General features: G+C 44.1%; 45 protein-coding genes (1 of these 45 running past the window's edge). 22 read left to right on the top strand and 23 right to left on the bottom strand.

Annotated elements, in window-relative coordinates:
• Positions 1 to 5, bottom strand: the beginning of a protein-coding gene (locus AAEY80_RS07390; RefSeq protein WP_350588133.1) for an ATP-binding protein. Its footprint begins 1513 nt before the window's first position; 5 of the gene's 1518 nt are visible here — the first part of the coding sequence; its start codon is at positions 3 to 5; its stop codon lies off the left edge, out of view.
• A gap of 486 nt (positions 6 to 491) precedes the next feature.
• On the opposite strand from AAEY80_RS07390, the gene rpsP reads away from it, so the two are divergent.
• From rpsP to rplS, 4 genes are all read left to right on the top strand, one after another.
• Positions 492 to 761: a 30S ribosomal protein S16 gene (gene rpsP, locus AAEY80_RS07395; protein WP_025651495.1), complete on the top strand. Its 270-nt coding sequence runs from the start codon at positions 492 to 494 to the stop codon at positions 759 to 761.
• A 173-nt stretch (positions 762 to 934) separates the two neighbouring features.
• The gene (gene rimM / locus AAEY80_RS07400; RefSeq protein WP_025651496.1) at positions 935 to 1468 is read left to right on the top strand and encodes a ribosome maturation factor RimM; all 534 of its coding nucleotides are present in this window, start codon (positions 935 to 937) and stop codon (positions 1466 to 1468) included.
• A gap of 147 nt (positions 1469 to 1615) precedes the next feature.
• Positions 1616 to 2386, top strand: a complete 771-nt coding sequence (trmD, locus tag AAEY80_RS07405; RefSeq protein WP_201578066.1) for a tRNA (guanosine(37)-N1)-methyltransferase TrmD — start codon at positions 1616 to 1618, stop codon at positions 2384 to 2386.
• Positions 2387 to 2585: 199 nt separating this feature from the next.
• On the top strand, positions 2586 to 3014 hold the full coding sequence (gene rplS, locus AAEY80_RS07410; RefSeq protein ID WP_350588134.1) for a 50S ribosomal protein L19: 429 nt from the start codon (positions 2586 to 2588) through the stop codon (positions 3012 to 3014).
• 278 nt (positions 3015 to 3292) lie between these two features.
• Here rplS and AAEY80_RS07415 read toward each other — a convergent pair whose 3' ends face one another.
• The gene (locus tag AAEY80_RS07415; protein WP_201608741.1) at positions 3293 to 3850 is read right to left on the bottom strand and encodes a DUF4442 domain-containing protein; all 558 of its coding nucleotides are present in this window, start codon (positions 3848 to 3850) and stop codon (positions 3293 to 3295) included.
• A gap of 553 nt (positions 3851 to 4403) precedes the next feature.
• Here AAEY80_RS07415 and AAEY80_RS07420 point away from each other — a divergent pair.
• Both AAEY80_RS07420 and uvrC read left to right on the top strand, forming a co-directional pair.
• Positions 4404 to 5930, top strand: coding sequence for a DUF3360 family protein (locus tag AAEY80_RS07420; protein ID WP_025651500.1), 1527 nt, complete (start codon positions 4404 to 4406; stop codon positions 5928 to 5930).
• A 160-nt stretch (positions 5931 to 6090) separates the two neighbouring features.
• Positions 6091 to 7935, top strand: coding sequence for an excinuclease ABC subunit UvrC (gene uvrC, locus AAEY80_RS07425; RefSeq protein ID WP_025651501.1), 1845 nt, complete (start codon positions 6091 to 6093; stop codon positions 7933 to 7935).
• Positions 7936 to 8019: 84 nt separating this feature from the next.
• On the opposite strand, the gene AAEY80_RS07430 is transcribed toward uvrC, so the two are convergent.
• The 3 genes from AAEY80_RS07430 to lgt form a co-directional block, all read right to left on the bottom strand.
• Positions 8020 to 8592: a dihydrofolate reductase gene (locus AAEY80_RS07430; protein ID WP_025651502.1), complete on the bottom strand. Its 573-nt coding sequence runs from the start codon at positions 8590 to 8592 to the stop codon at positions 8020 to 8022.
• 63 nt (positions 8593 to 8655) lie between these two features.
• Positions 8656 to 9543 (bottom strand): thymidylate synthase, encoded by an 888-nt coding sequence (locus tag AAEY80_RS07435; RefSeq protein WP_025651503.1) that lies wholly within the window; start codon positions 9541 to 9543, stop codon positions 8656 to 8658.
• 91 nt (positions 9544 to 9634) lie between these two features.
• Positions 9635 to 10519 carry a prolipoprotein diacylglyceryl transferase gene (gene lgt, locus AAEY80_RS07440; protein WP_201576911.1) on the bottom strand — a complete coding sequence of 295 codons (885 nt, stop codon included), beginning with the start codon at positions 10517 to 10519 and terminating at the stop codon, positions 9635 to 9637.
• Positions 10520 to 10822: 303 nt separating this feature from the next.
• On the opposite strand from lgt, the gene AAEY80_RS07445 reads away from it, so the two are divergent.
• The 4 genes from AAEY80_RS07445 (at position 10823) to AAEY80_RS07460 (ending at position 15281) form a co-directional block, all read left to right on the top strand.
• Positions 10823 to 12454 carry a DUF4139 domain-containing protein gene (locus AAEY80_RS07445; RefSeq protein ID WP_025651505.1) on the top strand — a complete coding sequence of 544 codons (1632 nt, stop codon included), beginning with the start codon at positions 10823 to 10825 and terminating at the stop codon, positions 12452 to 12454.
• Between the two features lie 476 nt (positions 12455 to 12930).
• Positions 12931 to 13749 (top strand): NRDE family protein, encoded by an 819-nt coding sequence (locus AAEY80_RS07450; protein ID WP_201578317.1) that lies wholly within the window; start codon positions 12931 to 12933, stop codon positions 13747 to 13749.
• Positions 13750 to 14155: 406 nt separating this feature from the next.
• Positions 14156 to 14857 carry an alcohol dehydrogenase catalytic domain-containing protein gene (locus tag AAEY80_RS07455; protein WP_350588135.1) on the top strand — a complete coding sequence of 234 codons (702 nt, stop codon included), beginning with the start codon at positions 14156 to 14158 and terminating at the stop codon, positions 14855 to 14857.
• A gap of 58 nt (positions 14858 to 14915) precedes the next feature.
• The gene (locus AAEY80_RS07460) at positions 14916 to 15281 is read left to right on the top strand and encodes a zinc-binding dehydrogenase (RefSeq protein WP_350588136.1); all 366 of its coding nucleotides are present in this window, start codon (positions 14916 to 14918) and stop codon (positions 15279 to 15281) included.
• A gap of 151 nt (positions 15282 to 15432) precedes the next feature.
• Here the strand turns inward: AAEY80_RS07460 and AAEY80_RS07465 are convergent, their stop codons facing one another.
• Positions 15433 to 15954: an RNA pyrophosphohydrolase gene (locus AAEY80_RS07465; protein WP_350588137.1), complete on the bottom strand. Its 522-nt coding sequence runs from the start codon at positions 15952 to 15954 to the stop codon at positions 15433 to 15435.
• A 512-nt stretch (positions 15955 to 16466) separates the two neighbouring features.
• On the opposite strand from AAEY80_RS07465, the gene AAEY80_RS07470 reads away from it, so the two are divergent.
• Together AAEY80_RS07470 and AAEY80_RS07475 are read left to right on the top strand one after the other, a co-directional pair.
• On the top strand, positions 16467 to 16880 hold the full coding sequence (locus tag AAEY80_RS07470; RefSeq protein WP_025651510.1) for an OsmC family protein: 414 nt from the start codon (positions 16467 to 16469) through the stop codon (positions 16878 to 16880).
• Positions 16881 to 16894: 14 nt separating this feature from the next.
• Positions 16895 to 17320, top strand: a complete 426-nt coding sequence (locus AAEY80_RS07475) for an MAPEG family protein (RefSeq protein WP_025651511.1) — start codon at positions 16895 to 16897, stop codon at positions 17318 to 17320.
• Between the two features lie 47 nt (positions 17321 to 17367).
• On the opposite strand, the gene AAEY80_RS07480 is transcribed toward AAEY80_RS07475, so the two are convergent.
• The 7 genes from AAEY80_RS07480 to AAEY80_RS07510 all read right to left on the bottom strand — a co-directional run bounded on the left by AAEY80_RS07480 (position 17368) and on the right by AAEY80_RS07510 (position 23679).
• Entirely contained in the window at positions 17368 to 18387 is a 1020-nt protein-coding gene (locus AAEY80_RS07480) for a tRNA dihydrouridine synthase (RefSeq protein WP_350588138.1), read from the bottom strand.
• Positions 18388 to 18451: 64 nt separating this feature from the next.
• Positions 18452 to 19951, bottom strand: coding sequence for a UvrD-helicase domain-containing protein (locus tag AAEY80_RS07485; protein ID WP_350588139.1), 1500 nt, complete (start codon positions 19949 to 19951; stop codon positions 18452 to 18454).
• A 171-nt stretch (positions 19952 to 20122) separates the two neighbouring features.
• Positions 20123 to 20980 (bottom strand): twin-arginine translocase subunit TatC, encoded by an 858-nt coding sequence (gene tatC / locus AAEY80_RS07490; protein ID WP_350588140.1) that lies wholly within the window; start codon positions 20978 to 20980, stop codon positions 20123 to 20125.
• Positions 20980 to 21678, bottom strand: a complete 699-nt coding sequence (gene tatB / locus AAEY80_RS07495; RefSeq protein ID WP_025651515.1) for a Sec-independent protein translocase protein TatB — start codon at positions 21676 to 21678, stop codon at positions 20980 to 20982. Before tatB ends, tatC begins: the two co-directional genes overlap by 1 nt.
• 62 nt (positions 21679 to 21740) lie before the next feature.
• A complete protein-coding gene (gene tatA / locus AAEY80_RS07500) occupies positions 21741 to 22010 on the bottom strand; it encodes a Sec-independent protein translocase subunit TatA (protein WP_025651516.1) in 270 nt (89 codons plus the stop codon).
• A gap of 217 nt (positions 22011 to 22227) precedes the next feature.
• Positions 22228 to 23082 carry a bifunctional phosphoribosyl-AMP cyclohydrolase/phosphoribosyl-ATP diphosphatase HisIE gene (hisIE, locus tag AAEY80_RS07505; protein WP_025651517.1) on the bottom strand — a complete coding sequence of 285 codons (855 nt, stop codon included), beginning with the start codon at positions 23080 to 23082 and terminating at the stop codon, positions 22228 to 22230.
• A 153-nt stretch (positions 23083 to 23235) separates the two neighbouring features.
• Positions 23236 to 23679, bottom strand: coding sequence for a thioesterase family protein (locus AAEY80_RS07510; RefSeq protein ID WP_025651518.1), 444 nt, complete (start codon positions 23677 to 23679; stop codon positions 23236 to 23238).
• Between the two features lie 638 nt (positions 23680 to 24317).
• Between AAEY80_RS07510 and rpmI the strand changes: the two genes are divergently transcribed.
• The 5 genes from rpmI (at position 24318) to AAEY80_RS07535 (ending at position 29741) form a co-directional block, all read left to right on the top strand.
• Positions 24318 to 24515 carry a 50S ribosomal protein L35 gene (rpmI, locus tag AAEY80_RS07515; protein ID WP_025651519.1) on the top strand — a complete coding sequence of 66 codons (198 nt, stop codon included), beginning with the start codon at positions 24318 to 24320 and terminating at the stop codon, positions 24513 to 24515.
• 124 nt (positions 24516 to 24639) lie between these two features.
• Positions 24640 to 24996 (top strand): 50S ribosomal protein L20, encoded by a 357-nt coding sequence (rplT, locus tag AAEY80_RS07520; protein WP_025651520.1) that lies wholly within the window; start codon positions 24640 to 24642, stop codon positions 24994 to 24996.
• A 357-nt stretch (positions 24997 to 25353) separates the two neighbouring features.
• Positions 25354 to 26409 carry a phenylalanine--tRNA ligase subunit alpha gene (gene pheS / locus AAEY80_RS07525; RefSeq protein WP_037026232.1) on the top strand — a complete coding sequence of 352 codons (1056 nt, stop codon included), beginning with the start codon at positions 25354 to 25356 and terminating at the stop codon, positions 26407 to 26409.
• A gap of 104 nt (positions 26410 to 26513) precedes the next feature.
• Complete coding sequence (pheT, locus tag AAEY80_RS07530; RefSeq protein WP_350588141.1) at positions 26514 to 28925, top strand: phenylalanine--tRNA ligase subunit beta; 2412 nt, start codon at positions 26514 to 26516, stop codon at positions 28923 to 28925.
• Between the two features lie 516 nt (positions 28926 to 29441).
• Entirely contained in the window at positions 29442 to 29741 is a 300-nt protein-coding gene (locus tag AAEY80_RS07535; RefSeq protein WP_010197859.1) for an integration host factor subunit alpha, read from the top strand.
• Positions 29742 to 29928: 187 nt separating this feature from the next.
• Here the strand turns inward: AAEY80_RS07535 and AAEY80_RS07540 are convergent, their stop codons facing one another.
• Positions 29929 to 30285, bottom strand: coding sequence for a hypothetical protein (locus tag AAEY80_RS07540; protein ID WP_025651523.1), 357 nt, complete (start codon positions 30283 to 30285; stop codon positions 29929 to 29931).
• A 538-nt stretch (positions 30286 to 30823) separates the two neighbouring features.
• Between AAEY80_RS07540 and ypfJ the strand changes: the two genes are divergently transcribed.
• Positions 30824 to 31708 (top strand): KPN_02809 family neutral zinc metallopeptidase, encoded by an 885-nt coding sequence (gene ypfJ, locus AAEY80_RS07545; protein ID WP_173240031.1) that lies wholly within the window; start codon positions 30824 to 30826, stop codon positions 31706 to 31708.
• Between the two features lie 128 nt (positions 31709 to 31836).
• Here ypfJ and AAEY80_RS07550 read toward each other — a convergent pair whose 3' ends face one another.
• The 3 genes from AAEY80_RS07550 to trxA all read right to left on the bottom strand — a co-directional run bounded on the left by AAEY80_RS07550 (position 31837) and on the right by trxA (position 34492).
• Complete coding sequence (locus AAEY80_RS07550) at positions 31837 to 32073, bottom strand: YMGG-like glycine zipper-containing protein (RefSeq protein WP_025651525.1); 237 nt, start codon at positions 32071 to 32073, stop codon at positions 31837 to 31839.
• 298 nt (positions 32074 to 32371) lie between these two features.
• A complete protein-coding gene (gene rho, locus AAEY80_RS07555) occupies positions 32372 to 33640 on the bottom strand; it encodes a transcription termination factor Rho (protein ID WP_055125334.1) in 1269 nt (422 codons plus the stop codon).
• Positions 33641 to 34165: 525 nt separating this feature from the next.
• Positions 34166 to 34492: a thioredoxin gene (gene trxA / locus AAEY80_RS07560; RefSeq protein ID WP_057761928.1), complete on the bottom strand. Its 327-nt coding sequence runs from the start codon at positions 34490 to 34492 to the stop codon at positions 34166 to 34168.
• A 479-nt stretch (positions 34493 to 34971) separates the two neighbouring features.
• Here trxA and AAEY80_RS07565 point away from each other — a divergent pair, with 479 nt between their 5' ends.
• Both AAEY80_RS07565 and AAEY80_RS07570 read left to right on the top strand, forming a co-directional pair.
• Entirely contained in the window at positions 34972 to 35685 is a 714-nt protein-coding gene (locus AAEY80_RS07565; RefSeq protein WP_201578124.1) for an RluA family pseudouridine synthase, read from the top strand.
• 355 nt (positions 35686 to 36040) lie between these two features.
• Positions 36041 to 37624: a flavin-containing monooxygenase gene (locus AAEY80_RS07570; protein WP_101210943.1), complete on the top strand. Its 1584-nt coding sequence runs from the start codon at positions 36041 to 36043 to the stop codon at positions 37622 to 37624.
• Positions 37625 to 37684: 60 nt separating this feature from the next.
• Here AAEY80_RS07570 and AAEY80_RS07575 read toward each other — a convergent pair whose 3' ends face one another.
• The 3 genes from AAEY80_RS07575 to AAEY80_RS07585 form a co-directional block, all read right to left on the bottom strand.
• Positions 37685 to 38626: a D-2-hydroxyacid dehydrogenase gene (locus AAEY80_RS07575; protein WP_101210944.1), complete on the bottom strand. Its 942-nt coding sequence runs from the start codon at positions 38624 to 38626 to the stop codon at positions 37685 to 37687.
• Between the two features lie 309 nt (positions 38627 to 38935).
• The gene (locus tag AAEY80_RS07580) at positions 38936 to 39892 is read right to left on the bottom strand and encodes a response regulator (protein ID WP_025651532.1); all 957 of its coding nucleotides are present in this window, start codon (positions 39890 to 39892) and stop codon (positions 38936 to 38938) included.
• Positions 39893 to 39975: 83 nt separating this feature from the next.
• Positions 39976 to 42288 (bottom strand): sensor histidine kinase, encoded by a 2313-nt coding sequence (locus AAEY80_RS07585; protein ID WP_025651533.1) that lies wholly within the window; start codon positions 42286 to 42288, stop codon positions 39976 to 39978.
• Positions 42289 to 43266: 978 nt separating this feature from the next.
• Here AAEY80_RS07585 and rapA point away from each other — a divergent pair.
• Positions 43267 to 46155 carry an RNA polymerase-associated protein RapA gene (rapA, locus tag AAEY80_RS07590; RefSeq protein WP_201617419.1) on the top strand — a complete coding sequence of 963 codons (2889 nt, stop codon included), beginning with the start codon at positions 43267 to 43269 and terminating at the stop codon, positions 46153 to 46155.
• Between the two features lie 390 nt (positions 46156 to 46545).
• Positions 46546 to 47448: an acyl-CoA thioesterase gene (locus AAEY80_RS07595; RefSeq protein WP_025651536.1), complete on the top strand. Its 903-nt coding sequence runs from the start codon at positions 46546 to 46548 to the stop codon at positions 47446 to 47448.
• Between the two features lie 85 nt (positions 47449 to 47533).
• On the opposite strand, the gene mutY is transcribed toward AAEY80_RS07595, so the two are convergent.
• The 3 genes from mutY to ylqF form a co-directional block, all read right to left on the bottom strand.
• Positions 47534 to 48772, bottom strand: coding sequence for an A/G-specific adenine glycosylase (mutY, locus tag AAEY80_RS07600; protein WP_350588142.1), 1239 nt, complete (start codon positions 48770 to 48772; stop codon positions 47534 to 47536).
• A gap of 67 nt (positions 48773 to 48839) precedes the next feature.
• On the bottom strand, positions 48840 to 49778 hold the full coding sequence (locus AAEY80_RS07605; RefSeq protein ID WP_037025955.1) for a GIY-YIG nuclease family protein: 939 nt from the start codon (positions 49776 to 49778) through the stop codon (positions 48840 to 48842).
• Between the two features lie 24 nt (positions 49779 to 49802).
• Positions 49803 to 50759 (bottom strand): ribosome biogenesis GTPase YlqF, encoded by a 957-nt coding sequence (gene ylqF / locus AAEY80_RS07610; protein ID WP_025651538.1) that lies wholly within the window; start codon positions 50757 to 50759, stop codon positions 49803 to 49805.
• Between the last annotated feature and the right edge of the window lie 236 nt (positions 50760 to 50995).

The raw sequence follows: 50995 nt of genomic DNA on the forward strand, positions 1-50995 counted from the left end.
GTCATATGCATCCAAGGTATAGATAAATAATAGGGTGATAAAATAGTGCCACGTCACAAAAACTGTAGCTCGTTTAGATTATCAAGTAAGCAAGCACATTGCTGGCGTTACGGTCTATTGTATACTGTTTTTATTGGGCTGTTATGAGTAGAAATAGAGCAGCACAATCAAGTAATCAAGTTACATGGATTTACTATGCACAATTTGAACACTTTGATTTGGCTAAGTCGTCCAAAATCACAACCTCACTAAGTACGATCTATAAAAGCTAGTTTTAATATTTTAGTTTTAATATTTTAGCGATTTGATACGGTCAGAAGCAGGGTATTAAGACTTTATAATCATGGGCAATTATTAATTTCAATTTACATACAAGCATATTTAAGCTATTGTTAATAAATAATTAAATAAGCATAGTTTATGTTTTCAATAAAATAAGACTGTGCTATAATTATGCCCTTTTTGGTATACCTGCGAAAGAGAGAATTCACATGGTTGTTATTCGTTTAGCACGGGGCGGTGCCAAGAAACGCCCATTTTATCAAGTAGTTGTTGCTGATCAACGCCGCGCGCGTGACGGTCGCTACATTGAAAACATCGGCTTTTTTAACCCACTCGCTAAAGAGTCTGAAGAAGCAGTACGTCTGAACATGGAAGCGTACAATGCGTGGATCGCCAAAGGTGCACAACCTTCTGATCGCGTTGCTTCATTAGCAAAAGCTTACAACAAGTCTACAGCTCAAACTGAAGCAACTGCTTAAGTTTTTCTTGCTGTTACTGAAATGCTGATAGTGTGATTATGTGCATAGCTCAGTAGACTTTAGAAGATATAGCGTAACTGGTCTGACCAGGGTGCGCGATTAACTGTTTATCGCTTTTGATTGCGTTTATCGCTTTTGATTGAAATGTTTTAATCATTGTTAGGTTAGCCGTTATGTCATCTATTCCAAACGCTAGTGCTCTTATGAAAATCGGTCAGCTTAAAAAGCCTTATGGCATCAAAGGTTGGCTTTGGGTATTTAGCGATACGGATGATCGTACGGCCATATTCGCCATGCAGCCGTGGTGGATGAAAACCGCTACTGGCATGAAACCTCTGACTGTGAAAGCTTGGCGTGAACAAGGCACAGGAATCGTGGCTCAATTTGAGCAGGTTCCTGATCGCAATGTTGCGGAGACTATGAATGGGGTAACCCTTTGGGTCGAGCAAGACGTCTTGCCAGAAACAGCGGAAGATGAATATTATTGGTCGGATTTGGTCAGCTTGCGCGTGATGAACGAGCAAGATGAGTATCTAGGCAATATCGCTGAAATGTTTGAAACCGGTGCCCATGACATCATGCGCGTGGCGCCTAATTCAGACAGTTTAGATAAAGAAGAACGCCTGATTCCATGGCATAAGCAAACCGTGATGCAGGTCGATATGACTGCGAAAACGGTGCTTGTGGCATGGCCAAGTGATTATTAATAATAAGCAATAATTAATCAGTAATGGTTAATAAGGTCTTATTAAGACAAGCTTTGCTGATATAAGTTTCGGCTTTATCGCTGAGCATCGTTAATAGTTACACCGATTCATTTAGCTTTTATTAGCCATTGTGCAAGTAGACATCAGATGTATTTTGCCGTCATTAGTATTTTTCCTGAGATGTTTGCTACGATTCGTGAGTTTGGTATCACGGGTCGGGCAGTCACACAGGAGCAAGTGACGATTGAATGTATCAACCCGCGTGATTATACCACTGATAACTACCGCCGTATTGATGAACGCCCGTATGGTGGCGGTCCTGGGATGGTGATGATGGCTGAGCCATTATCAATAGCTATCGAGGATGCGCGCTTGCGAGCGGGTCAACATGGCTGCCGTGTCGACAGTGAGCATTGTCCGGTGATTTATATGTCGCCACAAGGACAGACGCTTAGCGAAAGTAGTGTGGTCAGTATGACTGAGTATGATGGCATGATTATATTATGTGGTCGTTACGAAGGTATTGACGAGCGCTTACTGGCGCAGTATGTCGACTTGGAAGTGTCGTTGGGTGATTACGTATTGACTGGTGGTGAGCTGCCAGCCATGGTGATGATGGATAGTGTGATACGTCGTCTGCCTGATATTATGGGTGATGATCAATCAGCTGAGCAAGACTCGTTCGTCGATGGCTTGCTTGATTGTCCACACTATACCAAGCCGCATGAGTTTGCGGGTATGGCGGTTCCTGAAGTATTACTTTCAGGACATCATGCCAATATCGCTAAGTGGCGCTTTAGTCAGCAAGTCAGTCGCACGCAAGCGCGTCGTCCCGACTTATGGCAAGCGTTCACCCCAACAGTAGAGCAAGCGAAATGGCTAAAAGCATTGGCAAAAGCAGATAAAAAGCCACGTTAATAGCGGTCAAAAACATAAACAGTTAAGCAATAAAATTTTGAGCAATAATAAAACGAGTCATAGCATAATGGCCGTTGGTTATAATCCATTTACGTTGTAGTTGTTATTAATACAAGATGTTGATAATAGCTATGATTAATTATTACAAACAGGTGATATGCGTTAAGCCTCTATTATCTAATGTGAGGAGATAACTCTCATGAGCAACAAGCATCCATTGGTTCAGGTCATCGAAAATGCTCAATTGATTGAGCGCCCAAGCTTTGCACCCGGCGATACCGTTGTGGTTCAAGTTAAAGTACGTGAAGGTGAGCGTGAGCGTCTACAGGCTTTTGAAGGCATTGTAATTGCTAAGCGTAACCGCGGTCTAAACTCAGCGTTTACCGTACGTAAAATCTCAAGCGGTGTTGGTGTTGAGCGTGCATTCCAATTGCATTCACCAATTATTGACAGCATTGAAGTGAAACGCCGTGGTGCGGTTCGCCGTGCAAAACTGTACTACTTACGTGAGCGCTCTGGTAAATCAGCCCGTATCCGCGAAAAACTTGCTCCGCGTGCACCTAAAGTTTTCAAAGCAAAAACTGACGCTCGCGTTCCTGATGCAGTTGAAACTGCACCGGGTATTTAAGCAAAAGCTTGCCGTCTTTAGTTGGCTGTATAATTTACAGTTGATTAAAGTAAGGTAATAGTAGATACAAGCCCTTATTCATAGGTTTATCATATAAATAAGCGGGCCATACCAAAAAAGACAAAACCCCAATCTATGCGCATGCTAGATTGGGGTTTTTGTATGTAGGGTTCAAAAATGTATGTAAGGTTCACAAAAATGATCAGTAGCCGCTTAACGGTCAACTATTCTTCTAAGCAACCACTTCAGCTAATAAGCAACTAATAATTAACAACTGACTAAGTATCGAGCACATCCATACGGCTGCTTTGATTCTTTGATTTGCTGTGTTTGCGCAAGCGTATATAAATAGTCTTGGTGACAGTAGCGATCAACTTCTGCTGATCGTCAAAGATATCCGCCTGATATTCACGAAATACAGCGTCACCGTCTTTGGCCAGTTCTTGAATAGTGATGAGTTCGGTACTAGGAATTTTCATCCGAGTAATTACTTTACTGTTACCTGGCGCGACAAAGTCGATATGTGAGCTTTTGTCCCACACCACATAACTACTGCCCAACTGGTGCATTAGCATGAGCATATAAAAGGGATCTACCATCGAATATAAGCTGCCGCCGAACTGGGTACCGACGATATTCTTATTCAGAGCATTGAGCCCCATGCTTACCACGCACAACCCTTGATCGAGACTGATGTGGTCGATTTTGATGCCAGCACCGATATAAGGCGCGTAAGTATTGATGCGCAGTTTAAGTAAATGCGGTGCCAGTAGCGGCATGATATTTTTTTTAGCCTTACGTTTTAGGGTCTCAAGATTTTTTGGTAATAAACTCATAGATATGTCCTGTTGCCTTTTTCAATCTTGTCTGCTGGGCTATTTTTAGTTTATGAATTATTTTATCAAAAGCGCACAAGCACCTGACGATGGTAGGTTTGCTATTGATTCATAGCCATGCAAAAGATATTTATCATAATAAAAAACGCCAACAGCCACCAGCGTTAAAGCGTAACTGATAGACGAATTTTCTGCTATATAAAAACCAGTTTTACCCAGCAAATTCTTAATTATAGTGCAGTAGATAAGTGACAGAGTTTTTAAAGCCAATTTTTCATCTTAAAATATATCATAAGTACTCGATTATTTTCTATTAGTACGTTCGTTACACAATATCATACTTTTTTATTTTATCTCTTCATCACATGGTTATGTTCATCATCATATGCCATTAATAATGATACAAATGGTCTCTTTTAAACAATAAAAACTCGCATTATGGCGGTCGATGACTTACAATACCCGCAAATTTGCTTTGACCGATTGGATTTATCAGGCACTAGCCAAATAAATCGGTAGGGCATAAACCTATCAGTCGACATAAGGAAGTGTGATGAGTGACCTCCAGATTCCCGTTTCAGGGTCCGATGCGCAACCGCCAAATTCGTCCGATCACCACAACGACCTATCAGGCAGCTATGTTGATTTGCATAAGCCAAGCTCAAGCTTTGATAGCCGTGATGATTATCTCAATCATGAACTACAGATTATGCAGCCAAAACGCTGGCGCATGAACTTGCCGTTCCGTGATTATCGTTTTGAGTATGAAGATACCATTCCGGCGATGGCAGCGACCATTGGTAAAGTGGTTATGGTGGGCGCTATTGCCGCCACTTTTGCAGGGCCACTTGGGTTAAGCGATGCTTTTGTCCTAGAAAACGTCCGTTATGAGCTATTGATTGTCTCGTTCTTCGTTATTTTATTCTCAGGATTTCTGCTACCGACCGCCAACCTTGCTGGTACGCATGGTCCACTGATTCCGCTCATCCCTATCGTGGTTGCCGCTGGTGGGCATCCGATGGCTTTTGGTCTGCTCATCGGTGCTTTTGGCTTATTACTGGCGATTAGCAAAGGGGGGAGTCTACTGGCAAACTTGACCAGTAAAGGTGTGTGCGGTGGTTTATTGCTTTATCTAGGCTTTATTGGTACTACCTCACAAGTCAAAAACCTCTTTGCTTGGGCAGAAGGCATCGGCATGGCGCATATTGCCTTCGTAGTGATTTTATTGACCATTATACTGTATGCGGTGTTAGAGAACTTCCAAAAGCGTTGGCTGGCAGTGCCACTTAGCTGCTTGTTAGGTGGTGGAGTAGCCTTTGCCATGGGCGCACCCTTTGCTTTTGAAACAGGGCCAGGCTTACCAAATATGAGCCCAATGTATTGGTGGGGTGAAGATACAGGTTGGATGCTTGGTCTGCCAACCGTTGAAAGCTTTATCGTGGTGCTACCGTTTGCAGTATTAGCAGTGGCGATGTGGTCGCCAGATTTTTTAGGGCATCAGGTGTTCCAAAAAATCAGCTATCCAAAACGCACTGAGCGTGTGTTAATGGATATCGATGATACGATGACCAGTGCCTCTATTCGTCAGGTGGCAGGCTCAGTATTGGGCGGTGCAAACTTTGCCTCATCATGGGGTACATATATTGTGCCAGCAGCGATTGCTAAGCGTCCTATTCCTGCAGGTGCCGTATTGACAGGGTTGTTCTGTGTTATCGCAGGTATCTGGGGCTATCCAATGGACTTGGCTATTTGGGAGCCCGTGATGTGTGTGGCACTGATTGTCGGCGTTTTTATTCCGTTACTTGAGGCAGGTATGGAGATGACACGCGAAGGAAAAACCACGCAGTCTGCTGCGATTGTCGTCTTTGCATCGGCACTGGTGAATCCTGCGTTTGGTTGGTCGATTACCCTTGTGCTTGATAATCTAGGGTTAATTGGTTCTAAAGAACGTAGTGCGAATTTATCAAAGATGAGCCGTTGGATTATTCCTGTGATTACTTTTGTGATATTGACTGGCGTGATGGCTATTGTCGGTATGTTACCGGGTATTCCAGCGCTAATGTCTAATTTTCGCCACTAGCAGCGCTTTATAAAATACAAGTAGCATTTTAAACTATAGAAAAAGTCAGCTTGGTGCTGGCTTTTTTTCTGTCTGACGTTACACTGATAGTTGCCTTGCAAAACTTTCGCTATCGCCCCATAAACAGCTATATATCAGTATCTTGAGAGCAATAAATTCTATGGTAACCGTCTCAGAAACAAGTCCCGTCGATGATAAAAAAGCCCGTCTAAAGCATTTGATTCAGCGCCTGCCAAATTTGCCAGGTGTTTATAAAATGCTGGGTAAGAATGGCGATATTTTATATGTCGGTAAAGCCAAATCGCTTAAAAGCCGCGTCAACAGCTACTTCGCTAAGACGATTGACCACCCAAAAACACGGGCATTGGTGGCGCGGATACATAATATAGAGACAATCATTACCCGTAGTGAGACCGAAGCGCTACTACTCGAGCAAAACCTGATTAAAGAGTACCGTCCACCTTATAACGTGCTACTGCGTGATGACAAATCTTATCTGTATGTGTTTATTTCAGCGGATAAGCCTTATCCACGGCTGGCGTATGGACGCGGTAAGGGCAATCACCAAAAAGGTCGCTTCTTTGGGCCTTTTCCCTCTGCTCACGCGGCAAAAGAGACATTGGTTTTGATGCAAAAAATGTTTCAGATGCGCCAATGTACCAATACCTTTTTCAAGCAACGTAAGCGCCCTTGTCTTGAGTATCAGATTAAGCGTTGCCGTGCGCCCTGCGTGGGCTTGGTATCGCCAGAAGAATATGCAGAGGATGTGAATAACACCATTCGCTTTCTCAAAGGCGACTCTAGCGACATTCATAGTGCTTTGATTGAAAAGATGGAAGGTGCCGCCGAAGAATTAGACTTTGAAAAGGCGGTCTTTTATCGTGACCAGCTGTCTATGCTGCGTGAAGTCCAAGCTAAGCAAGCCGTTTATACTGTGCAGGGCGAGGCCGATGTGATTGCTATTGCCAGTCAGGCAGGCATGACCTGTGTCAACGTACTGACCGTCCGTGGCGGGCGTGTGCTTGGCGGTAAGAACTATTTTCCTGACGTCGATAGTAGCGAGCCGCTTGCTGATAATTTATCTGCCTTTATTACCTCGTTCTACTTTCAGGTGACGGATGACTTGCCAGCAGAAATTATGTTAACTCATGAGCTACCTGATCAAGTTGCAGTGAGTGAAGCGCTGGCCAGCCATTTTGGTAGCAAAGTCGTCATCAAAACCAACGTACGTGAACATCGTGCCGAATGGTTAGATTTGGCAAAATTGAACACGAATAATGCGCTTAAGACTAAGTTGGGTGATTATTTAGAGCTGCATTCGCGCTTTGGCGCATTGAAAGACGTATTGGCCGATGTCACTGAGCGAACGATTGATAGAATTGAATGCTTTGATATCTCGCATACGATGGGTGAGGCGACCATCGGTAGCTGCGTTGTCTTTGACCAAGGTGGATCACGTCGCCGTGATTATCGTCAGTATGCCATCCATGATATTGTCGGTGGCGATGACTATGCCGCGATGAAGCAAGTGCTGACACGGCGTTATAAGAAGCAGCCGCTGCCTGATTTATTGCTGATTGATGGTGGTAAAGGTCAACTTGGCATCGCTAAAGAGGTATTGACCGAGTTGGGTATTCTTAATGATACGCTGCTCATTAGTGTGGCAAAAGGTGAGGGGCGTAAGGCCGGACTTGAAGTATTGCACTTTATCGATCATGAGCCGCTTGATTTGCCAATGGATAGCAAGGCGTTGCATTTATTGATGCACGTTCGTGATGAAGCCCATCGTTTTGCCATCACAGCGCACCGTAAGAAGCGTGATAAGCGCCGTTCATCATCAGTGCTAGAGGTCATACCGGGGCTGGGTGAAAAGCGTCGTCGTGACTTGCTGAATCACTTTGGCGGAATTCAGCAATTGCTTGGAGCATCACAACAAGAGCTGGCAGGTGTGCAGGGGATTGGTCCCATTTTGGCGAAAACGGTTTATAAAGTATTGCATGAGTAATCTGATTGATCGTAAAAAAGGGCTGTCCTAGAAATATCTAAGACAGCCCCAATTTTTCAGTCATTTCTAATGAGTGAGCGACAGTTATTCAGCAGCTTTTATTTTATAAGTCACAAATCTAAAATCTAAATCACTCTTTTCATCGTGCATCTGCTCAGACTCTTCTGCCACTGTAAAGTCAGTTGGTATTTTAGGATAAAAGGCTTCACCATCAGCGATTTCGGTATCTACATGAGTCAGCTCAATGCGATCGGTATACATCATCGCTTCTTTAAATACCCGCTCACCGCCAATGACCCAAATCGTATCAAGGTGCGCACCATGTGCCAGACTTGCCGCCTGCGTTAAGGCATCATCTAAATTATGTACGACATAAGCGTTGTTTTTGCCCACAAGGCCTTGTTGATCAGCATAATCCATCTGAGTGCTGATGATAAAGCTTACCCGCTTTGGCAACGGCTTGCTGCCCATTGACTCAAAAGTCTTACGCCCCATAATAACGATACCTTGAATAGCGCCATCGTTATCTTTGGTCGTCATTTTTTTAAAGTGCTGCAAGTCTGCTGAGATATGCCACGGCAGTGCATTGTCTTTACCGATACAACGATTGCTACTGATAGCAGCAATTTGGGCGACTTCAGTGTGGGCATAACTCATAAGGTATCCTTTTTATTATCTCTAAAATGCTATTCTTATTTAAAATATTCAGTCAGACAAATGCTATACAGCAACCTTTGCTTTGATAGCAGGATGCGACTTGTAGCCATCGACGGTGATATCTTCATATTTAAAAGCAAAAATATCATCAACCTCAGGGTTAAGTGTTAATGTTGGAAGTGTATAGAGCTCACGTGTCAGTTGCAGCTCGACTTGCTCACGGTGGTTTTGGTAAATATGACAATCGCCACCCGTCCAGATAAATTCACCAACCTCTAGTCCGCAAACTTGCGCGACCATATGGGTCAACAGCGCATAGCTAGCGATATTGAACGGCACACCGAGGAATAAATCCGCTGAGCGCTGATAGAGCTGGCAGGACAGTTTATTGTCCGCGACAAAGAACTGAAATAGTGTGTGACAAGGTGGCAAAGCGACTTGCTCTGCTTCACCGGGATTCCAGCCGGAGACGATCAAGCGTCGTGAATTGGGATTGGTCTTGATTTGCTCAACGACTTGGGTGATTTGATCGACACCATCGTTATTATAGCTGCCATCGTCACGCTTACTCGCGCCATAATTGCGCCACTGATGACCATAAACGGGCCCTAAATCCCCAGCAGGACGCTTAAAGCGCGCCGTCTGCTCAGCCGTTGCCCATTCATTCCAAATACGCACGCCATTTGCTTGCAAGTAATCAACGTGAGTACTACCGCTTAAAAACCATAATAGCTCATAAACGATAGATTTGAAGTGGACTTTTTTGGTGGTTAATAATGGGAATCCTGATGCTAAGTCAAAACGCAGTTGCGCGCCAAAGTGACTTAGCGTACCAGTACCGGTACGATCGCCTTTTTCAGTGCCTTCACTCATAACCTGACGCAGCAAATCCAAGTAGGCTTGCTCATTTTTACTCTGCTTGTGGTGACTAATGGAGTTGCTAGTGCTCATAAAGTTACTCTTCTACGCTGCTAAAACGCATCATTGATATAGTGATTAACAGGGTTTTTGGGGCAAAGTACTGCTTTATACAAAATAATGCTTAATAAGCCGCTTGCTTACCCCAGTCATAGATACCGCGTTTGTAAGCATAAATCAGTAGGATGAAGCCTGCAATAATCATCGGTGCGCTGAGTATTTGACCTTTGGTCATCCAACCCAACAACACAAACCCTTGGTCAGCATCTGGCTGGCGGAAGAATTCGATGATAAAGCGGCTAATACCATAACCCAACAAGAATACAGCCGTCGCAGACATACGCGGGCGCGGCTTCGATGAATACCACCATAAGAAAAGGAACAATAGCAGTCCTTCTGCCAACGCTTCGTATAACTGCGAGGGGTGGCGCGGCAATAAATACTGTCCATTTACCTCAAGCATCAATTCTTGTAGCTCAGGATTGGTCTGTAATTGCTGCATATCAAAGGCGGCCGCTTGCGGGAAATACGTCAGCCAGTTATAGCCGCCATCAGAGACACGGCCCCACAGCTCCCCATTGATATAGTTGCCGATGCGACCGAACAGTAAGCCCGTCGGTACACAAGGAACGATAAAGTCAAAGACTTGAAAAGGTGTCTTCTTATATTTACGGGCGAAGAACCACATACCGAGCATCACGCCGATGAAACCACCGTGGAATGACATACCGCCTTCCCAAACCTTGAGAAGGTACGCCGGATTTTGCAACAGCTCGCCGAACTGATAAAACAACACATAACCGATCCGACCACCTAAAATGACACCAAGCGCGCCATAAAAGACCAAATCAGAGACCATATCGGTGGTCCAACTGTCGCGTTTGGTACTGCGATACCATGCTAGACCGAACGCCGCGGCAAAGGCCAATAAATACATCAGTCCGTACCAGTGTACTTCTACCGGACCCAAGGACAGCGCGACAGGGTCATATTGCGGATGAATCATCATAAGGATATCATTATTATTGATAATAGAATGTGGGTCATAATAGCAAAAATAGTTTGTTAGGCATACCAAATTACTATTAGGCGAATCCCATCGTAACAACTTATCTGCTACTGGTAACATCTAGAAAGAAAGATAGAAAACCGCTAAGATATAAAAAAGCTCCTTTAGAAAAGTGCTTTAAGAAATAATGCTTAGAATAACGATTATAATAAATATAGCATCATGTTTAATAAAGCGTTACAGAGCATGGGCTTGCGCTAATGAAACCTATTAATGGATTAAACGTACTTTTAAGGAATGATTATGCAAGCTGATTTATCCAAAGTGGCAATATCATCTAAGTTGATTGCTAAAACGCGGTTAATGTCGCTGAGTTTATTTGGCATAGCGGCTTTAAGTGTGACTCCTGCTCAGGCAGCCAATAGCAGTATTGAGCAAGTGACGATTTATCAAGGCTTAGCCAGTGTCACCCGTGCGTTACCCATTACTAATAGTGGCGAGCAAACACTGGTTTTTTCTTGTTTATCCCCTTATATCGATAAAGACAGCCTGAGTGTGCAAGCGGCTAATGGCGTTAATATTGGCGAAGTTAGCATTGAAACCTTAAGCGCTGAACAAGCGGCGCAGTGTCAATATCAAGGTGATGCCAACGTACAGACGCAGCAGAATAATTTGGACGCGATTAATGCGGAGTTAGAGGCGGCACGCTTAGCAAAAGCCTACTTGCAAAACCTTACCAAGGTCACGCAAATGAGTACAGAGGGTAGCCTTGCCGATAATGCGCGTGAGGTAGAGACGCAAGCGGCCAGTATCAATAAAAGAATTTTGAATATTCAGCAGCGCCAAGCGCGCGCGCAAGATACGCTGAACCAGCTGATGGCTGGCAGTACAACTCAAGCACAGGATAGTGTGACGCAAGTGAGTGTGCGCGTCGCAAGTCGTTCGCCAAGCAGCGTCAAGCTGCATTATCAAGTGCGCGGCGCCAGTTGGGAGCCGACCTATCAAGCACGTCTCAACACGGAGAGCAAACAATTAAACATCATCGCCTCTGCCGTTATTGCCCAGCAAACAGGGGAGAATTGGCTAAAGGTTCCTTTGGTATTAAGCTCAGTTAATCCCACTCAAACTACGACCAGCCAACTACCAAGAGTCGAGCGCTTGTCATTATATGAAGAACAGCCAAATAGTAAATTGTCACGCTATGCACAGCCTATGATGGAGTCTGCTCCAGTCGTTGTTGTAGGTAGTGATAGCTATGGCGGAGCAGGGGCTGCAGAGATGCCACCGCTACCGAGCTTTAGCGTGAGCAGTCAGAATAAAAACGGCATCACCGAATATCGACTGCCGCAGCGTATTAGTATTCCAAGTGATGGCAGGCGGGTACGGACGGTTATTGATGAGCAATCAGGCAGTAGCAAGCTGTGGATTCGTAGTACCCCGAGTGTGGAAGCCGCTGGCTACTGGTACGCATCCGCACCGTTTTTGACTCCGGCTTGGGTCGATGGCTCTTTGCAATTGTACCGTGATGACAACTATGTCGGGCAATCGCGCTATAGCTACCAGAATCTAAAAGAGCAGGGTATTGGTTTTGGCATCGATCCCAGTATGCTGGTCAAGCAACTCACTGATGAAGACAAACAAGGTGATAAAGGCGTGTTTAATCGTCAGCAAACCAGAACGACCATCCAAGCCTATCAGTTCACCAACCAGCACAATCGTAGCGTGCATTTACAAGTTTTGGGTAGTGAGCCGGTTAGTAGTGATGACAGTATCAAAGTCACTGCGATGCACACCCCAGCAGTGAGCCAAAAAGACTGGAATGACAATAAAGGTATGGTCGCTTGGGAGTTTGATTTGCCGAGTAAACAGTCGCAAGTGATGCAGTCTACTTATCAAATTAGCTATCCGGCTGATAAGCAGTTAAACACCAATTAATGCTAAATAAGAACTAGGGTCTGTTGAACATTCAAATAGTAGGACTGCTGATACTAAAATCGTCCCAAACCTTTTATCAAATCAGGCGTAAACCGACGATAATGTCGAGACCTTAGCTAGGTTTACAACAACGTTTGGGATGATTTTAGTATCAGCCTTTCAGGGCAGGGCTATTTTTTGCCAATACATGGCGAAATTATCTAACCTAGAACGACTAGTCGTCAAAAATTTCACTGCGTATTGTCTAAAAAATAGCCACTGCCAGTGCCACACTTGAATGTTCATCAGACCCTATATAATCGATTCAATTGAAAACAATATAATACCGATGGGAGTGCTGTTAGGATAAATTTTTTGAAGCCTCTGGAGTGCGAAGCGCACAGCAAGCTAGGAAAATTTATACCAGCAGGACGCTATTTTGAACGACCCTTTTTGATATCGGAACGATTATATAATAATCATATAAAAGGAATGCTATGTGTATCGTCGCCATTGCTTGGCAATTATTTGATGAGCTGCCTTTGGTTTTATTATCCAATCGCGATGAGTTTTTGCAGCGCCCAACCGAGCCGTTACATCAATGGGCTGATAAACCTATCTATGCCGGACGCGATAAACAAAGCGGCGGCACTTGGTTAGGTATCTATCAAAAGTCATATGACGATTTATATGAGCAAAACGGACGTTGGGCAGCGGTATTGAACTTTCGCGATGGCGTGCAGGCAAGTAATGACGAACGCTCACGTGGTGAACTGGTCACCGATTTCTTGACCAGTACGCTAAGCCCAATAGAGTTTGCACGGCAAATCAGTTTGCAAGACTATGCTGGCTTCAATTTAATTATAGGTGATGCGACCCAAGCGGTCCTCGTTAATAATCGTGGTCATGCTCCCACGCCCTTACATGCAGGATTGCACGTTATCTCTAACGGTCAGCCAGAGGATAGCTGGTTCAAAACTGAGCGCCTACGTGGCAGACTGCGGCAAGAAGTATTGCCCTTGATTGCTGAGAATAGCTCACCTGCATACTGGCAACAGGCGGCCTTTGAGGTGCTGTCAGATAATATCAAAGCACCAGCGGACAAGCTGCCAGATACTGGCATGACCAATGAGATTGAGCAAACCTTGTCTTCTATTTACATCGAGCCTGTCGCTTTTGGCGATAGTGCTAAGAACGTACCAACTTATGGCACTCGCACTCAAAGTATCTTAACGTTGCGTGATGAGGATAAAGGCTCAAATTTTACAGCTCAGATTGTCAGTCGCGAGTACCCACACTCAGCAGTTGGTGAATAAAACAATCACTTATTTTCAGTCATATGCACCCTTGTTCTCACACGAACCAGTAGGCAATTTTAAAAACCCTAAAGTAATTGTGGTTTTTGCTTTAAAGTGTCGCGCTTATGGCTTACACTCACTGAGTAGGGGCTTAGAATTTACTGCTAGTATCTAATGCAATTACTGACTATTAAATGACAGCCAGGGCGTGTTTTCAATTCACTCAATACTCATCTAGATGGGCTAAAAATGGATAAACCTTGCCAAACATTGTCAAATAGCTGGTTAATATCCCGATATTATCTACGCTATTTTTCTTGTTTGACGGCAATTGATCTCATTTTTATCACCATTTTTGAAATGAAGACACGCCCTAGTATGAATCAAATAAGTGTGAAAACAGTGTCAAAACAAGGAGTGTGACATGAGTATGATGAAATCACTAATATTTGTTGCGCCAGGTAAAATTGAAATTGCAGAGAAGAAAATTCCCGATGTTGGGCCCAATGACGCTCTTATAAAAATCACTACAACGACCATTTGCGGCACCGATATTCATATTTTTAAGGGTGAGTATCCCGTTGCTCAAGGGTTGACCATTGGTCATGAGCCAGTCGGTATTATCGAAAAGCTCGGTAGTGCGGTGATGGGTTATGAAGAAGGTCAACGAGTGATTGCTGGCGCGATTTGCCCAAGTTTTACTTCTTATGCCAGCCAAGATGGCTTTCCTTCACAAGATGGTGGTTACATCGGGCCAGACGGGACTTGTCCTTGTCATGGTTATAAAGCGACTGGCGGATGGCGCTTCGGTAATATCATCGATGGCACGCAAGCCGAATACGTTTTAGTACCCGATGCGCAGGCCAACCTAGCGCCTGTGCCTAATGGGCTGACTGATGAGCAAGTGCTGATGTGCCCAGACATCATGTCTACTGGTTTTAAGGGTGCTGAAAATGCCAATATCAAAATTGGCGATATCGTGGCTGTATTTGCGCAAGGTCCAATTGGATTGTGCGCCTCTGCTGGTGCCAAGCTGAGAGGGGCGTCTACCATTATCGCTATTGATGGCAATAACGAGCGCTTAGCGATGTCTAAGAAACTGGGGGCCGATATTACCCTCGTCTAAGAAACTGGGGGCCGATATTACCCTCAATTTTAACGAAGTGGATATCGTTGACGAGATTATGAAAATTACTGCGGGTCGCGGGGTTGATAGCAGTATCGAAGCATTGGGCTTACAATCTACCTTTGAACAATGTCTGAAAATTTTAAAACCAGGCGGTACGCTATCAAGCCTTGGCGTTTATTCAGAAGACTTAAGCATCCCCATGTCACACTTTGCAGCAGGTCTTGGTGATCATACTATCCGCACCGCCTTGTGCCCGGGTGGTAAAGAACGGATGCGTCGTCTATTAAATGTGGTGGAGTCAGGGCGTGTCGATTTATCTGAGATGGTCACACATACCTACGCGCTAGACGATATTGTTGCAGCCTATGACTTATTTATGCATCAACGTGATGGCGTACTAAAGGTTGCCATCAAACCATAAATCTAGGGCGTGTCCTCATTTTCATCACCATTTAGATTGTTATCAGTTGAATTGAGGACACGCCCTAGCTATTTTAAATATAAAAAATCCTGCATCCATAATAGATGCAGGATTTTTTATATTCACTAACAAACAAACAATAAACCAGAGGCTAGGTAAGAAGCAAATGGTTGGTATGCTCAGGGATAATCAGTTCTTGTTTAAGCGGTAATTCACGTGCCAGCTCTTGCAAAGCACGACGGTATACCCCGCGTTTAAAGTGAATCACTTGTCCGAGTGGATACCAGTAGCTGACCCATTGCCAATGGTCAAATTCCGGTTTTCCCTCATCAAAGCGGATATGTTGAGTATTTGGCTCATCTAAGCGCAGCAAAAACCACTTTTGTTTTTGCCCAATACACAAAGGGTGCTGTCCATGACGCACATAGCGTTTCGGCAGCCGATAACGCAACCAATCTTGCGTGACTGCCAATAAATCTACATGACGCGGATGTAAACCGACCTCTTCCCAGAGCTCGCGATACATTGCATCCATCGGCGTCTCCCCGCGGTCGATACCGCCTTGAGGAAACTGCCAAGCGTTGTGACCAATACGTTTTGCCCACAGAACTTGCCCTTGTGTATTTGCCAAGATGATGCCGACATTGGCGCGAAAGCCGTCTGCATCTATCATGACTAACCCTTTTTAATTTGTCTAAAAATAGCTTATTTCAACATGACACAACGATAGCAATCATAATTATTATAGGGTGACAGTTATCAATATCAGGTAAAAATAAGATTCATTACCGTTATTAAACCAAGAAACAACCCAAATGTGTAACAGTATTTTGCTATAAAATGTTTCACGAGTTTAACCCTTTAAAATCAGACAGTTATAAATGGATTTTTGTAGGTAAGTTTTAGACGCCATAACGATAAATATAAGTTATATTTAAAAAAGCATATTCAGAGCAGAACGATAAATCTCACTAACCAAAGTGAACACTCAAAAATAGACTCATCAAACGCTCAGGGTAATAATCTAAGACAGTGGCTTTTTAAAATCTCGTTTTAGCTTATGCTACACTAGGGCGTGTCCTCAATCTGAACCCTAAATGGTAAGTGGGCTAATCTCAAGCAAAAATAAAATATTCAGCCAATAAAAAACGTTTAAATCACACATTAAAATAAGGGTAATCTAACATGTCAGAGTCAAAAGCAAGCGTTACGTGGCAAGAAAATAAAGCCTTTATGGGCGTGTCCCCATCGGGACATAACGTTCAAATCGATGCCGATAAAGAGAAGGGTTCCAGTCCCATGGAGCTAATCCTACTAGGGCTAGGTGGTTGTGCGAGCTACGATGTGGTAGCGATTTTACAAAAGTCACGTCAAGCAGTGACAGACGTGCGTTGTGAGCTGACAGCTCAGCGTGCTGAAACCGTCCCAGCGGTATATACTGATATTCATATGCACTTTGTGGTGACTGGTCAAGATATCAAAGATAAGCAAGTTGAAAAGGCGATTCATTTATCAGCAGAAAAATACTGCTCGGCCAGTAGAATGTTGGTACAAGGTGGGGTGAATATTACCCATGATTTTGAAGTGATTGCAGGGTAGGGGCAAATAGACTAATGAATGCACTCTTTGGGTTGATCCCTAATACCGCAGCGTCAGCGATTTGGGCGATGGTGGTGGCAAGTCTGTTACCACTCGCTATGGCACTGACTGCGAAAGCCATTGGTGGCTTTAACTTGGCTGACAATGCGCATCCGCGTGACTTTTTACACAGTACGACTGGCGCAGCAGCACGTGCTAATGCCGCTCAGCAAAACAGCTATGAGACATTACCCGTATTTTTGGCAGCGGTATTGGTGGCGATGTTGTTCTTTGTACCGCAATCAATTATCAACACGCTGGCTTGGCTTTATGTGCTGATTAGGGTTGGCTATTGCGTGGCATATATTACTAATTTGGCAACGTTTCGCTCGATACTTTGGGTATTATCAATTGCCTGTTGTTTGATGCTTTTTTATCTGGCCATTCGGGTAAGCGTCTAGCGTTCGTTTTTTATCGAAAGACCAGTTTAGAATAAAGGCAGGTATTATTATCGGACACTCATTCGTAGTGCGCTAATAATAGCTGCTTTATTTTTTTCTCGCTTTATACGGTCCCACAATATCTTTGCCTCGCTATAGCCTTTGGTGAGCATCGCTAACCACTGCTTATAACGTCCGACCAATACCACATCGCTTTTTGCGGCACCTTCTAAGAACTTAATCTGATGCACGATTAAATCTTCCCAGACTAAGGCGGTCAATGTTTCTGCATCATTATTATGGCCATCAACCTGCGCAATCAAATCGGGACGAGTAACCGCGCCGCGACCTAACATCAAATGATTGGTCCCCGCTTGCGTCATACAATTCTGTGCATGCTCGGCGTTCCATATTTCACCATTGGCAATGACGGGAATATCTAAGTTATAAAAGTTTTGGATTTTATCCCAATAGGCTGGCGGTTTATAACCTTGGGTTTTTGTCCGTGCATGAATGGTTAGCCAATCAGCACCACTGTCTTCAATCGCACTGCGAATATCATCCATGCGACTGGTGTCGGTATAGCCCAAGCGAATCTTTGCGGATACAGGAATATCGCTAGGTACTGCTGTTCTTACTGTGTTGATTATCTCGTACATGACTTCAGGTTCATCAAGCAGCACTGAGCCACCACGATGGCTATTTACCGTTTTAGCCGGACAACCAAAGTTAATATCAATGGCCGGCGCCCCAAGCTCGGCAGCATAAGCGGCATTGTCAGCCATCAACTGCGCGTCACTACCGAGTAGCTGAATATGAATCGGCGTACCGGATGCAGTTTTGGCATCATAATGCAGCTCTGGCACGTACTTATAAAACACATGCGCGGGCAAGACAGTTTGGGTGACGCGAATAAATTCACTCACTGACCAATCATAAGGACGACCCAAGTCTGTGGCAATCTGTGTCAAAATTTGCCGCATTAATGGATCGGTCAAGCCTTCCATTGGCGCGAGCAGGCGAACGGGATTGGCAAATAACTGTTGTATGGTGTTTTGGCGTGTCTGAAGTTGCTGATTATGATTCATGATCGGAGAGTCAACATTATAAATTGAGAATGACAAAGGCGATAAAGTGTGAGCTCGAGCAACATTAAGTATTGCCAAAAATCACTTTTTTACCCGTCTGCAATCCTGATATCAAGTCTTTGATATGATGGATGTCCAAATTGCTTTGCGCACGTGTGCAAGCAACATAGAGCAAACGCAATTCTTCTGGGCTTATCTTGACCGCATTGGTGGTCACATCATAATAAAAATCATCATCGAGCTGTACTTTGCCCCATTCAAGACCTTTCGCTTTATGCGCGGTTGAGATGACATAATCGGCATTTTCAATACTGGATAGGCTATTCACGGCTTGGCTGAGTACATTAGTCCCATGGTCGTCGACCAATTTAACCAGAGTTTTTAAGTCACTGCCTTCGTTGGTTTCAGAATATTCTTGTACGTCACCCCAATTATAAAAATATGCCAGTTCAGGGACGCCATACGCCGATTTACCATTCTTTAAATTTTCGGCTGCCTGACAGAACTTAAGCATACGATCGGTATCCGCTTGTAGTGCCACCCGGTGACCGAGTTTAAGTCCAGTCAATAGCTGCGACATCGCAGCAGCATTGGTACGACATAGGATGGCATCTTTTTTACTGTGTGCCATGCCTTTTTCGGTAGAAGACTGCTTATTGGGGTTGCCTTTTAACGGTACGTCTTCTTGCAAGGCTTTGAGCAAAGTATTGGCAATCTCAGCAATCGGTTCACCAAAGCGAAACGACTGCGTCAACAAGGTCTGCGGCAATGGCAGCTTTTTCATCGCATTGATCGCGCCGCGCCACTCATAAATCTGCTGATGGGCGTCGCCGACATAAATCACCTGCCGTGGCTGCTGGGTCAAAATCCCCATCATTAAGGGGTCGGCATCTTGCGCTTCATCAAACAAGATGAAATCCGCAGGAATACTGGGCTTCGATAATGCCCATAATTTAAGATAGATATCATGCCCAATACCAGCCGGATGGCGCGCATCAATCGATTGTAGCCAGCGTTGCTCAACGGCAGGGTAGAGCATCTCGCGCAGCTGCTCGGCATCAGAATCATCGAGCCAACTTGGAAATTCAATATGCCGTGGTGCAGGATAACTGGCATGCGTACTACAAAAATTGTTCACCGCATCACTAACGAAGCGCGACAAGCGTGCTGGCGTGAGGGTGATATATTTATTAACCCCATCCATTTGCCGACGTACTTGCACCGGTTGTAAGCCTAAATCATCACCCAGACGTTTGGGTGAAAAGCGTGGCAACGACAGTTTGGCGGTAATATCACGGGCGACATGACGATAGGCGAGTGAGTGAAAGGTACGGCAATCCACGTGACCTGGGAATTTTTGCCGCGCATCGTTGGCAATCGCCTTGTTAAAGGCTAGATATAAGCCGCGCCCACGTAAGCGTTCACCGATTAATTTGAGCGTCGTTGTTTTACCTGCGCCTGCATAAGCGACCACTTTAAATGACTTGTGATCCATTGCCATATTAAGCGCGCTCAGCTGCTCATCAGTGGGATCGCTCATATAAGCTGGCATAGATGCGGACATAATAAAACTACCTAAAAGACTAAAAGTGAGTAAAAACCATGGGGGTAAAAAAAGCCACTGGATAAACAATGGCTGGCGGACAATGATGACGCTTAGTAAGGCTAATAACTACTAAGCTAATAAATGGGGTAGAGGACAGTCGAAAACAATTACTATAGGGGCTGTGTTTTTTTACTCGTTATCTACGGCTGTCGAATCAGAATTAGGCTTTTCTTTGATTAAGATTTTTGCTAATAGAAGCCCTAACTCAAACAATAGCCACATGGGAATGGCGAGTAACAACATCGACACACCATCAGGCGGTGTAACGACTGCTGACACGGCAAAACAACCCACAATAATATAGCGACGTTTCTCTTCTAGGCTTTGAATGGAGACAATGCCCACCAATATCAACAGTAAGGTCACCACTGGAATCTCAAAAGTCAGGCCAAACACCATAAACAGCTTAAGTGCAAAGCTTAAATAACTGTCGATATCCGTCATCGGCAAGACATTCTGCGGCGCAAACATGATAAAGAATTTCAACACGCCTTTGAGCACGATAAAGTAAGAAAAAGCCACACCCGCATAAAATAAAAAAATTGATGACGCAAGCACAGGAATCGCGATTTTTTTCTCTTTTTTATACAACCCCGGTGCGACAAATGACCAAATCTGATACAAAATATAGGGCATGGCACAGAAGGCAGCGACAAAAACGGTCAGGCGTATCGGCGCCATGAAATTGGAGGTGATATCCGTGGCAATCATGGTCGAATTGGCGGGTAGCTGAGCGACCAATGGATCGGATAAAAAATTATAGAGCTCGCGCGAAAACCCAACTAACGCTAAAAATATGACCAACACTGCCACGCATATTTTGATTAAATGCGAGCGTAGCTCAATCAGATGCTCAGTGATTGGCATATCAGCGAGTGAGGCTAATATGTCATTAGAGTCCTCATCAATCGCGGTATCAGCTACTTGCTCTCGGTCTGCGTCAGCGACTTTTTCTTGGCGACTCTTTTTGCGTTTAAATAAACCCACTAATCAGTCTCCTGCTTATTAACAGAAAGCTGTTTGTTTAAAGCGCTGTCTAAAGGCCGGTTTAGTAACATATCTGCTTTATAGTTTGGTAAATAGGGCGCTGCAGGTAAGCGTCGTGCCTTATCATAAGCGCCCAAACGAAACCACATGTTTTCCCATGGCTTGGTGGTGATGGCTTGAGTAATTGGTTGAGTATTAGCAATAGAGGCAGTTTTTGAGGTTTCGTCGTCAGTAGCGTGTTTCAGCAATTGCTCAGAATCTGTTGCTGTTTCGTCCTGACCGTAGGCGTAGTCGAATACCTTGGGCGTGATAGATGGCGTGTTTTTTTGACCGCTAGCATCTTGCTGGTGATTGCTTTTGTCATTATTAGCATGATCAGCGTCTGGGTCATGCGCAGCTTTTAGAGTCTGGTTCTGTGAAGACTCAAACTCTTGCATACTGCCGCGCATTTCTGCCATCTCACGCCGCATCTCCGCCTCAGTCTCACGGATTTTAGCCAGCTCTTTTTGCATTTGTTGCCGCGTTTCAGCCAAGTCAAGCTCAGCCTCTATTTCAGACTGTAACGTAGAGACCGTACGGCGAATTTTAGCATACCATTGCCCAGCAGTACGCGCTGCTTGGGGAAGTTTTTCTGGACCCAAGACAATTAAGGCAATAACGCCAAAGAGCAGTAATTCAGAAAACCCAATATCAAACATAATGGTTGATTATCACTATCTAGATGCTAGCAGTATTATACCCAGCACTATACTCGGTATTATCAATGGTGCTTATCGTCAACAGGCACAGTGTCAATATCGCTATCTTTCACTTTATTGGTTGCGGCGCGATCTGTTGGGTGTGCATTGCCATCATGATCGAGAACCACCTGTTTTTTGGCATGCTCTGCATTTTCGTCTTTGACTGCCTCTTTAAAGCCTTTAACAGCACCGCCCAAATCCTTTCCTGCATTTCTAAGCTTTGAGGTGCCAAATACGACCACCACTACCACCAATAATATCAGCCAATGCGTAATGGAAAAACTGCCCATAATGGTATCCTTAATGTCTTGGTTGCGATATCTATATATGAATGCCTTTATTTTATAGAATATAGATCTATTAAACAAAAAATATAGACGTAAGATGCGAAGCTAAAAAGAGCTATATTATAACCTACCATTGTGACAAAAAGGTGAAAGCAATAATAATCAAACAAGGAAGATGCTTATTCTAGAGTTCCACAAGTTATCTTTGTAATTTCACAAGTTATCGAGCCGCTTTTTCATCGATGCCTGATAGTCCAAAGCGTCGTCCCAGCTCATTCAACACCGCGTCCGACTCTATATCGAACCATGCCAGCCCAACCAAAGTATGAAACCAAACGTCGGCCACTTCGTAGATAAGCTCGTGCCGCGCTTCGTCATATTGTGCTTTGTCCGTATTTTCATCACAATGGGCAAAATCTTTGGCAGCGATGATACTCTCTGTGCTTTCTTCGCCCACTTTTTCTAGGATTTTATTCAACCCTTTTGCGTATAAGCTTGCCACATAAGAGCTGTCAGCGTCTGCTTGCTTGCGCTCTGCCAATACCTTATCAAGCTGTTGCAAAATAGAGGTATTGTCCGTTTGGGTATTATGATTTTCAGCGGCGTTATTAGCATTATCCGCATTAAGCGCAGCAGTATCGTGGTTGTGATCAGTAGCGCTGGCGGTTTTATCTGATTGATAAATATCTGCAGGGTCTTTTAATACCTTATCGACAGTTTGCCATTGCGGCGTTTGCCCAGACAAATCCAAACGCTGATAAAAGCAAGACTCGCGACCCGTATGGCAGGCGATACCCCCAGCTTGAGTCACGCTCAACACAATCACATCGGCATCACAATCTAAGCGAATATCATGGACTGTCTGAGTATGTCCTGATGACTCGCCTTTATGCCATAACTTGGCACGCGAACGTGAAAAATACACGGCGGTTTTTGTTTGTGCCGTTAATTGAAGCGCTTCAGCATTCATCCACGCCATCATCAAAATGCGCCCCGACGCATGGTCTTGAGCAATCGCAGGAATCAAACCATCAGCGTTAAACTTTATGGCAGTTAGCCAAGCAGGTAAAGTCATAATCTGTCTGTCGTCTTATAATTAGGAAGTGGTCAATAATTAAGTGGTCAGAAATAAAAGTCAATATCAGTATTGGCTATCTACTGATAAGATAAATAAATAGCTTGCGTCTATTGATGGACTACGTAAATTGATGGGTTATATCAGTGTTTATCAGAGCTCGAACAACTGCGGATACAAGGCTTTTTTAATCGTATTATCCAGCGTGGTTACTTTATTAAGGCGAAAGTCATAATTGACAAAATGCTGTCTGGCCTTTGCCACTATTTCGCCATTGTGCATGCGTGTGGCTTTGAACACGATATTGCCGCCATTATCATAAAGTGGCTCAACGCCCACCTCAAACAAAAGCTCTTCACGCGCCCGTACACAGCTGAAAACATTCAGCTGTAACTCATTAATAATCAAGCCTTGATGATCAGCGTTAATCTCTTTAATACCTTTGGCGTATAAAAAACGCTGCATAGCTTCCGTCAGCAAACCGGTCAATGACTCTAGGGCTAAATGTTGACCCATATCAATTTCGGTATTGCGCACGCGCATCACCGTTTCAAACACAAATATTCCGTCATCAAAGTTTAATTCTTGGTTTGACAACGCTTTCTCCTAGAATGATTGTCCATAATCAATTTTTTGAGCGCTTGGCAAGCGAGCTTAGGGCGTGTCCTCAATTCAAGCGCTTGTATCTAAATGGGCTAAAAATGGCTAAATTTTGCCAAACATCGTCAAATAGCTGATTAATATCCTGATATTATTTGCGCTATTTTCCTCATTTGACGGCAATTTATCTCATTTTTATGACCATTTCTAAAATGAGGACACGCCCTAGCAGTCCAAAAGCAACGAGCCGCGTATAATCCAAGACAAATATAGGCGATAAATGGCGTCGTTTATCGTCGCTTTAAGGTATAGCGCCGCTTAGTGTCTACTTAAGCACAGCTCAAGCTGACATTCAATCTATTTGCAAAAAAAATCGTGATTTACTAGGGTCTATTGAACATTCACAAATAGCCGTCACCAGTGCCACATTTGAATGTTCAATAGACCCTAATAATAACCAGACAGAACCTATTAAGGTAAGGCTAAAACTTTCCTTGGCAAAACAGCGCACTATCTGCTAAAATAGCGCCTCCCACCTCGAGGCAAATAGAGGTTTAGTGGTTGTTTTTAAAGCCACTATTCGTTATTGACTATTTGACGACCAGGTTCTATTAAAGACAAAGAGGCAAATCATCATGAAAAATAAGATGAAAACCAGAAGCGGTGCAGCTAAACGCTTCAAAAAAACAGCGAATGGCTTTAAGCGTAAGCAAGCCTTCAAAAGCCATATCTTGACCAAGAAATCAGCTAAGCGTATTCGCCAGTTGCGCGGTCTAAAGATGGTGGACAAATCTGACGAAGCAGCAGTTCGTCGCATGTGCCCATACCTCTAGTCGACTATCGTCATCTATTTTTAATTAAAAATATGTGACTTTGCAATCTGACAACGATGTCTGTTATTTACTAACATTCATTTCATAACATCGTTAATCGCTTAACAATATCTTGGAGTAATTTATGGCCCGTGTAAAACGTGGTGTACAGGCAAATCGCCGTCACAAAAAAATCTTAAAGCGCGCAAAAGGCTACTACGGTGCCCGTTCACGTGTTTACCGCGTAGCGGTACAAGCAGTGACCAAAGCTGGTCAATATGCTTATCGTGACCGTCGCAACAAAAAACGTACTTTCCGTCGTCTTTGGATTGCACGTATCAATGCTGGTGCACGCTTAAACGGTTTAAGCTACAGCCGCTTTATCAATGGCATGAAATTGGCTAACATCACTGTTGATCGTCGCGTACTTGCTGACATCGCTATGCATGATGCAGCAACTTTCACAGCCTTGGTCGAAAAAGCAAAAGCAGCCCTAGCATAAATATTAACTGTCCTTTAGGCATGCCGCTTGTTAAGTGATTATCTATAGTTACTTACTCATAAGGGATTATCTAAATGGATAGGACTAATATTGATTAACAGGTCGATATTAATAAAAGCTACCGCTGGTCGGTGGCTTTTTTTATATTAAATTATTTTACGGTCGGTTTTATTACCGTTATGATGTAAAACGCTTTTAGGGAAGTTGCACTTTTCATTGTCTAAATATTCAAGCCATTTCTGTAACACGTCTTTAATTTACAATGAATGGGTAAATGGTTTGCAATATTTGGTCAAATCCCTACAATTATAAATCACTATTACTAATAGTCCGTTTAAATCAGGAAGAATGCGTCTTATGACTACCCCTGCTGCTACCACCGATTTGTCGGCGCTACCGACCTTGTCTACAGAGCTCAGCGAGCTAACTGAAGCTCAGCTCACTGAGCTGGCCAGTGCTGCTGAAGCGTTGATCCTACAAGTAACTGATGTACGTGCGCTGCAAGATTTGCGCGTACAATTGACAGGCAAAAAGAGCCCGCTAACTGGCTGGTCAAAGCAGATGGGTAAACTCAGTAGCGATGACAAAAAAACCTATGGCGGCTGGTTACATCAAGTCCGTAGCCGTATTCAAGATGCATTGACGGCGCAGCAGCAGCAGCTAGAAGTGGCTGCACTAAATGCTAAGCTTGCAAGCGAAAGCATTGATATCACTTTGCCTGCTCGCGGTGGCCAAAAAGGTCACTTGCATCCAGTAACGATGATTACTCAGCGTATGCAGCAGTACTTTATACAAGCAGGTTTTAATGTCGCAACTGGCCCTGAAGTTGAAAGCGATTATTATAACTTTGAGGCGCTTAATATCCCTTCGCATCACCCAGCACGGGCGATGCACGATACCTTCTACTTCGATGCGCACTATCTATTGCGTACGCATACCAGTCCCGTGCAAATTCGTACCATGGAAAAGAATGAACCTCCGATTCGTATCATCTGTCCAGGTCGCGTTTATCGTAATGATTCGGACCAAACCCATTCGCCGATGTTTCATCAGTTAGAAGGTTTAATGGTTACTGAATCGAGCACTTTTGCTGAGCTAAAAGGCTTGATTAGTGAGTTCTTAGAAGCGTTCTTTGCTAAAGAATTGACTGTTCGTTTTCGTCCGTCATTTTTCCCATTCACTGAGCCTTCTGCTGAAGTCGATATCCTCGATGATAATGGTAAATGGCTTGAGGTCATGGGCTGCGGTATGGTGCATCCACAAGTGCTAACCAACTGCGGTATTGATAGCGATAAATACACCGGCTTTGCTTTTGGTATGGGTATTGAGCGCTTTGCGATGCTGTACTACGGCATTGACGATTTGCGCCTGTTTTTCCAAAACGACGTACGCTTCTTAAAACAGTTTGGCTAGAGCGCTCCTTGTTCATATAAAAAGTGCTCCTTGTTAATACAACAAGTTGATTCGCCAACCTTTAATCCAAAATCTTTATTATAAAATTCTGATCCGAGATATTTATGAAAATTAGCGAACAGTGGCTACGTCAGTGGGTAAATCCAAACAATAGCAGTGAGCAATTGGCTGAACAACTTACCATGGCAGGGCTTGAGATTGACGATCGCTTTGCGGTTGCCCGTGCCTTTAGTGGTGTGGTCGTCGGTGAAGTCATCAGCGTCGAGCAACATCCAGATGCTGATAAACTGCGCGTTACGCAGGTGAATATTGGTGCCGCTGAGCTGTTACAAATCGTTTGCGGTGCGCCTAATGTCTACGTCGGTATGAAAGCACCTGTTGCGACCGTTGGGGCAGTGCTCCCAAGCGATGATAAGAAAGGCTTTAAAATTAAAAATGGCAACCTGCGTGGTGTCGACTCTAACGGTATGCTTTGCGGTGGCTCTGAAATTGATTTGGTGGACGATATCGATGGCCTGCTTGAGCTACCAGCTGATGCACCAGTCGGTATGGATATCCGTGAATACTTAGGCTTAGACAATCAAATCTTAGATATCTCTATCACCCCAAACCGTGGCGACTGCTTCAGCGTACGCGGTATTGCGCGCGAGATATCGGTTATCAACGATTTACCGATGCAGCAGCCTAAAATTCCTGCCAACGTGGCAGTTACTGATAACGTTTCTACTACTACGCCAGCTGTCACAGTTAGTGCAGTTGAAGCGTGCCCGCGCTATTTACTACAATCAATCAGTAATATTGATCGTAGCATCGACACCCCAAGATGGATGCAAGATGCGTTGGTTCAGTCTGGACTACGCTCGCATAACTTCTTGGTTGACGTGACCAACTATGTATTGATGGAATTGGGTCAGCCGCTACACGCGTTTGATGCTGATACCATTGAAGGCGATATCGTGGTACGTTTGGCACAGCCTAGCGAGACCCTCACTTTATTAAATGAGCAAACCATTATCTTAACCGGCGATGAATTGGTCATTGCCGATGATAAAGGTGCATTGGCACTTGCTGGTATCATGGGCGGTCAACGTAGTAGTGTCACTGACAGTACCACCAATATTATTGTAGAAAGCGCTTTCTTTAGTCAGCTTGCTATTGCCGCTCGTGCACGCCGTTTTGGTCTGCATACCGATGCCTCACAACGCTTTGAGCGTGGTGTCGATTTTGAATTGCCAGAGCTTGCTTTGGCACGCGCTGTTGATTTGATTACCAGTGTCACTGGTGGTCAAGCTGGGCAAATAGTAAAAGTGGAAAGCAGAGAGCACTTGCCAGCACGTACGCCGATTACTTTGCCAATCACTAAAGTCCGTGAGGTCATCGGTATTGAGATTGAGCCAGCCGTGATGGTGCGTATTTTGACTCAATTAGGCTTTGAGGTAGATCAGCAAGTCGATAGGCTGATTTGCACGCCGCCATCGTATCGCTTTGATATGAGTATTAAGGAAGACTTAATCGAAGAGATTGCCCGTATTTACGGTTATGACAATATTCCGAGTGTGTTGCCGCATTTGCAAGTCAGCATGGATTATGACGATACTGCGGATTTAACGCATGAAATGAAGCTGGCCTTGGTCAATAATGGCTATATGGAAGCCATTAGCTTTAGTTTTAGTGATGCAAAAATAGAAGCCTTGCTCGATGATAAAGCGCTTGGAGAAGTGTTGGCACTGGCCAATCCTATCTCTAGCGACTTGGCGGTGATGCGCCGTACTTTGCTATCAAGCTTATTGCCTTGTGTACAATATAACCTTAATCGGCAACAGCCGCGCGTGCGTTTCTTTGAAACGGGTCTTAGCTTTGTCGGTCAAAGTATTGGCGAATTGGTACAAACGCCAAGTATTGCATTGGTCGCAGTGGGTGACATTTGGGACGAGCAAGCGTATCAAAACCGTGCGTTAGACTTTTATGACCTCAAACACGACATCGAACAATTGCTACCAGCGCAAATCGATAGCGCCCGCATCCGCTATGAGCGTAGTGCGCTTGCTTTCTTGCATCCGGGTCAAAGCGCAAAACTCTATATCGATAATGAGTATGTCGGCTGGTTGGGTCAATTGCATCCTAACACCGCTAAGCAGTTAGATTTGCCAGCTACGTGGGTGGCTCAATTATCACTTGCGCCGCTACTAACACTTGCTCGTGAACAAGATGCGATTACCACGCCAAGTAAATTCCCACAAGTACGTCGTGATATTGCCATTTTAGTAGATAGCGATATTAGCTTGCAGACCTTAGAGTCGACGATACGCACGGCAGCAGGTGAGCTATTGACTGACCTATGGTTGTTTGACGTCTATCAAGGCGACAATGTACCAACTGGGCAGCGTTCATTGGCTTTTGCTTTGGTATGGCAGGATAGGTTACAGACCTTGTCTGATGAAGCAGTCAAAACCGCGACTGACAAAGTGGTACGAGCTTTAACTGAGCAACATGCTGCGAAGTTGCGTGACAGCTAGCATTTAGCATTAATAGTAGAGCATGCTCTGTAGCCTTTATAATTGTGAGGCTATAGGGCATTGCTATTTATAGCGTTTTTTATCTTATCGATAGATTTTATTTGTAAAAAAAGTTAAGTGGTTATTAATAAAGGATTTTAATGCAGACTTTATTAAAAAGACGGTAAAAAACCTTTATAATGACTAGGGTCTGTTGAACACTCAAATATTAGGACTGCTGATCGCTAAAGTCGCATCAAACTAGGCGTAAACCGACGATAATGTCGAGACCTTAGCTAGGTTTACAACAACGTTTGGGGTGATTTTAGCATCAGCCTTTCAGGGCAGAATTATTTTTTGCCAATATCTGGCGAAATTGTCTAACCTAGAATAACTAGGCATCCAAAATTTCACTGCGTATTGTCTAAAAAATAGCTGCTGCCAGTGTCATATTTGAATATTCAACAGACCCTAAGATTAACCTGATACCGCTAATCCATGATATTCGACATCACGACATAGCATAGGAGTCGTACTGTGAGCACCTTAACCAAATCTGACATGATTGAGCATTTGATGAGTCATCTGAACCTGACACGCCAAGAAGGCCGCTGTTTGGTAGAGAATTTTTTTGATGAATTGTCAGAGAGTTTGATTGATGGCAACGAGGTCAAGCTTTCAGGCTTTGGTAACTTCGAGCTTAAAGATAAAAGCAGCCGTCCAGGACGTAACCCTAAGACAGGGGAGCCCGTGGCAGTATCAGCACGTCGTGTGGTCACCTTTAAAACAGGGCAAAAATTTCGTCAACAGGTTGATGAGCGCCTATTTGATGAGTAGTAAATAGCAGCTACTGAGTCTGAGTCCTACCTAACGCTTGTCATTGCGAGATCTTATAATATCGCGATGTTGTTAAAACTGACATGAGTGCTCTATAGTTGTAAATATACTAAATAGCAGACATAAAAAAAGAGAGCATAGGCTCTCTTTTTTTTACTACAGTATGTTTACCGTCGAGACGATAAAATTACTGAGCTGGCTCTTCAACAACAACTTCGTCAGATGCTGCAACAGCAGTATCAGTTTCGCTAGCTACGTCTACGCTAGTAGTAGTACCGTCTACAGGAACTTCAGCGTCCATTTCGTCAGTAGCAGTTGCAGCTTGTGCATCAGCGATGTCAGCTTCAGCACCGGCAACAGCAGCTTCAGCATCAGCAGTAACTTCGCCTTCAGCAGCAGCTTCGTTTAGCTCTTCAGAAGCATCTTGCACTTCTTCTTGCGCGTCAGATAAATCTTCAGCAGCGTTTTCTTTGTTGCTATCACAGGCAGTAAGGCCCATAGTTGCAGTCATGATACCAGCTAGAGCAAGTAATTTAAGTTTCATATGGTTTTCTCCGGAAAAATGAAATGAGCAGTAGCAGCGACAAAGGTTGAATGTCCGAGATGTCTCAGAATTCAACTAGTCTTAGTCACAGCTACTCAGCTTCCACGCATTCTATATGTTTTCTTTTCAAATGAAAAGACCTTGTACAATTGAGTAACAATAAAATTGTAAAAAGTATTTTACATAGCTCATCTAATATAATTTTTAATACAACAACCTCAATGAATCTACGTATAATTAACCAAAACCAAGCTGTTTTTAGACCCAATAAACGTCCATTATTGTTTAATATTTTCTTTTAAATATATATGCTTAGACGGATTACCTTAAATAGTACAGGCATAAAATTAATGTCTTATTAAGGCTAGGTAAATATTGTTAAGGATAGGTAAGTATTGCAAAAAGAAATGATACAAATAGGACCAAGCTTTAGATAACTAACAAGCATGGTTGTAGCAAAAGCGATTCAAAAATTATATAACATGAATAACTATCCATACGAATAGCAGGATGTATCGTATGTTTCTGGAGTAAGATTATGAAATGGCAAGGCAGACGAGGCAGCTCCAACGTACGTACGAGTAGCGGCGGTGGCAAGATGATCGGTGGTGGTATTGGCGGTATTATTATCGCGGGTATTTTGTGGTTAGTGTTTGGGGTCAACCCCATGACAGCCTTACAGACGGGTCAAGTAGTGGCCGGTGGTAGTAATACCTCGACTGAGCCGGCGACCAGTGATGACCGTGATACACAGTTTGTGAAAGTCGTGCTCGCTGATACAGAAGAAGTGTGGCATCAAATATTTAATGAGGGCGGTAGTACTTATCAGGAACCGTCGTTAATTCTTTTTAATGGACAAGTCAGTTCAGCCTGTGGCAGTGCCACGGCAGCGACAGGACCTTTTTATTGTCCAGGTGACCAGACGGTTTATTTAGATACGTCTTTTTTCGTAGAGATGCGTCAAAATCTAGGCATCGCAGGTGATCAGCAAGACTCTGGTGGTCAAGATAATGAAGGTAAGGCAGGTGACTTTGCCCAAGCCTATGTGATTTCACATGAAGTCGGCCACCATGTACAGACACTATTGGGTATTACTCAGCAGGTCAGTGAAGCCAGTCGTCAAGTCACGCGTGCAGAAGCCAATAAGCTCTCCGTGTTACAAGAACTACAAGCTGATTGCTTCGCAGGGGTATGGGCGCAGCGTAACCAAGCGCGTGTCCAGTTCTTAGAAGCAGGCGATATAGATGAAGCCATCAATGCTGCCAGCCAAATCGGTGATGATCGTCTGGCACGTGCTAGCGGTGGAGCGGTAGTTCCTGATAACTTTACTCATGGTACCAGTCAACAGCGCGTTCAATGGTTCACTCGTGGTCTAGAGAGTGGCAGTGTGCAGACTTGTGATACCTTTAGTGGCGCATTGTGAGATAGTAGCGCGTTGTAAGAATATTCTTAAAGTCATCAATGATCTATTAGACACAAAAAAGCCTGCAATGATTTGCAGGCTTTTTATTCTTACCGCTATCGCTTAATAGCTTCGATATTTATAACCAATTATTTGGTTTGGTCATAGATGTAACCACCAGCACCACCAAGTGCTGCACCAGCTAGTGCGCCACGTGCGATATCTTTGCTATCGCCTTTGCTTCTGATAAGGGCACCAGCAGCAGCGCCAGCAGTCGCACCTTTTACAGTGTTGCTTGCATTGCCGTATGGACCTGAGTTACAACCAGTCATGATTAGTGCTGAGCTAGTAATAGCTGTCATTGCAAATGTTTTAGCAAATTTCATAATGTCACCTGTTAAGTTGTTAAATTAAAAATACAATATACACGATATTTTTGAATACGTTTTACTACTTTTCATAGTAGTCGTTTAATACCTTTCTAGTCGTGGTAAAAACGCTAACCTTTGCAAATAGAGTGTAAAATATGTTGCTTCACTGTATCGATGGTAGTGCTTTTGATGAGGTTTATTGTATTTGATTCGATAATACGCTAACTGTTTTCATCTCTATTACTTATGTGAGTCAGAAAAAAGACCGCTTATAAGCAAGCGGTCTTTTTGTATAATAGCAACGATAAGACGATTAGTTTTGAGATTTACGTTTCATTTGCTCAAAGAACTCGTCATTGGTTTTCGCTTCTTTTAAGCGATCCAATAAAAATTCAGTGGCTTGTACACCATCCATCGGCTGCAGCAATTTGCGTAAAATCCAAACCTTACGTAGTTTGTCTTCGTCTAGCAAACGCTCTTCGCGGCGTGTACCAGATTTTTTGATATTAATCGCAGGGAAGACACGTTTTTCAGCCAAGTCACGCTCAAGCGTGATCTCTTGGTTACCCGTTCCCTTAAACTCTTCAAAAATAACGCTATCCATCTTACTTCCAGTATCAATCAATGCACTGGCAATAATGGTCAAACTACCACCTTCTTCAACGTTACGCGCAGCACCAAAGAAACGTTTTGGACGTTCTAGGGCATTGGCATCCAGACCACCCGTCAACACTTTGCCTGACGATGGGATAACCGTATTATAAGCACGTGCTAGACGCGTAATTGAATCAAGTAAAATCACCACGTCTTGCTTGTGTTCAACCAAACGCTTGGCCTTTTCGATGACCATTTCAGCAACTTGTACGTGACGCTGTGGAGGCTCATCAAAGGTAGAGGCGACCACTTCACCGCGTACCGTACGTACCATCTCGGTCACTTCTTCTGGACGCTCATCAATCAATAGTACGATCAAATAGCATTCAGGATTATTACGAGTGATTGATTGCGCGATGGTCTGTAGCAACATCGTTTTACCCGCTTTTGGCGGTGCGACGATGATAGAACGCTGACCTTTACCAATCGGTGCGATCAAGTCGATGATACGACCAGTCAAATCTTCAGTGGTTCCGTTACCAAGCTCAAGTTTTAAATGCTCAGTTGGGAATAGGGGTGTCAGGTTCTCAAAGATAAGCTTATGACGTGAGCGATCTGGCGTATCAAAGTTGATTTCGCCAACTTTTAATAGCGCAAAATAACGTTCAGAATCTTTGGGCGGGCGAATGGTGCCAGCGATACTGTCACCCGTTTTTAGGCTAAAGCGACGGATTTGACTTGGGCTGACATAGATATCATCAGGGCCTGCCAAATAAGAGCCTTCGGAGGAGCGCAAAAAGCCAAAACCATCAGGGAGAACCTCAAGCACACCATCACCGTAGATGGCTTCACCGTTACGAGCATGGGTTTTTAGGATAGCAAAGATAATGTCTTGTTTACGGCTACGAGCCATATTATCAAGACCCATTTCTTTGGCGATAGCCAATAGCTCAGCGATTGATTTTTTCTTTAATTCAGTAAGATTCATAGATAGGTCATTAGCAATTGATCAGATGAGAGATGCCATTAGCAGCACAAGTCACGACAGTGATTAAAATAACGGTAATATGATGATATGGGTGTGTGCACAGCGCTGTAGTTTATGTAGTTTTGGTTTTATATGTCTGCTTATGTACGCATTGCCATCATCGGAGGCAAGGTAATAAGAAATAAGGATAAAAAAGGCTACATAAGAGTCTGCGTCAAAAACTCAATATCAGTAATTGCGTTTAGTCATTTTGTTCAGCAATGGTGTTTATAATGACGATTGTGTTTTTGTTGATAAACACGAGGAGAATAGCGACAAGATACTTAGGAAAACAGTTGGTTTTCTCTTGTCAGCAGACTATACGGTCTTCACAATAGCGTTGTCAATAAATTTTGCCAAAAAAGTCACATTATCGAGTTTTTTGCACAAAAAACAAGCAAAAAAGCCACTATCTTAGTCAGATAATGGCTTTCTCAGTTATTCTATTTTACCCGCTCAAGATAGTCTGAAGCGAGAAAATTCAACTTATAAATGCTTGTCTAGTACTTTAGCCAATTCAGCTTTTGGCTGTAGGCCCATTACTGAATCAACTTTTTCGCCATCTTTGAATACAAATAGCGTTGGGATGTTACGAATACCAAAACGGCTAGCCGCTTGTGGGTTGTTGTCTACGTCTACTTTGACGATTTTAACTTTACCTTGGTACTCAGTCGCTAGATCTTCTAAAATAGGGGCGATGGCTTTACAAGGACCACACCATGGAGCCCAGAAGTCTACTAGTACAGGTACGTCTGATTGTAGAACGTCTTGATCAAAGTCTGTATCGGTAGTATGTACAATAAGGTCTGACATAATTTTATCTCTCTTGTTTTATTACTTCTATCACCACTCATCGACCTATATATCGGTTTAATAATAAATCAGTTGGTGGTCAAAGAATTGTTTAGAAGGGGTGAAAATGTGCCATTATATTAACATGTTTGGCAACGATTGGCAGACGCCAGCTGGTTAAATTGCTTAACAATTACTATTAGCACAATAAATCGAAACATAACTAAACAGGTTATGTTCTATCTGTCACTTGCATCCTCTGTTGTCATTTTAGTTTTGCACTCACACCTGACCTTGGCTTTGTGCGCTAAGATTGTTTTTATGCTCAGTTTCAGTTTCAACGTTAGCTAAAAGACTTAGTGTCAGTATTCAGTTTGTATACTTCAGTGTAGATAATTCAATTCAGATGCTATTGTCAGCTTGGCTTTTTGATACACGCTAGTCCCCAACTTTAAATCCAATAATATAATTTAAGTCCAATAATATAAGTAGCTTTTTTTATGCCTTTTACTGACGACAAAATCCTGACCCTTAACGCCCAAGAAAAGGACTATCCGCTTGAATTTTTTCAAGAATTTGCGCAAGCCGTTACCGTCTATGAAGATGATGACATCTGGGTGGTCGATAAGCCAGCAGGACTATTGAGTGTCGATGGTAAAACCCTAAAGGTGAGTTTGCTCGCGCGGCTTGAACGTGCCAATCCGGCGGTTAAATTGATTCATCGATTGGATATGGATACCTCAGGGCTGCTCATTTTTGCAAAAAATGCCGAGGCACAAACCAATATCAGTAAGCAATTTATTGAACGGTTACCACAAAAGAAGTACCAAGCACGGGTTTTTGGCGCGTGGGAAAGCGTAGGGGCAACGGGTAAAATCTCAGTGCCAGTGCGCTATGAGCCAAGCACCAAACCGCGCCATATCGTCGACCACGACTGGTCAAAGCACGCGCTCACTTTGTATGAAGTACTGGCGCATGAAGACTGCAATGGTCAGACGGTCACGCGCGTGATGCTAAAGCCAGTCACCGGTCGTAGCCATCAGTTACGTGTCCATATGGTACACGTCGGTCACGTCATGATTGGCGATCCCATTTATGCTGAAGGGGAGGCCCTAACGATTGCACCGCGGCTCAACCTGCATGCACAGCAATTGCGCCTCAAACATCCTACGCTTGGCGCGTGGATGGATTGGGAAAGCCCCAGCCCTTTTTAAAAGCTCTGTTATTAGGATCTATTGAGCATTCAAATGCTAGGACTGCTGATCGCAAAAATCACACTAAACTAGGCGTAAACCGATGATAATGTCGAGACCTTAGCTAGGTTTACAACAACGTTTGGAGTGATTTTAGCATCAGCCCCAAGTACAGAAGCAGGGGCAGGACTATTTTTTGCCAATACATGGCGAAATTGTCTAACCTAGAATGACTAGGCATCAAAAATTTCACTGCGTATTGTCTAAAAAATAGCCACTGCCAGTGCCACATTTGAATGTTCAACAGACCCTAAATTAATAATGTAAAAGTCATCATGCAAATTAAAACCCGTCATGTAAAAACAAGGAACGTATTATGCTTGATATGACTGCAACCAAACAAGCCATTAGCCAGCGCTTTAAACGCAAAAAATCACCAGCAACGCCGCCAGTAGATTGTGATGTTCTCATCATTGGTGCAGGGATTGCTGGCATCGGCATGGCCTGCCATTTACAACAACGCAAGCCAAAGAAGCAACCACGTATGGACCCAAAAACGCCGCCATTTATCGTGTTAGAAAAACGCTCAGATTTAGGCGGCACGTGGGATTTATTCACTTATCCTGGTATTCGCTCAGATTCTGACGCTTTGACCTTTGGCTATAGCTTTAGACCGTGGTTGGATCATCGCATGCTGGCAGCGGGTGAGGATATTAAGCGCTATATCGCTGATACGGCATGCGAATTTGGCGTGTCGGAACATATTCGCTATCAGCATGAAGTCCTGCAATTGTCGTGGTCCAGTCGCGATCAACGGTGGTCAGCCACGATTAAAAATCATGCAAGCGGCGAGATGTCTACCTTGAGTGCCAACTTCGTCGTCGGTGCCACGGGCTATTACGACTACGAGCAAGGCTATCAACCGTATTTTGAAAAGGAAGAAGATTTCCAAGGTCGTATTGTCCATCCGCAGCATTGGCAGAATGTCGATTATGATGATAAAAAAGTGGTCATTATCGGTAGCGGCGCTACAGCAATGACCTTGCTGCCTGCGATGGTCAATAAAGACGATGGTCAATGCGTGCGCCATGTCACGATGCTGCAACGTTCGCCGACTTATGTGGCAAGCGTACCCGGTGATGATTATGCGCTTGACTGGCTGTCTGCTAAATTTTCGCCTTTATCAAAACAGCAAGCTTATACGCTGCTGCGGACGCGTAACGTCTTAAGACAGCAAGGTGTTTATCAATTTGCTACCCACGCACCGAAAGTGTTAAAAGCGCTGTTAACCCATGGCGTAAAAAAAGAGCTAAAGGGTAGTGGCGTGAAGGTTGATCATTTTGTACCGGCTTACAATCCGTGGGATGAGCGACTATGTGCGGTGCCAGATGGTGATTTATTTAATGCCTTGCATAGCAAACGAGCCGCGGTAGTCACTGATCAAATCAGCCACTTCACCAAAACGGGTATCATGCTTGAGTCAGGCAAACATCTCGATGCTGACATTATTGTCACCGCAACCGGATTGAAGTTGCAAATGCTCGGCGGTGCAGCCTTATATATCGATGGTCAGCCTGTCGATGTGGGCGCACGCATGACGTATAAAGCAGTCTTAGTTGAGGGTGTGCCGAATATGGCCGTGTTGTTCGGTTATATTAACGCCTCGTGGACGCTAAAGATCGACTTGGGCTGTCAGTATGTCGTACGGCTACTTGAGCATATGCAGAGCCATCGCTATCAGGTCGCTGTGCCAAAAGCTGAGACCAAGCACGAAAAAGTGCAGGTTCAGCCTGATACGGTGATGGGTGCACTATCGGCGGGCTATGTGCAGCGGGCGCAAGATGAGCTGCCCAAGCAAGGTGATCGTTATCCTTGGCACGTGACCAACAACTATGTCAGCGACCGCATCATGCTCAAGTACCGTAAAATAAAAGACGACTGGTTACGTTTTAGCCGTTAAGTGCGTTAGCGCCCATTCTTAACGGCAGTTCTTTGTTCACGATCTTTTATTGGTTGCCATTTAGTGCTTATTGATAAAATCAGCAACTTGTTTACTTAGCATTTCCCATAGGGTCTCTTGCGCGCTTTTGCTGCCCCAAGCGTTATGCGGGCTAAAGATGACGCGGGGATGATCACTAATGCTGAGTAGTGGATCCTCGTCGGTGATAGGTTCTTGCTCAAACACGTCGCTAGCATAACCGATGATTTGCTCGCTATTAATGGCATCGGTCAGCGCTTGGCTATCGACAACGCCGCCACGAGCAACGTTGACGATAAGTGGTTGCTTAGCCATTTTTGCCAGAGTATCTGCATTAATAAGGTGCTGGGTTTGCTCGTTTAATGGACAATGTAAGCTCAGCACATCAGACTGCGCCAGTACCTCTTCAAACGCCGTATAATCCTCATTACGCGGCGTACGGTCTTGATGTTCTGCCCACAATACGCTCATACCAAAGGCACGGGCAATCTCGGTGACGCGCTTACCGATAGTACCGACGCCGATAATTCCCAGCGTTTTATCTTCCAAATCTATCAGTGGAATATCCAGTAGGCAGAAATTACCGTTACCTTGCCAAGTACCATCGACCACTTTTTGATGATAGTGAATGCTGGCGCGCATGGCAGTTAGCATCAGCATAAAGGTATGCTCGGGCACGCTTTTGACCGCGTAACCGGCAACGTTATACAGCGCAATATTGTGCTTAGTACAAGCGTCTTGATCGACATTATTCATACCTGTCGCTGTCAGCTGGATAAGTTTAAGCTTGGGTAGTTTAGCAATGACGTCAGCATTGATTTGGACTTTATTGGTGATGATAATATCAGCGTCTTTGCAGCGCGCCAAAATAACGTCATTGTCTTTTGGCGTATCATCATAAGTCACATAATCACTGATGCCTGTCGGTGCTGGCAAGTCGACGCCATCAGAAAACGTACCTTTATCTAAAAAAACGGCTTGCATGGTTATTCCTTATTTATTATTGTCGTATAGATGGTCATCGGCTTAATGTATGGTCAGTGAAAAGTAATATCGAAACATCACGCACCGCTGATATCCATTTTTCTTGCTTGCTGTACCTGCGCAGACAGAGTCTACGAAAAATTGATATCAGCAATACCGCAGCGCTTTTAGGATATTTTGACTATAGCACGTTGCAGTCTTTAGTCAAAAAACCCCGTCAAAAAGCGTCCAGCAAAAAACCTCTATTTTATTGAAATAGAGGTTTTATTTTTTGAGACAGTCGTTTTTGTGCTTACGTCGCTTTTACGCTTATAAAGAGAAACGCTTACGCAATTTACCTATTAGACTACGTACGCGACTGCTTAAATCAATACGCACATCGTTTTCAGGGTCGTGCTCGACTTCATAGCGCTTAACCAATTCAGGACTGGCTTTCAGTTTTGTATGATGCTGGAACGCACGGTTGACGCTAATCTCAAGGAGGCTAGCGCGCATTGGTTTTGGTAAGCAGCGATAGACCTGACCTTTATTAATCAAATCAATCAACAAGCCTGCATCTTGGAATTCAGTTTGTACTAAAACCACCAAGTGCGGCGCATCTTGTTTCAAGGTAAAGATAATCGGCGCGATGTTCTCGCCGCTGACATTGATGTCGGTAATACAAACACCGATATCTTCATTCGCCAAATAATCATAAGCTTCTTCTAAGCCTTTAGCATGCAGGACTCTATAGCTGTTCGAAAACTGCTTACGTATTTGCTCAATCAGATCGTTGGTTTCATCGATGACCAATAGCGTTTGTTTGTTGCCTGAGCTGTCGAATTGTTCAGCGTCTTCGTCTGGATTATAGGTCAAAGCTATTTCGGTGGCGCGACCGACGACGGCAAGCAGCTCTTCAGATTTACAAGGTTTGGTCAAATAACGATAAATCTCTCCATCGTTAATAGAGCCGATAATCGCGTTCAAATCAGCATAACCGGTCAATAAGATACGCATGGTAGACGGCGATACTTCTTTGACTTCGCGCAAGATATCGACACCAACGCGCTCAGGCATACGCTGGTCACTGACCGCCACGTGTACGTGGTTGTTTTTGATATAGTCGATATATTCAGTCGGGTCAGTGGTGATAAAAACGTCATGCGTTTTACGAAACAGCAGTTTCATCGAACGTAAAATGCGTTGTTCGTCGTCAATAAATGCCAGTTTTGGCTTTGGTTCAGACCCTAACTCCGTGCTAGGGGTTTCCATTTCAAATTCATTCATGATGGTATCCTTATGATGAATAATAGTGCTATAGCTTTATATAATCATTAAAATATCAATTATAATAAGACAGAACCTAGCGTTTACGCTGCTAGGCTTTGTTCCGTTAAGTCATTATCAATCGGTAGCGTTAAGGTAAAGGTGGTGCCAACGCCTTCGGTCGAGACCGCTTGAATGTCGCCATTATGCTGCTCCATAATCTGCTGACTGATGGCCATACCAAGTCCAGTACCTTCGCCTGCGCCCTTAGTGGTAAAGAACGGCTCAAAGATTTGATTGAGAATCTCTGTGCTCATACCTTTGCCGTTGTCGCTGACATCGATATAGACATTGCTGTCATCAGAGCGCGTCCGCACTTCGATTTTGCCATCCGGTTTTTCTCCCATAGCTTGCGCAGCGTTATTCAATAGGTTGACCAAGACTTGGTTAATCTGTGACGGCGAGCATTTAATCTCAGGCGTTGGGGCAAAGTCTGTGACAATTTCTTGATGTCTGATAGAGTTGCCAGCGATTTTCAATGACGCTTCGATACACTCGCGTACATCGATGGTTTTCACTTTTGACTCATCAAGGCGGGCAAAATTACGTAGGTTTAACACCATTTCAGTGATTTGCTCAACGCCAAAGAGTGAATCTTTAATCAGCTCTTTTAGCTCAGACGACAAGTCATCTTCTTGGATTTCATCGGAAGCACGGACGATATCTGCCAATAGCTTATCAATTTTGCCATCAGCAGCGGCATCCGTTTTAACGGCTTTTAACCCTTGTACCAGTTCAATCAGCTCTTCGTATTGCTCAGTCAACTGACCGATAATTTCAAGGTTGTTTTGCACATAAGATAATGGCGTATTTACTTCATGAGCAACACCCGCAACCATTTGACCTAACGTCGCCATTTTTTCTGAACGAATCAATTGCAGCTGAGAGTTTTTCAGCTCTTTTAGCGTATCTTGCAGCTCAGCGGTACGTTCTTCGACTTTAATCTCTAGCTGCTGATTGATATTGGCAAGCTTACCTTCGTTAGATTGGATACGGCCTAATAGGTCATTAATAGAGCCGTTTACCAGTCCAATCTCGTTGCGACCTTCAGCGAATTTAACCTCGCTTAGCTTATTATATTGCTTATTGTTAATCAGGTTTTCCGCTTTAGAGATTTTATCGGTGGTTTCTTTCAACGGTTTGAATGCCAAGAATGTCAGCATAAAGTAAATCACACCCGCTGTGATTAATAGCGCCAAGGCAATCCAGTTAATCAAGTTTTCACTGAGATTATCGGCGATAGCGTTAATTTCAGCATCAGGCTGGACAACGATAAGCTTCCAATAGGTCTCAGGAATCTCAAACACGTACGCTTGACTGCCGTTGTAGAAGTTGTCTTTAGTCAGCTCAAAGCTCTGCAATAAGCGACTATCCATAGCGTTTTGCTTGTTTTCGCTATTATTGAGATAAGCGGCATAATTGACCAAATAATAACCTTTGGAATCACCCGTTTCTGCTTTATCAATCGTATTCAATACTTGCTGTACTTGCGGCGATACGCTAGCAGCAACTTGCTCAATAGTCTCGTTACGTTGGACATCTAAGAAATCAAGCACCGGTTGCCAAGCAGGGTCTGAGTTGATAACTTGCTTAATATCAAGTGGCGTGCCTGTCTTTTCATCAATATAGCTCAAGCGTTCAGGGTTAGAAGAAGCGATAACCTTGTCACTGTTATCCAAGAGTAGAATGTAACCTGAACCTGAGCTTTCACTTAACTGAACGATGTTTTCTTGTAGCTGGTTTAGGGTAAAGTTGACCGTACTGGCACCCCAAAACTGATTGTCACGCTCGATTGCCACACCGCAGCTCATCGCCAGCTCGCCTTTGGTTTGGCTCGCGCGTACATGGTTCCAGATACAGCTCTCGGGTTTGAGCAGCTTTAAGACGCTAAACCAATCTTCCTGATAATAAGGATTGGCTGGATTTGGGTCGCTCAACACCGCTTGATAATCGCCGTTTTGACGTACCATCAGGAACGGGTGGGTAGCAGTATTTGCCCCAAGCGCACCGTTATCAGGCCAAATACCACCACTGCCTAACAAACTATAATCACGCTTATCAAAGGCATTGGCGGTACTGGCTTGTAAAATCGCCTCTTCTGTTGGCAAGGTTTGTGCGCTTTGTTGCAGCAGCAACGCACTACGCATCACCCGATTGATATCAGCAGAGATACTATTGACTGCCGTATTACCACGTTCAGCCACCAGTTTTGCAGATTCAAGGCGGATTTTCTCATAGCCTTCTTTATCAACAACATAAACGACGACGGCGAGTACGATTGCAAAAGCAATAAATAGAATAGTAGTCACTTGGGTACTGACTTGATTAAAAAAGCCAACTTTTTTGGAGGCACTCATGGTGGTGATGGTCGTTGGATAATGGTGACCACAAAAAAAACTGCCAATACAATTTAGGGTCTGATGAACATTCAAATGTGGTACTGGCAGCGTCTATTTTTTAGACAATACGCAGTGAAATTTTTGACGCCTAGTCATTCTAGGTTAGACAATTTCGCTATGTATTGGCAAAAAATAGCCCTGCCCTAAAAGGCTGATACTAAAATCACCCCAAACGTTGTTGTAAACCTAGCTAAGGTCTCGACATTATCGTCGGTTTACGCTTAATTTGGTGCGATTTTAGCAATCAGCAGTCCTAACATTTGAATGTTCAACAGACCCTAATGATCGCAATCAATCAGGTGGTTATGTGTAATTTTGATTAAAATGGTCTATGTATAACGGCAAAACACCTAAAAGTATAAAAGTTATGGCGGTATAACTTAATCGACTGATTAAATTTAATTGCCATAACTTTAAGGACTATAATTTTAAAGACTATAATTTTAAAGACTATAAAAAGCCACGCTGTGCTTAAGAACACCGTAAAGCAGTTAATGACGAATAATGAGTATTTAAAGGGTATATTTAGAGGAGCGTTTGGACAGTTCAGATAATTCAGGTAAGAAAAAAGAAATGTTCTATTGCATTTGTTAACAATACAGAAGCAATTTTATAATGACAATATTTTTTCTTTACTTGCGAGTCGTTATCTTCTTGTTTTATATGACTAACTTATGCTTGGCATTGCGGTAATCTTGCACGAATCTGCTCTTGAAAACTCAACTAAACGCACTCATCTAGCCGCTAACGTTATATAATGGTCGGCTTTATCTTGCGACCTAGCTAATAAACTGATGCTGCCGGTATGGCCGGTGACCTATCAGACTATTGATGAGTGATATCTGATGAATGATATCGCGCTAGTGACAACCCTAGCGACTCTCATTGTGAGCTATCTATTTTTTCCTATTATCTGAGTACAAAAGACATCGCCTTATGACTATCTCTATTGCTTCATTGCACAGTACTGAATTCGCCGTTGGTCAACGTTATTTATCTGATACGGAGTCTGAGCTTGGCTTGGGGGTGGTCATCGATGTTGATGACCGCTGTGTGCATATTTTATTCCCGCAAAGTGAAGAGACGCGCGTCTACGCCAAAAATTCTGCGCCATTATCACGCGTGGTGTTCAAGGTCGGCGACAGCATTTATGACCAAGATGGCAAGTGCTACATGGTCAATGCCGTTGATGAGGTCATGGGTGTACTCAAATATGGTGTCGATGAGCATGAGCGCGGCATTATGGAAACCCGCCTTGCTGCCAATATTACCTTGGCTAAGCCGCTTGAGCGTCTACTTGCTGGTCGTATTGAGCGCGGCGATTGGTATGAGCTGCGCCAAGATATCCTGCGTATGCAATCGGCGCTGGCCGGTCATCCACTCAAAGGTTTGATGGGCGCGCGCGTCGATATTATTGAACATCAGCTTTATATCGCTCACGAAGTTGGCAAACGTATCGCCCCGCGTGTGCTGCTCGCTGACGAAGTGGGTCTGGGTAAAACCATCGAAGCGGGTCTGATTATTCATCAACAGCTGCTAACGGGTAAAGCTGAGCGTGTGCTTATCCTCGTACCAGACAGTTTGCAATATCAGTGGATGATTGAGCTGCGTCGTCGCTTTAACTTAAACTTTGCTTTATTTGATTTGGTACGTACGGCAGCCATTAAAGAACACGATCCTGAACAAAACGTCTTCGCCACCGAGCAATGTATCATTGCGGGTATGGATCTATTGCTCGATCATCCTGACTTATATGACCAAGCGATGGAAGCTGGTTTTGATTTATTGGTGGTCGATGAGGCGCATCATCTGCATTGGGATGAGGCACAAGGCGGCAATGATAAATATGACTTGATTGCTGACTTTGCCGAAGAGACGCCAGGGGTGATGCTATTAACGGCAACGCCTGAGCAGCTTGGCGCGCAAAGTCACTTTGCTCGATTGCGTTTGCTCGATCCAGATCGCTTTGATGATTTGGATGAGTTTATCGATGGTCAAGAAGCCTTTGCTGAAACGGCTGCTGTCGCTGCTGTGTTAATCGAAGACAAGCCTTTGAGCGACAGTCAAATTGCCGCGTTAAGCAGCTTGCTAGACATCAGCCTTGATGAGTTGGCAACGATTAATGATGACGAAAAACTGCGCACACATGCCCTTAACGAGCTACTAGATCGTCACGGTACGGGTCGTATTTTATTCCGTAATACTCGTGAGAGTGTCAAAGGGTTTTATGGTCGTAGCAGTCAGCCGTATCCACTGGCATTGCCTGAGGCGTGGATAGACAGCTATCAAACCAATGGTAAATTGCGCGAGCAGCTATGGGGCGAAGAAAACCAACCTGACGGCGGCTGGCTAGAAGACGACCCACGTGTGCCTTGGTTGATTGATATTTTGCGCGGTGAGCTTAAGCATAAAAAAGTGCTATTGATTGCCCGTAGTGGCGCGACCGTTGAAAGCTTGGAGGCGGTATTACGTCTGCATGCAGGCATTAAGACGGCTATCTTTACTGAGCAGATGACATTGCTTGAGCGTGACCAAGCAGCCGCATTCTTCGCAGACAGTGAAGGTGCACAGATATTATTGTGCTCGGAGATTGGCTCAGAAGGTCGTAATTTCCAGTTTGCCAGCCAGCTGATACTATGGGATTTACCCGCCAATCCAGATACCTTGGAGCAGCGTATCGGTCGCCTAGATCGTATCGGACAAACCCAACAGATTATGCTGCATGTGCCTTACGTACAAGGGACGGCGCAAGAGCGACTGTATCAGTGGTATCACGATGCGCTCAATATGTTTAATCAGATTTCACCGACCGCACAGAGCGTGCAAGAGCAGTATATTCAAGACCTAAAGCCGATGCTTGAAGGCGCGGATACCGATGCTAATCGTACGACCTTGCAAGATATTATCGAAGAAGCACAACAGACGCGATTGGGGCTGGAAGCACAGCTACAAGCGGGTCGTGATCGCCTATTAGAATACAACTCGTGCCGTCCCCGTGTGGCTGGTCGTATCGCTGATGCCATGCGTGATTTTGATGGGCATAATCTATTGCCACAGTTTATCGAGCGTTTCTTTGCTTCTGCCAATATTGACCATAATATCCAACGCGATGGCTCGTGGGTGATTGCCCCTATTGATAGCACTGAGATTAGTGATTATATCGATGGCTTGCCACTTGGCGATGAAGACGGCATGACCTTGACCTTTGACCGTGAGCAAGCGCTACAGCATGAAGATATCGAATTTATCACTCATGAGCATCCATTGATGCGCGCGATTTATGAGCTAGCAAGTACCAGTACCTTTGGTAATACTACGGTGGCGATGTTAAAAAGTGCTGCCGTACCACAAGGCATGGTGTTGCTCGAAGTGAATTTTCGCGTTGAAGCCATTGCGCCAAGATTGCTCAATTTGCCAGCGACTTTAACCACACAAAATATCCGTGTGTTTATCAGTGAGCAGGGCAGTGATTTATCCGCGCGTATCAGCGCCGATATGATTATGCCGCATATTGAGCGTTTGGATAAAAACCGTGCGCGCCAAGTGATTAAAGTGCGCGGCGATGTGATTGAGCAGCGTTATTATGAAGCAGAAGACATTGCCCGTCAGCAGCTTGCAGAGATTGGTGAGCAAGCGAGTGCCCGCTTTAGCCAGCAGTGGTCACGTGAAATCAAACGCCTAAAGCACCTGCAAACCATCAATCCTAACGTCCGTCCTGCAGAGATTGAGCGTCTTGAGCAGCTAAAAGCCCAAGGCGAGCAAGCCTTGAGTAATTTATCGCTAGTGCCAGACTCTATCCGCGTGCTAGTGGCAGTAAAACCATAAGTTAAAATTCTGATAAAAAAACGAGGTGCTTAATCGTCTCGTTTTTTTATGATTGATTCATGACAATGGATTTCGCCTATCTTATCTGTTATCCCAATACATGAGACAGAGACTGGCTAGTAAGTGGCTATTATCTAGCCAAAGCCCACAATTTTGGGTAAGATGTTGGCCTTCTTGCCGAATAATGAATGTTTAGTCATCGTGCTACTACAACTGTATTTTTTGTTCTAGAATCTCCCTTGTGTCTTTCTAACAAGTGATTTCAAATTATTTTACATTCAACCGCAAAGGATCTTTCGCGATATCATATCGATATCGTTGAGTGCGTGTTTTTAGAGGCTCGTTTTTAGATGCTTAGCGTTTTTGATAAAAATAAGGAAACATATCGTCATGTCCGATTATTCGCAACTGATTGATGAGCTGCTGGCTACTGTAGCGCTTATTGAAGTTACCCCCGATGTCTTTGAGGGTAAGAGCCATGACTATGTTGGCAGTCGTATTTTTGGTGGGCAAGTGCTGGCGCAAGCGATCATGGCAGCGGCTCATACACTCGATCAAGAAAAGCCTTGTCACTCACTGCATGGCTATTTTTTGCGTGGTGGTGACATCAATCAGCCGGTGATTTATCAAGTGCGTCGCCTACGTGACGGTCGCAGTCTGTCTGCGCGCGAAGTAACGGCGATTCAATATAAAGAAGTACGTGGCAAAGCGCCGATCGAGCAAGTGATATTTTCGATGATTGCCTCGTTTTCGCCGATGGAAGAAGGCTTGGAGTATCAAGAAGATATGCCAGTCTATCCGCCGCCTGAAGATTTGCTCGCCGAGCAGGATTTAAAAGAAGAGTATGTCGGAAAAGTCCCAGACGCGCTAAAAGCCCGTTTTATGCGCCGTCGTCATGTTGAGATTAAGCCGGTCAAACCGCGTGACCCGATTCATCCAGAGCCGATGAAGCCTAAACAGGCGAACTGGTTGCGCATTCGTGAGCTTGGCAAGCAGCCTATTGCTATTCAGCAAGCACTGTTGGCATTCTCTTCTGATTTTTATCTGGTTGGTACAGGGCTGATGTCACACGGCGTTAGCTTTATGACCAGCGGCTTACAAGCGGCCAGTATTGATCATTCGATGCATTTTCATCGCAATTTTGATTTGAATAATTGGCTATTGTATGACATGTGGAGTGATACTACGTCTAATGCCAAGGGCTTAAACCATGGGCAGTTTTGGCAAGATGGTCGATTGGTAGCAACGGTACAACAAGAAGGCTTGATGCGTTTGCGTGTGCCAAAGTCTTAATCTTCTAGTATTTCTTAAATAAAAAAAGCGACTCATGATTCATTGTGAGTCGCTTTTTTTATGAATTTTATTTAAGTGAATTCACTTATTGTTCTAAAATCTTAACCATCGCTCGTGGCAACCCAAGGGTTGCCTGAGCATCATTAGCATTTAACCAATGAATATTAATCTCTGCCGCTTGTAAGGCTTCGGTCATTTCGGCAGTTTGCTTAGCGTTTAAAGTGACTGATTGCGGTGTTAAATACCAATGAAAATGGGTCAGCGAATGCTTAATAGGGGCATCGTCTAATAAAGTTTTACTGACTGTTTTTGCAACTATTTTATTGTTATTCAGCCACTCGTTAATAATCTGCTCAGCAGTGGTAAATTCTGTTTCATATACTTTTTCATTGCTAGCAACTTTTAACGGTTTATCATCGCTCGCTTCTGAATTTTTAGCAGTTGTTTTGCCACTTATTTTACCGTCAATTTTTTCAACAAACTGCAAAGGCAAACTCCATAGTCCGCCCCAAATACCGTTATCGGGGCGCTGTAACCACAGTATTTTGCCATCCGTATTTTTAATTAATAGCGCATTGCTATACTTACTGGGTTTAGGCTGCTTTTTTGCTTTGACTGGATAATCGGTTTCGCGACCTTGCGCATGGGCAATACAATCATCTTGCAGCGGACACAAAAGACAAGCAGGCTTGCTACGAGTACATAAGGTTGCGCCCATATCCATCATCGCTTGCGCAAATAACCCTGAGTTTTCCCTAGGGGTTAAACGTTCTGCCAATGCCCACAGCTCTTTAGTGGTGGCAGATTTAGTTATATCGCCATCAATTGCTGCCCAGCGTGTCAGGACGCGTTTGACATTACCGTCACAGATGACGCCATAACGATGTAGCCCCATCGCCATAATCGCCCCAGCAGTCGACGGGCCAACGCCAGATATCGCTTCCCAACCGGCTAAGGTTTGCGGAAAATCGCCCGTCTCATCAATAACTTCAACCAATTGCTTCGCACCTTTATGCAAATTACGCGCGCGGGCATAATAACCCATACCTGCCCAATGCTCAGCGATGGTGTCCCAATCTGCGGCTGCTAAATCTTGCACCGTCGGAAACGACTCCATAAAACGGGCAAAGTAGGGCAGTACAGTGGTCACTTGTGTTTGCTGAAGCATGACTTCGGATAGCCAAACAATATAAGGGTTTGGCGTATCGGTTTGATGCTGTTGCCAAGGTAAATCGTGGCGACCATTTTCGGCAAACCAGTCGAGTAGGCGTGGGGCGAAGGCGTTTAGGGAAGAGGTGATGTGGTTAAAATTAGTGGTTATCATAGGCGATGGGCGAGCAATTCAAAAAGTATGAGAGTTATATGAGGGTCGCATGTGGGGATTAAAGGCGTTATCGATAGATGCTGTCTAAAGTTTGACCTGCGGCATTTTTCCATTCAATCCAGCCGTTAGTCGAACGACCTGACACTAAAGAACTGGCTCCACTGGGTGTTTTAAATAAATGATTTTCAGTGAGCTTATAGCTTGTATCATTTACCGCTATGAGTTTGCCACTACTGAGTAGACTCTCTTTTAATTTAGCCACAAATGGTGGAGCTGATGACGTTTGTGTTTGTCGTATTAAAGAGCCTGCTAATACTACAAAGCCATCGTCATCATAATAGCCTTGTGCATCGCCATCTTTTACCTTGTAATAAAACAGGACTGGGATAGGTTTCGTTGGAGATATTTCAGCTGTTTTTTTAACTTTAACATCAGTGGGTGTGGTCAGTTTATGTGCATCAGTCTCGTTGCTATAAAGGCTATCGTGAATAGCTAAAGATTCAAAAATAGGTTGACCCAAGGTTGATAGTAAAACATCAAGGGTGTGAAACAACTCTTCGCAGTCAGCTTTTAATGGGTCGGGTGTATGCGGCTTATTACCACTATTACCATTTTTTAGCTCATAGCGCCCCACGTCAAGGGCAGTGGCAATTGCTTTATGCTCCATATACAGCGCATGGGTTTGGGTCATGGAATTATTGGTTGAAAGCATGACAAAAGCCCGCGTCCAAAAGTCTTTTTTATGATGTTGATTGAGACGAGTTTTCAAATCGCCAGTTTGCCCGATATAAAGTAATGGCTTATCTATACTGTCGGTGTCACCAATCAAAAAATATAAGCCAACTTGATTGGCATCTGGCATCGCAAAAAAATCATCAATATGAATGCGTGGAATCTCAATCAAACGCACCGTACGCGTGGTCATCTCTGCCAAGCGCAATCCGCGAGGATTACCTTTTGGCAGATAAATCTGAATGGTTTTAGCAGAGGGTATTAACGGATTCATAGTAGCCAATATTCTTTATGCAATTTATTTACGATTCTTCCGCGTTTTTAATCGACGTAAGCGCTTTTCTTCTTCTTTAGCAATTCTTTTCTCTTCAGCAGCCAGACGTTGCTCAGCGACGACGACTTCTTCAGCTTCCGTCATGGCTGGTGTCTCAAGCGTAATACGCCCAAGCTTACCACTACGCAGCTCATTAATCAGAATCTCAGACATACGGTAAGTATCGACTTTATTACCCGAACGTACACAGCCGCGATTACGTCCCGCAACTTCAAAAAACTCCCAATCTGTCTTAGGTAACTCTTCAATTTTATAGCGAGTTTTTAGCAGCTCAGGATAGGCATGCATCAAGTACTCAGCGGTGTAACTGGCCACATCAGCGAAGTCAAAAGCGGTATCACGAATACCGCCGGTCGCCGCCAAGCGATAGCCAGAGTTTTCATTTTCGACCTTTGGCCATAGCATACCGGGGGTATCATAGAGCATGATGTCATCGTCAAGCTTAATCAGCTGCTGCGACTTAGTGACCGCTGGCTCGTCGCCGGTTCTTGCCACGGCGCGTCCAGCTAAGGTATTAATCAACGTTGATTTACCAACGTTTGGAATACCCATAATCATGGCTTTTATTTGGCGACCGGTGCCGACTTTATTGGGTACAAGTTGTTTACAGATGGCGATAATACGCTTTACATCATTGGCTTTTTCAGTATCACAAGCAATGGCTTTGACACCGCTTTGCTGCTCAAGATAGTCCATCCATGCTTGGGTCAATTCAGGGTCAGCAAGGTCGGCTTTGTTCAGGATTTTGATGACTGGTTTTTCGCCGCGTAATGCTGCGACCATGGGATTTTCACTGCTATAAGGAATACGCGCGTCAATCACTTCAATGACGACATCCATCTGCGGCATGATTTCTTTGATTTCATTGCGGGCCTTATTCATATGCCCAGGGAACCACTGAATACTTACTCTCTTATCCATCTGCTTTACTAACCTTTTATAAAAAATGCTCAAAGTAAGACGATCGTCATTTACTTTTTATGGCGTTCAGTTTACTACAGAACCACAGTGCTCACGCCACAATTTCGCCCAACCAGATGTGCGGCTACTCTTGTGCCTGATTGACGCTTTCCTCGCGGGCAGGCGGCAACGGTGCCAAATAACCAATTAATAATATTAAACTGCCTGCGCCAAGGAAGGAAATCACTCGCCAAATT

Source organism: Psychrobacter sp. 78a-MNA-CIBAN-0178 (assembly GCF_040309625.1).
GTDB classification, from domain to species: domain Bacteria; phylum Pseudomonadota; class Gammaproteobacteria; order Pseudomonadales; family Moraxellaceae; genus Psychrobacter; species Psychrobacter okhotskensis.

What these genes read in the sequence shown, in the direction of transcription:
- rpmI (WP_025651519.1), top strand. Translation starts at nt 24,318, where the DNA reads ATGAAAAATAAGATGAAAACCAGAAGCGGTGCAGCTAAACGCTTCAAA.
- pheT (WP_350588141.1), top strand. Translation starts at nt 26,514, where the DNA reads ATGAAAATTAGCGAACAGTGGCTACGTCAGTGGGTAAATCCAAACAAT.
- AAEY80_RS07445 (WP_025651505.1), top strand. Translation starts at nt 10,823, where the DNA reads ATGCAAGCTGATTTATCCAAAGTGGCAATATCATCTAAGTTGATTGCT.
- AAEY80_RS07550 (WP_025651525.1), bottom strand. Translation starts at nt 32,073, where the DNA reads ATGAAATTTGCTAAAACATTTGCAATGACAGCTATTACTAGCTCAGCA.
- AAEY80_RS07460 (WP_350588136.1), top strand. Translation starts at nt 14,916, where the DNA reads ATGAAAATTACTGCGGGTCGCGGGGTTGATAGCAGTATCGAAGCATTG.
- AAEY80_RS07575 (WP_101210944.1), bottom strand. Translation starts at nt 38,626, where the DNA reads ATGCAAGCCGTTTTTTTAGATAAAGGTACGTTTTCTGATGGCGTCGAC.
- pheS (WP_037026232.1), top strand. Translation starts at nt 25,354, where the DNA reads ATGACTACCCCTGCTGCTACCACCGATTTGTCGGCGCTACCGACCTTG.
- AAEY80_RS07605 (WP_037025955.1), bottom strand. Translation starts at nt 49,778, where the DNA reads ATGAATCCGTTAATACCCTCTGCTAAAACCATTCAGATTTATCTGCCA.
- AAEY80_RS07450 (WP_201578317.1), top strand. Translation starts at nt 12,931, where the DNA reads ATGTGTATCGTCGCCATTGCTTGGCAATTATTTGATGAGCTGCCTTTG.
- AAEY80_RS07540 (WP_025651523.1), bottom strand. Translation starts at nt 30,285, where the DNA reads ATGAAACTTAAATTACTTGCTCTAGCTGGTATCATGACTGCAACTATG.
- AAEY80_RS07480 (WP_350588138.1), bottom strand. Translation starts at nt 18,387, where the DNA reads ATGAATCATAATCAGCAACTTCAGACACGCCAAAACACCATACAACAG.
- rplS (WP_350588134.1), top strand. Translation starts at nt 2,586, where the DNA reads ATGAGCAACAAGCATCCATTGGTTCAGGTCATCGAAAATGCTCAATTG.
- rplT (WP_025651520.1), top strand. Translation starts at nt 24,640, where the DNA reads ATGGCCCGTGTAAAACGTGGTGTACAGGCAAATCGCCGTCACAAAAAA.
- AAEY80_RS07430 (WP_025651502.1), bottom strand. Translation starts at nt 8,592, where the DNA reads ATGAGTTATGCCCACACTGAAGTCGCCCAAATTGCTGCTATCAGTAGC.
- AAEY80_RS07585 (WP_025651533.1), bottom strand. Translation starts at nt 42,288, where the DNA reads ATGAGTGCCTCCAAAAAAGTTGGCTTTTTTAATCAAGTCAGTACCCAA.
- tatB (WP_025651515.1), bottom strand. Translation starts at nt 21,678, where the DNA reads ATGTTTGATATTGGGTTTTCTGAATTACTGCTCTTTGGCGTTATTGCC.
- AAEY80_RS07475 (WP_025651511.1), top strand. Translation starts at nt 16,895, where the DNA reads ATGAATGCACTCTTTGGGTTGATCCCTAATACCGCAGCGTCAGCGATT.
- AAEY80_RS07570 (WP_101210943.1), top strand. Translation starts at nt 36,041, where the DNA reads ATGCTTGATATGACTGCAACCAAACAAGCCATTAGCCAGCGCTTTAAA.
- AAEY80_RS07595 (WP_025651536.1), top strand. Translation starts at nt 46,546, where the DNA reads ATGTCCGATTATTCGCAACTGATTGATGAGCTGCTGGCTACTGTAGCG.
- rpsP (WP_025651495.1), top strand. Translation starts at nt 492, where the DNA reads ATGGTTGTTATTCGTTTAGCACGGGGCGGTGCCAAGAAACGCCCATTT.
- AAEY80_RS07455 (WP_350588135.1), top strand. Translation starts at nt 14,156, where the DNA reads ATGAGTATGATGAAATCACTAATATTTGTTGCGCCAGGTAAAATTGAA.
- rimM (WP_025651496.1), top strand. Translation starts at nt 935, where the DNA reads ATGTCATCTATTCCAAACGCTAGTGCTCTTATGAAAATCGGTCAGCTT.
- AAEY80_RS07415 (WP_201608741.1), bottom strand. Translation starts at nt 3,850, where the DNA reads ATGAGTTTATTACCAAAAAATCTTGAGACCCTAAAACGTAAGGCTAAA.
- lgt (WP_201576911.1), bottom strand. Translation starts at nt 10,519, where the DNA reads ATGATGATTCATCCGCAATATGACCCTGTCGCGCTGTCCTTGGGTCCG.
- trxA (WP_057761928.1), bottom strand. Translation starts at nt 34,492, where the DNA reads ATGTCAGACCTTATTGTACATACTACCGATACAGACTTTGATCAAGAC.
- hisIE (WP_025651517.1), bottom strand. Translation starts at nt 23,082, where the DNA reads ATGACTTTACCTGCTTGGCTAACTGCCATAAAGTTTAACGCTGATGGT.
- ylqF (WP_025651538.1), bottom strand. Translation starts at nt 50,759, where the DNA reads ATGGATAAGAGAGTAAGTATTCAGTGGTTCCCTGGGCATATGAATAAG.
- trmD (WP_201578066.1), top strand. Translation starts at nt 1,616, where the DNA reads ATGTATTTTGCCGTCATTAGTATTTTTCCTGAGATGTTTGCTACGATT.
- AAEY80_RS07465 (WP_350588137.1), bottom strand. Translation starts at nt 15,954, where the DNA reads ATGATAGATGCAGACGGCTTTCGCGCCAATGTCGGCATCATCTTGGCA.
- mutY (WP_350588142.1), bottom strand. Translation starts at nt 48,772, where the DNA reads ATGATAACCACTAATTTTAACCACATCACCTCTTCCCTAAACGCCTTC.
- AAEY80_RS07420 (WP_025651500.1), top strand. Translation starts at nt 4,404, where the DNA reads ATGAGTGACCTCCAGATTCCCGTTTCAGGGTCCGATGCGCAACCGCCA.
- tatA (WP_025651516.1), bottom strand. Translation starts at nt 22,010, where the DNA reads ATGGGCAGTTTTTCCATTACGCATTGGCTGATATTATTGGTGGTAGTG.
- AAEY80_RS07565 (WP_201578124.1), top strand. Translation starts at nt 34,972, where the DNA reads ATGCCTTTTACTGACGACAAAATCCTGACCCTTAACGCCCAAGAAAAG.
- rapA (WP_201617419.1), top strand. Translation starts at nt 43,267, where the DNA reads ATGACTATCTCTATTGCTTCATTGCACAGTACTGAATTCGCCGTTGGT.
- uvrC (WP_025651501.1), top strand. Translation starts at nt 6,091, where the DNA reads ATGGTAACCGTCTCAGAAACAAGTCCCGTCGATGATAAAAAAGCCCGT.
- AAEY80_RS07435 (WP_025651503.1), bottom strand. Translation starts at nt 9,543, where the DNA reads ATGAGCACTAGCAACTCCATTAGTCACCACAAGCAGAGTAAAAATGAG.
- AAEY80_RS07485 (WP_350588139.1), bottom strand. Translation starts at nt 19,951, where the DNA reads ATGTCCGCATCTATGCCAGCTTATATGAGCGATCCCACTGATGAGCAG.
- AAEY80_RS07580 (WP_025651532.1), bottom strand. Translation starts at nt 39,892, where the DNA reads ATGAATGAATTTGAAATGGAAACCCCTAGCACGGAGTTAGGGTCTGAA.
- AAEY80_RS07470 (WP_025651510.1), top strand. Translation starts at nt 16,467, where the DNA reads ATGTCAGAGTCAAAAGCAAGCGTTACGTGGCAAGAAAATAAAGCCTTT.
- ypfJ (WP_173240031.1), top strand. Translation starts at nt 30,824, where the DNA reads ATGAAATGGCAAGGCAGACGAGGCAGCTCCAACGTACGTACGAGTAGC.
- rho (WP_055125334.1), bottom strand. Translation starts at nt 33,640, where the DNA reads ATGAATCTTACTGAATTAAAGAAAAAATCAATCGCTGAGCTATTGGCT.